Annotated in this window: 57 protein-coding genes and 5 tRNA genes (1 of these 62 running past the window's edge); 27 read left to right on the forward strand and 35 right to left on the reverse strand. The window is 72.2% G+C overall.

Annotated features, from left to right (window positions below):
- Window positions 1-151 precede the first annotated feature (151 nt).
- The 8 genes from ACIPKM_RS08935 to ACIPKM_RS08970 form a co-directional block, all read right to left on the reverse strand.
- Window positions 152-649, reverse strand: a complete 498-nt coding sequence (locus ACIPKM_RS08935) for a Dps family protein (RefSeq protein ID WP_070418937.1) — start codon at window positions 647-649, stop codon at window positions 152-154.
- 109 nt (window positions 650-758) lie between these two features.
- On the reverse strand, window positions 759-1172 hold the full coding sequence (locus tag ACIPKM_RS08940) for an SIP domain-containing protein (protein ID WP_402736590.1): 414 nt from the start codon (window positions 1170-1172) through the stop codon (window positions 759-761).
- A 29-nt stretch (window positions 1173-1201) separates the two neighbouring features.
- Window positions 1202-1855 (reverse strand): TetR/AcrR family transcriptional regulator, encoded by a 654-nt coding sequence (locus ACIPKM_RS08945; protein WP_402736591.1) that lies wholly within the window; start codon window positions 1853-1855, stop codon window positions 1202-1204.
- Window positions 1852-3891: a CocE/NonD family hydrolase gene (locus ACIPKM_RS08950; protein WP_402736592.1), complete on the reverse strand. Its 2040-nt coding sequence runs from the start codon at window positions 3889-3891 to the stop codon at window positions 1852-1854. The genes ACIPKM_RS08945 and ACIPKM_RS08950 overlap by 4 nt, the downstream gene beginning before the upstream one ends.
- The gene (locus tag ACIPKM_RS08955) at window positions 3888-5684 is read right to left on the reverse strand and encodes a dipeptide ABC transporter ATP-binding protein (RefSeq protein WP_402736593.1); all 1797 of its coding nucleotides are present in this window, start codon (window positions 5682-5684) and stop codon (window positions 3888-3890) included. The genes ACIPKM_RS08950 and ACIPKM_RS08955 overlap by 4 nt, the downstream gene beginning before the upstream one ends.
- A complete protein-coding gene (locus tag ACIPKM_RS08960) occupies window positions 5681-6559 on the reverse strand; it encodes an ABC transporter permease (protein ID WP_070418933.1) in 879 nt (292 codons plus the stop codon). The genes ACIPKM_RS08955 and ACIPKM_RS08960 overlap by 4 nt, the downstream gene beginning before the upstream one ends.
- The gene (locus tag ACIPKM_RS08965; protein ID WP_402736594.1) at window positions 6556-7590 is read right to left on the reverse strand and encodes an ABC transporter permease; all 1035 of its coding nucleotides are present in this window, start codon (window positions 7588-7590) and stop codon (window positions 6556-6558) included. Before ACIPKM_RS08965 ends, ACIPKM_RS08960 begins: the two co-directional genes overlap by 4 nt.
- A complete protein-coding gene (locus ACIPKM_RS08970; protein ID WP_402736595.1) occupies window positions 7587-9188 on the reverse strand; it encodes an ABC transporter substrate-binding protein in 1602 nt (533 codons plus the stop codon). The genes ACIPKM_RS08965 and ACIPKM_RS08970 overlap by 4 nt, the downstream gene beginning before the upstream one ends.
- Before the next feature lie 256 nt (window positions 9189-9444).
- Between ACIPKM_RS08970 and ACIPKM_RS08975 the strand changes: the two genes are divergently transcribed.
- From ACIPKM_RS08975 to ACIPKM_RS08985, 3 genes are read left to right on the forward strand one after another with little or no spacing between them, the layout of a single operon-like run.
- Window positions 9445-10038 (forward strand): molybdopterin-dependent oxidoreductase, encoded by a 594-nt coding sequence (locus ACIPKM_RS08975; protein WP_402736596.1) that lies wholly within the window; start codon window positions 9445-9447, stop codon window positions 10036-10038.
- Complete coding sequence (locus ACIPKM_RS08980; protein WP_402736597.1) at window positions 10035-10820, forward strand: FAD-binding oxidoreductase; 786 nt, start codon at window positions 10035-10037, stop codon at window positions 10818-10820. The genes ACIPKM_RS08975 and ACIPKM_RS08980 overlap by 4 nt, the downstream gene beginning before the upstream one ends.
- Window positions 10817-11071 carry a DUF6510 family protein gene (locus tag ACIPKM_RS08985; RefSeq protein WP_402736598.1) on the forward strand — a complete coding sequence of 85 codons (255 nt, stop codon included), beginning with the start codon at window positions 10817-10819 and terminating at the stop codon, window positions 11069-11071. The genes ACIPKM_RS08980 and ACIPKM_RS08985 overlap by 4 nt, the downstream gene beginning before the upstream one ends.
- A 290-nt stretch (window positions 11072-11361) precedes the next feature.
- Here the strand turns inward: ACIPKM_RS08985 and ACIPKM_RS08990 are convergent.
- Window positions 11362-11433 (reverse strand) — tRNA-Gly (locus ACIPKM_RS08990).
- A 42-nt stretch (window positions 11434-11475) separates the two neighbouring features.
- On the opposite strand from ACIPKM_RS08990, the gene ACIPKM_RS08995 reads away from it, so the two are divergent.
- The 9 genes from ACIPKM_RS08995 to ACIPKM_RS09035 all read left to right on the forward strand — a co-directional run bounded on the left by ACIPKM_RS08995 (window position 11476) and on the right by ACIPKM_RS09035 (window position 17427).
- Entirely contained in the window at window positions 11476-11685 is a 210-nt protein-coding gene (locus ACIPKM_RS08995) for a hypothetical protein (RefSeq protein ID WP_070418928.1), read from the forward strand.
- A 3-nt stretch (window positions 11686-11688) separates the two neighbouring features.
- Window positions 11689-12165 carry a DinB family protein gene (locus tag ACIPKM_RS09000; RefSeq protein ID WP_402736599.1) on the forward strand — a complete coding sequence of 159 codons (477 nt, stop codon included), beginning with the start codon at window positions 11689-11691 and terminating at the stop codon, window positions 12163-12165.
- A gap of 69 nt (window positions 12166-12234) precedes the next feature.
- Window positions 12235-12687, forward strand: a complete 453-nt coding sequence (locus tag ACIPKM_RS09005; RefSeq protein WP_261646693.1) for a hypothetical protein — start codon at window positions 12235-12237, stop codon at window positions 12685-12687.
- Between the two features lie 87 nt (window positions 12688-12774).
- Window positions 12775-13473 carry a GAF and ANTAR domain-containing protein gene (locus ACIPKM_RS09010; RefSeq protein WP_083295359.1) on the forward strand — a complete coding sequence of 233 codons (699 nt, stop codon included), beginning with the start codon at window positions 12775-12777 and terminating at the stop codon, window positions 13471-13473.
- 12 nt (window positions 13474-13485) lie between these two features.
- Entirely contained in the window at window positions 13486-14199 is a 714-nt protein-coding gene (locus ACIPKM_RS09015; RefSeq protein ID WP_071301610.1) for a GAF and ANTAR domain-containing protein, read from the forward strand.
- Window positions 14200-14287: 88 nt separating this feature from the next.
- Entirely contained in the window at window positions 14288-15385 is a 1098-nt protein-coding gene (locus ACIPKM_RS09020; RefSeq protein ID WP_229086553.1) for an acyl-CoA desaturase, read from the forward strand.
- A 29-nt stretch (window positions 15386-15414) separates the two neighbouring features.
- Window positions 15415-16200 carry an alpha/beta fold hydrolase gene (locus ACIPKM_RS09025; protein WP_402736600.1) on the forward strand — a complete coding sequence of 262 codons (786 nt, stop codon included), beginning with the start codon at window positions 15415-15417 and terminating at the stop codon, window positions 16198-16200.
- Between the two features lie 102 nt (window positions 16201-16302).
- A complete protein-coding gene (locus ACIPKM_RS09030) occupies window positions 16303-16545 on the forward strand; it encodes a hypothetical protein (RefSeq protein ID WP_071294635.1) in 243 nt (80 codons plus the stop codon).
- Between the two features lie 12 nt (window positions 16546-16557).
- Window positions 16558-17427 (forward strand): SMP-30/gluconolactonase/LRE family protein, encoded by an 870-nt coding sequence (locus ACIPKM_RS09035; RefSeq protein WP_402736601.1) that lies wholly within the window; start codon window positions 16558-16560, stop codon window positions 17425-17427.
- Here ACIPKM_RS09035 and ACIPKM_RS09040 read toward each other — a convergent pair.
- Window positions 17393-18469, reverse strand: a complete 1077-nt coding sequence (locus ACIPKM_RS09040; protein ID WP_402736602.1) for a GNAT family N-acetyltransferase — start codon at window positions 18467-18469, stop codon at window positions 17393-17395. The two genes, ACIPKM_RS09035 and ACIPKM_RS09040, sit on opposite strands and share 35 nt — an antisense overlap.
- Window positions 18470-18513: 44 nt before the next feature.
- Here ACIPKM_RS09040 and ACIPKM_RS09045 point away from each other — a divergent pair, with 44 nt between their 5' ends.
- Together ACIPKM_RS09045 and ACIPKM_RS09050 are read left to right on the forward strand one after the other, a co-directional pair.
- Entirely contained in the window at window positions 18514-19194 is a 681-nt protein-coding gene (locus ACIPKM_RS09045; protein WP_402736603.1) for an HAD family hydrolase, read from the forward strand.
- A gap of 61 nt (window positions 19195-19255) precedes the next feature.
- Window positions 19256-20080 (forward strand): ornithine carbamoyltransferase, encoded by an 825-nt coding sequence (locus ACIPKM_RS09050; protein WP_402736604.1) that lies wholly within the window; start codon window positions 19256-19258, stop codon window positions 20078-20080.
- Window positions 20081-20093: 13 nt separating this feature from the next.
- On the opposite strand, the gene ACIPKM_RS09055 is transcribed toward ACIPKM_RS09050, so the two are convergent.
- From ACIPKM_RS09055 to ACIPKM_RS09070, 4 genes are all read right to left on the reverse strand, one after another.
- Window positions 20094-20381 (reverse strand): hypothetical protein, encoded by a 288-nt coding sequence (locus ACIPKM_RS09055; protein ID WP_402736605.1) that lies wholly within the window; start codon window positions 20379-20381, stop codon window positions 20094-20096.
- Between the two features lie 152 nt (window positions 20382-20533).
- Window positions 20534-20608, reverse strand: a tRNA-Val gene (locus tag ACIPKM_RS09060).
- Between the two features lie 15 nt (window positions 20609-20623).
- Window positions 20624-20697 (reverse strand) — tRNA-Cys (locus ACIPKM_RS09065).
- A gap of 82 nt (window positions 20698-20779) precedes the next feature.
- Window positions 20780-20851, reverse strand: a tRNA-Gly gene (locus tag ACIPKM_RS09070).
- Between the two features lie 205 nt (window positions 20852-21056).
- Here ACIPKM_RS09070 and ACIPKM_RS09075 point away from each other — a divergent pair.
- From ACIPKM_RS09075 to ACIPKM_RS09100, 6 genes are all read left to right on the forward strand, one after another.
- Window positions 21057-21129 (forward strand) — tRNA-Val (locus ACIPKM_RS09075).
- An 84-nt stretch (window positions 21130-21213) separates the two neighbouring features.
- Complete coding sequence (locus ACIPKM_RS09080; RefSeq protein ID WP_402736606.1) at window positions 21214-22746, forward strand: DUF3375 domain-containing protein; 1533 nt, start codon at window positions 21214-21216, stop codon at window positions 22744-22746.
- Complete coding sequence (locus ACIPKM_RS09085; RefSeq protein WP_229086560.1) at window positions 22743-23537, forward strand: DUF4194 domain-containing protein; 795 nt, start codon at window positions 22743-22745, stop codon at window positions 23535-23537. Before ACIPKM_RS09080 ends, ACIPKM_RS09085 begins: the two co-directional genes overlap by 4 nt.
- On the forward strand, window positions 23534-26902 hold the full coding sequence (locus tag ACIPKM_RS09090; RefSeq protein ID WP_402736607.1) for an ATP-binding protein: 3369 nt from the start codon (window positions 23534-23536) through the stop codon (window positions 26900-26902). Before ACIPKM_RS09085 ends, ACIPKM_RS09090 begins: the two co-directional genes overlap by 4 nt.
- A 239-nt stretch (window positions 26903-27141) precedes the next feature.
- A complete protein-coding gene (locus ACIPKM_RS09095; protein ID WP_261646685.1) occupies window positions 27142-28065 on the forward strand; it encodes a glycoside hydrolase family 16 protein in 924 nt (307 codons plus the stop codon).
- A gap of 23 nt (window positions 28066-28088) precedes the next feature.
- Window positions 28089-28379 carry a hypothetical protein gene (locus ACIPKM_RS09100; RefSeq protein ID WP_254791752.1) on the forward strand — a complete coding sequence of 97 codons (291 nt, stop codon included), beginning with the start codon at window positions 28089-28091 and terminating at the stop codon, window positions 28377-28379.
- 146 nt (window positions 28380-28525) lie between these two features.
- On the opposite strand, the gene ACIPKM_RS09105 is transcribed toward ACIPKM_RS09100, so the two are convergent.
- A complete protein-coding gene (locus ACIPKM_RS09105) occupies window positions 28526-29989 on the reverse strand; it encodes a peptide MFS transporter (protein WP_261646684.1) in 1464 nt (487 codons plus the stop codon).
- Window positions 29990-30194: 205 nt separating this feature from the next.
- Between ACIPKM_RS09105 and ACIPKM_RS09110 the strand changes: the two genes are divergently transcribed.
- Window positions 30195-32285 carry an acyl-CoA dehydrogenase gene (locus ACIPKM_RS09110; protein WP_261646683.1) on the forward strand — a complete coding sequence of 697 codons (2091 nt, stop codon included), beginning with the start codon at window positions 30195-30197 and terminating at the stop codon, window positions 32283-32285.
- 18 nt (window positions 32286-32303) lie between these two features.
- On the opposite strand, the gene csrA is transcribed toward ACIPKM_RS09110, so the two are convergent.
- The 13 genes from csrA to ACIPKM_RS09175 all read right to left on the reverse strand — a co-directional run bounded on the left by csrA (window position 32304) and on the right by ACIPKM_RS09175 (window position 42887).
- Window positions 32304-32564: a carbon storage regulator CsrA gene (gene csrA, locus ACIPKM_RS09115; RefSeq protein ID WP_261646682.1), complete on the reverse strand. Its 261-nt coding sequence runs from the start codon at window positions 32562-32564 to the stop codon at window positions 32304-32306.
- 4 nt (window positions 32565-32568) lie between these two features.
- The gene (locus tag ACIPKM_RS09120; protein ID WP_261646681.1) at window positions 32569-33537 is read right to left on the reverse strand and encodes a hypothetical protein; all 969 of its coding nucleotides are present in this window, start codon (window positions 33535-33537) and stop codon (window positions 32569-32571) included.
- A complete protein-coding gene (locus tag ACIPKM_RS09125) occupies window positions 33512-35566 on the reverse strand; it encodes a flagellar biosynthesis protein FlhA (RefSeq protein WP_261646680.1) in 2055 nt (684 codons plus the stop codon). Before ACIPKM_RS09125 ends, ACIPKM_RS09120 begins: the two co-directional genes overlap by 26 nt.
- A complete protein-coding gene (locus ACIPKM_RS09130; RefSeq protein WP_071301625.1) occupies window positions 35563-36744 on the reverse strand; it encodes a flagellar biosynthesis protein FlhB in 1182 nt (393 codons plus the stop codon). Before ACIPKM_RS09130 ends, ACIPKM_RS09125 begins: the two co-directional genes overlap by 4 nt.
- 4 nt (window positions 36745-36748) lie before the next feature.
- Window positions 36749-37507, reverse strand: coding sequence for a flagellar biosynthetic protein FliR (locus tag ACIPKM_RS09135; protein ID WP_070418906.1), 759 nt, complete (start codon window positions 37505-37507; stop codon window positions 36749-36751).
- The gene (gene fliQ / locus ACIPKM_RS09140) at window positions 37507-37782 is read right to left on the reverse strand and encodes a flagellar biosynthesis protein FliQ (RefSeq protein ID WP_070418905.1); all 276 of its coding nucleotides are present in this window, start codon (window positions 37780-37782) and stop codon (window positions 37507-37509) included. The genes ACIPKM_RS09135 and fliQ overlap by 1 nt, the downstream gene beginning before the upstream one ends.
- Window positions 37782-38603, reverse strand: a complete 822-nt coding sequence (gene fliP / locus ACIPKM_RS09145; RefSeq protein WP_261646679.1) for a flagellar type III secretion system pore protein FliP — start codon at window positions 38601-38603, stop codon at window positions 37782-37784. Before fliP ends, fliQ begins: the two co-directional genes overlap by 1 nt.
- Window positions 38600-39133: a flagellar biosynthetic protein FliO gene (locus ACIPKM_RS09150; RefSeq protein ID WP_071294622.1), complete on the reverse strand. Its 534-nt coding sequence runs from the start codon at window positions 39131-39133 to the stop codon at window positions 38600-38602. The genes fliP and ACIPKM_RS09150 overlap by 4 nt, the downstream gene beginning before the upstream one ends.
- A gap of 8 nt (window positions 39134-39141) precedes the next feature.
- Window positions 39142-39858 carry a flagellar motor switch protein FliN gene (fliN, locus tag ACIPKM_RS09155; RefSeq protein ID WP_261646678.1) on the reverse strand — a complete coding sequence of 239 codons (717 nt, stop codon included), beginning with the start codon at window positions 39856-39858 and terminating at the stop codon, window positions 39142-39144.
- Window positions 39855-40733, reverse strand: coding sequence for a flagellar motor switch protein FliM (locus ACIPKM_RS09160; RefSeq protein WP_083403170.1), 879 nt, complete (start codon window positions 40731-40733; stop codon window positions 39855-39857). The genes fliN and ACIPKM_RS09160 overlap by 4 nt, the downstream gene beginning before the upstream one ends.
- Window positions 40734-40817: 84 nt before the next feature.
- A complete protein-coding gene (locus ACIPKM_RS09165) occupies window positions 40818-41747 on the reverse strand; it encodes a flagellar motor protein MotB (RefSeq protein ID WP_071294619.1) in 930 nt (309 codons plus the stop codon).
- 2 nt (window positions 41748-41749) lie between these two features.
- Window positions 41750-42580 (reverse strand): motility protein A, encoded by an 831-nt coding sequence (locus ACIPKM_RS09170; protein ID WP_071294618.1) that lies wholly within the window; start codon window positions 42578-42580, stop codon window positions 41750-41752.
- Window position 42581: 1 nt separating this feature from the next.
- The gene (locus ACIPKM_RS09175; RefSeq protein WP_070418899.1) at window positions 42582-42887 is read right to left on the reverse strand and encodes a flagellar FlbD family protein; all 306 of its coding nucleotides are present in this window, start codon (window positions 42885-42887) and stop codon (window positions 42582-42584) included.
- A gap of 267 nt (window positions 42888-43154) precedes the next feature.
- Here ACIPKM_RS09175 and ACIPKM_RS09180 point away from each other — a divergent pair, with 267 nt between their 5' ends.
- From ACIPKM_RS09180 to ACIPKM_RS09205, 6 genes are all read left to right on the forward strand, one after another.
- On the forward strand, window positions 43155-44015 hold the full coding sequence (locus ACIPKM_RS09180) for a DUF4397 domain-containing protein (RefSeq protein ID WP_402736608.1): 861 nt from the start codon (window positions 43155-43157) through the stop codon (window positions 44013-44015).
- A gap of 2 nt (window positions 44016-44017) precedes the next feature.
- Entirely contained in the window at window positions 44018-44680 is a 663-nt protein-coding gene (locus ACIPKM_RS09185) for a sortase domain-bontaining protein (protein ID WP_402736609.1), read from the forward strand.
- Between the two features lie 68 nt (window positions 44681-44748).
- Window positions 44749-45294 carry an RNA polymerase sigma factor gene (locus ACIPKM_RS09190; protein WP_402736610.1) on the forward strand — a complete coding sequence of 182 codons (546 nt, stop codon included), beginning with the start codon at window positions 44749-44751 and terminating at the stop codon, window positions 45292-45294.
- Window positions 45291-46088, forward strand: a complete 798-nt coding sequence (locus tag ACIPKM_RS09195; protein WP_092387236.1) for an anti-sigma factor domain-containing protein — start codon at window positions 45291-45293, stop codon at window positions 46086-46088. The genes ACIPKM_RS09190 and ACIPKM_RS09195 overlap by 4 nt, the downstream gene beginning before the upstream one ends.
- 130 nt (window positions 46089-46218) lie before the next feature.
- The gene (locus tag ACIPKM_RS09200; RefSeq protein ID WP_070418895.1) at window positions 46219-47778 is read left to right on the forward strand and encodes a UDP-N-acetylglucosamine 1-carboxyvinyltransferase; all 1560 of its coding nucleotides are present in this window, start codon (window positions 46219-46221) and stop codon (window positions 47776-47778) included.
- 163 nt (window positions 47779-47941) lie between these two features.
- A complete protein-coding gene (locus ACIPKM_RS09205) occupies window positions 47942-49084 on the forward strand; it encodes a DUF475 domain-containing protein (protein ID WP_402736611.1) in 1143 nt (380 codons plus the stop codon).
- 11 nt (window positions 49085-49095) lie between these two features.
- Here the strand turns inward: ACIPKM_RS09205 and ACIPKM_RS09210 are convergent, their stop codons facing one another.
- The 7 genes in view from ACIPKM_RS09210 to ACIPKM_RS09240 are tightly spaced (at most 38 nt apart) and all read right to left on the reverse strand, a layout consistent with a single transcriptional unit that may run on beyond the window.
- On the reverse strand, window positions 49096-49866 hold the full coding sequence (locus ACIPKM_RS09210; RefSeq protein ID WP_402736612.1) for an SDR family oxidoreductase: 771 nt from the start codon (window positions 49864-49866) through the stop codon (window positions 49096-49098).
- A gap of 35 nt (window positions 49867-49901) precedes the next feature.
- The gene (locus ACIPKM_RS09215) at window positions 49902-51476 is read right to left on the reverse strand and encodes an ATP-binding cassette domain-containing protein (protein WP_402736613.1); all 1575 of its coding nucleotides are present in this window, start codon (window positions 51474-51476) and stop codon (window positions 49902-49904) included.
- Window positions 51473-52363 (reverse strand): ABC transporter permease, encoded by an 891-nt coding sequence (locus tag ACIPKM_RS09220; protein ID WP_402736614.1) that lies wholly within the window; start codon window positions 52361-52363, stop codon window positions 51473-51475. Before ACIPKM_RS09220 ends, ACIPKM_RS09215 begins: the two co-directional genes overlap by 4 nt.
- The gene (locus ACIPKM_RS09225) at window positions 52360-53343 is read right to left on the reverse strand and encodes an ABC transporter permease (RefSeq protein ID WP_402736615.1); all 984 of its coding nucleotides are present in this window, start codon (window positions 53341-53343) and stop codon (window positions 52360-52362) included. Before ACIPKM_RS09225 ends, ACIPKM_RS09220 begins: the two co-directional genes overlap by 4 nt.
- Complete coding sequence (locus tag ACIPKM_RS09230; protein WP_402736616.1) at window positions 53340-54899, reverse strand: ABC transporter substrate-binding protein; 1560 nt, start codon at window positions 54897-54899, stop codon at window positions 53340-53342. The genes ACIPKM_RS09225 and ACIPKM_RS09230 overlap by 4 nt, the downstream gene beginning before the upstream one ends.
- A gap of 38 nt (window positions 54900-54937) precedes the next feature.
- Window positions 54938-56260 carry an NtaA/DmoA family FMN-dependent monooxygenase gene (locus tag ACIPKM_RS09235; protein WP_402736617.1) on the reverse strand — a complete coding sequence of 441 codons (1323 nt, stop codon included), beginning with the start codon at window positions 56258-56260 and terminating at the stop codon, window positions 54938-54940.
- Window positions 56257-56372, reverse strand: the end of a protein-coding gene (locus tag ACIPKM_RS09240) for an LLM class flavin-dependent oxidoreductase (RefSeq protein ID WP_402736618.1). Its footprint extends 1228 nt past the window's final position; only the last 116 of its 1344 coding nucleotides appear in the window; its start codon lies beyond the right edge, outside the window — the gene reads right to left on this strand; it ends in the stop codon at window positions 56257-56259. Before ACIPKM_RS09240 ends, ACIPKM_RS09235 begins: the two co-directional genes overlap by 4 nt.

The raw sequence follows: 56372 nt of genomic DNA on the forward strand, positions 1-56372 counted from the left end.
GGGCCCCCGAGGGGGCCCATCCTGGGGGGGGGGGGGGTTGGGTACGGGGGGGACCCGGGCCCGGTTGGGGGGGGCCCCCCGCCGCCCCCCCCCCGGGGGGGGGGGGGGGGGCCCCGGGGCCCCCGCGCCTCCCGTCGGAAGTCGGTCGCGTCTACGCGGCGAGGTGCGCCTGCAGGAACCAGCGGTCCTTGGTCAGGCCGCGCTCGATCTCGATGACGACATCCTGGCTGTTGAGGTCGACCTCGTCGAGGCCCTCGACGGCGCGGCGGACCTGCAGCAGCGCGGCGTCGATCTCGGCGATGACCTCGGTGATGGTCACGTCGGAGTTCTGGAAGCCCTCGGACAGCGGCGGGATCGTGGTGTTCGCAGCGACCGTGGCGATGCGGGAGTCGACCGGGAGGCCGAGAGCGACGATGCGCTCCGCGGCGAGGTCGGCCCACTCCTGGGCGTGCTCGACGATGGTGTCGAGGAGCTCGTGCACGCCGACGAAGTTGCGGCCGCGGACGTGCCAGTGCGCCTGCTTGCCGTTGACGACGAGCGCCTCGAGGTCGATCACGACGGGGGCGAGGAACTGCGCCACCCCAGCGGCGAGCTCCGGCGTCGTCGAGAACGGGGACGTGGTGGGCGTGGTGCTGGTGGTGTTGGTCATGTCGTTTCCTCCTGCCTCGTGGTCCCACCCGAGTGGGGTGGATCCGATGGTGACAACAGTGCCCGCTTCTCTTGTATGCCGCAAGGAAGCGAAGGCTGACCTCACCCGGTCAGCCGACGAGTGTGTCGAAGCCGGCGTCGGCCAGTTCGATCTGCACGACCGAGCGGGCGCGCTCGACCCAGGGGCTGTCGGCGCAGCCGATCCAGACGCTCGTGCGCGGTTCGCAGTCGGCGACGCACCACTCGGCCGCCCACCCGGTGACGGCGTGCGCGAGGGCCTCGCCGTGGTCGGCGAAGACGAGGGGTGACACCGCTGACGTCCGGGCGCTCCGGAGCAGCCACGTCACCGTGACGCGCGGGGGCGCCGGGAGCGTGCGGACCTGCTCGGCGAGGGCTGCCTCGACGAAGACCTGGCCGTAGGCGTTCTCGGGCAGGTCCTCGAGCATGCGGATCATCTCGGGGAGGTCGTCGACACTGCCGGCGATGAGGATGCGTTCGCTGGGCTGTCGCCGGGTCCGTGCCATGCGACAACGGTAAGGCAAGCCTTACCTCATCACAAGGGCGTCGCGGCGGTTCCCCCGATACGCGCAGGTGCCACACCGAGTTCGTGGGCGAGGAAGGTCCACATCCAGGACAGGGCGACCGTGTTGGTCAGGTCCGGCACCCCCTGCGCGATCTGCGTCGCCACCCCGTCGCTGTACGCCGCGAGCTTGAGCGCCACGACCTCGGGCGACTCCGCGGGCGTGAACACCCCCGCCTCGACGCCCCGACGGACGACCCGGACCAGGCAGGCCTCCCACACGCGGATCCGCTCGGCGTACTCCGCAGCGACCTCGGGCCGCCGCACGACCGCCGTCCAGTAGTCCGACCAGATCCGCCAGTGCTGCCGCACCTGCTCGGTGTCCCCGAAGAGCGGTTCCACGAGCATGCGGATGCCGGCGACGGGGTCCGGCTCCGCGTCGACCGCGGCGACGATCGCCCCGTAGAAGCGCTCCGTCTCGAGCACGACGACCTCGTTGAGGATCTCCACGACGCTGCCGAAGTGGTACGTGACGGTCCCGACCGAGACGTCCGCCTCGGCGGCGATGTCCCGCAGGCCGGTCGCCCCGACGCCGTTCCGGACGATCACGGCACGTGCCGCCTCGACGATCATCGCCCGCCGGACCTCGGGACGCTGCCGGACCCGTGTCTGCTCCGGCCCGCTCACGCCGAGGTCCTCGGCACCTCGTCGACGAACGTGTGCTCGGCGACGAGCACCTCGGCGACGTCGGGACCACCGTCCCGGGCCCAGGCACGCACGGTGTTCCGGACGTGGAAGGCGTCCGCGTCCGCGGTGACCTCGGAGGCGGTCTCGAGCCGTGCGGCCCACTCCGGCTTCGCCAGGCCGATCGACCAGCGGGACGTCGCGCTGGCACTGGTCGGGTCGTCGGACCGGATGCGGTAGGTCTCGCGAGCGTCCTCGCTGAAGACGAGCCCGTCCGGGTAGACGCGTCCGCCGCCGTACCCGGGGTCGACGTCGAGCGTCCACTCCCCCGACTCGACGTCGTGCGTGACGGTGCGCTGCGGCAGGACCTCGGTCGGCGCGACCCGTTCGATCGCGAGCGGCTCGGAGCGCTCCGGCTGCTCGAACCGCACGCCGTCGTCGGTGGCGCGGGTCCACACCGGGAGCTCGACCTGCGAGCCGGCGGGGTCGATCGTGACGGTCGGTGCGACGCCGTGCGGCCAGACCCACGGCCAGTACGACGTCGACACGGCGATCCGGAGCCGGTGTCCCGCGGCGAACCGGTGACCGGTCGACACGAGCCGGACGGGCAGCGACGCCGCGGCGCCGGGTTCGAGCGGGTCGTCCCGGTCCATCCCGTCGCGCTTCGCGGCGTTGAGCACACCCCGGGTGACGAGGGTCGACGACCCGTCCGGCGCGACGTCGCACAGGCGCACGGTCACGGTGGCCCGGGGTTGATCGCTCGTCACGGCGAGGTGGACGAGGACGGTGCCGAGCACGTCGACCGGCTCGTCGAGCGGCAGGTCGAAGCAGACCGAGCGGCCGTCCTCGGCGCGCTGGTCCGGCGGCAGGTCGGTGGCGTTGCCGAACGGGAAGAAGCGTCCGGCGTCGGCACCGGTGTGCTGCGGCGACCGGACGACGACCGCGCCGTCCGCGCCGCCGCGGAACCCGGCGAGGGAAACCGTGCGGGACACGGTGGCGGACGACGGCCAGGCCTCGGCACCGACCCACCGGCCGCGGCGCGTCTCGTAGTACGTCGCCGGCGGCTCGCCCTCGTTGATCCAGGCCCGGAGCGCGGGCTCCTGCTCGACGCCGGTGTCGACCCCGCGCAGCCAGTGGTCCCACCACCGCAGGGTCTCCTGCAGGAAGCCGATCGACGGCCCGGGTGCGAGCCCCCGGTCGGGGTACTGGTGCGACCACGGTCCGACGATCCCCTTGACCGGGGCGTCCACGTTGGCCACGAGCCGGAGCACGGCGTCGCGGTACGGGTCGGCCCAGCCGCCGACCGCGAGGACCGCGGCGCCGATGTTCCCGTACTCCTCCGCAGCGCTGCCGTGCCGCCAGTAGTCGTCGCGCTCCTGGTGGGACAGCCACACGGGCGTCATCGGGCGGTTCGCATCGAGGCGGTCACGCCACTGGTCGACCCAGCCGGAGCCGACCACCTCGGGCCGCGGCGGCCGCGAGTTGAACGCGAACATCGTCGCACCCCACGCCGCCATGTCGATCCCGAGCACCGCACCGCCGACGTAGTGCACGTCGTTGTCGTACCGGTCGTCGGTCGAGCACACCGTCACGATCGCCTTGAGGGCCTCAGGTGCCCGGGCCGCGAGCTGCAGCGCGTTGAACCCGCCCCACGAGATGCCGAACATCCCGACGGCGCCCGTCGACCACTCCTGTGCGGCGAGCCAGGCGATCACGGCCTCGCCGTCGCGGAGCTCCTGCTCGCTGTACTCGTCGTCGAAGAACCCGTCCGACGAGCCGGTCCCGCGGATGTCCACCCGCACCGAGGCGTACCCGTGCTGCGCGTACCAGGGGTGCCGCTCGGAGTCCCGCGGCGCGGTCCAGTCGTCGAGCCGGTAGGGCAGGTACTCGAGCAGCACCGGCACGGGGCCGTCGGGTGCCGCCGGGGACCAGATCCTCGTGTGCAACCGGACGCCGTCGGGCATCGGGATCCACTCGTCGCGGACGGTCACACCGTCGGGCAGGGCCGGGTCCACCCCGAGTGCGGTGAAGCCGGTCATGCGTCCTCCCAGTTCCGGGTCAGGTGTCCGTCGCCGCGGTCGGTCCACCCCGGAGCCTCGCGCCACCGCGGCACACCGTCGCCGACGTCGGGCAGCTCGGTGCTGCCGGGTTCGAGCGTCGCTGCGAGGAGCGTCGCCGTGTACGGGTGGTTCGGGCCGCCGAACACGGCCTCGGTCGGGCCGATCTCGACGATGCGCCCGCCGGTCATCACGGCGACGCGATCGGCCACACCCCGCACCACCGCGAGGTCGTGGCTGATGAACAGGCAACTCAGCCCGCGCTCGCGCTGCAGGTCGGCGAGCAGCGCGAGGATCCCCGCCTGCACCTGCACGTCGAGCGCGGTCGTGATCTCGTCGGCGATGACCAGGCGCGGCTCGGCGGCGAGGGCCCGGGCGATCCCGACACGCTGCCGCTGCCCGCCGGAGAGCTGCGCCGGCAGCCGGTCCGCGAACTCCGGCCCGAGGCCGACCTGGGAGAGCAGTTCCCCGACCCGCTCGCGCGACGAGGAACCGGTGAACAGCTTCAGCGGCCGCGCGATGGCGGCCCCGACGGTCCGGCGGGGGTTCAGCGAGGTGTCGGCGTTCTGGAACACGAGTTGCACCGCACGACGGAGGTCCGGGGACCGTCCGGCGATCGGCTCGCGCAGGTCGCCGCTCACGGTCCCGTCGTCGAACGAGAACGTGCCCGACTCGGCCGGGACCAGGCCGGCCAGGGCCGTCGCGAGCGTCGACTTGCCGCTGCCGGACTCCCCCACGACGGCGAGCGTCTCGCGCGGCGCGATCGTGAACGAGACGCCGTCGACGGCGGCCGGCAGGCCGCGTCCGTAGCGGATCACCAGGTCCTCGGCGGTCACCACGGGACGGACGAGCGGTTCTGGGCCCGCGCCGCCGGTTCCGGCGCGACGCGCCAGCGGCGGGCCGGCCGTGCCGGTGGGGAGACCAACGGTCCGGCCGGCCCTGGAGGCGACCGTGGACGAGACGGTCGCCGTCTCGGGCACGTGGTCCGTTCCTCCTGGCCGGCGCCCGTCCGGCACCGCGGCCAGCAGGGCACGCGTGTACTCGTGCTGCGGGGCGGCGAAGAGCGCCGCCGTCTCGGCGTGCTCGACGACCTCGCCGTCGCGCATCACGGCGATCTCGTCGGCCATCGCGGACACGACGCCGAGGTCGTGGCTGACGAGCAGGACGGCCATGCCGAGCTCGCGGCCGAGGTCGGCGACGAGGTCGAGCACGGCGGCCTGCGTGACCACGTCGAGGGCGGTGGTGGGTTCGTCGAGGACCAGCACGCGGGGGCGCGCGGCCACGGCCATCGCGATCGCGACGCGCTGCTGCTGCCCGCCGGAGAGCTGGTGCGGGTACCGGCGGACGATCGTCTCCGGCGACGGCAGCCGCACGAGCCGGACGAGCTCGAGCACGCGCTCGGGGCCGTCGGGCTCGCCGTGGGCGCGGAGGGCCTCGCGGATCTGCTCGCCGACGCGCATCGACGGCGTGAGTGCCTGTCCGGCGTTCTGCGCGACCACCGACGCGGTGCCGCCACGGAGCGCCCGTCGGCCGGCCGGCGAGAGGGCGAAGACGTCCTCGCCGTCGACGTGCACGGTGCCGTGCTCGATGCGCGACCCGGTCCGGAGGTGCGCGAGCAGGGTGCGGGCGACGGTGGACTTGCCGCTGCCGGACTCGCCGACGAGCCCGAGGGTGCGGCCCGCCTCGATGGCGAACGAGACGCCGCGGACGACCGGCACGGAGCGCTTGCCGGCGGCGTACGAGATCGCGAGGCGGTCGACCTGGACGATGCTCACGCGCTGACTCCCTTCGTCGCGCGGTCGACACCGAGCGACTTGCTCAGCCCGTCGGCCGCGAGGTTGAGGCCGACCACCAGGGTCGCGAGCGCCACGATGGGCGCGAGCGTGCCGAGGGGCACGACCGTGAGGGCGGTCCGGTTCTCCTGGACCATGAGCCCCCAGTCGGGTGTCGGCGGGTTCGCACCGAAGCCGAGGAACGACAGCGACGCCACGAGCAGCACGATCCAGGAGGCGCGCATCGCGTACTCGACGAGGACCACGTCGAGGACGTTCGGCAGGATCTCGCGGAACACGATGGACAGGGAGCGTTCGCCCCGGGCGCGCGCGGCCGTGACGTAGTCCTGCGTGATCACCGTCCGGGCCGCGCCGCGCACCACCCGGGTCACGGCGGGCGCGTAGACGATCGTCACGGCGAGGACGATCACCCAGAGTCCGGCGTCGAACACGGTGACGACGACGAGGAGCGCGAGGATCGACGGCACGCTGAGCAGGGCGTCCACGATCCGCATGACGACCTCGTCGAACCAGTTGTCGGCGTACGCGGTGACGCAGCCGAGGACGGTGCCGACCGCCACGGCGATCGTCGTCGCGAGGAAGGTCACGAGCAGGGCGTAGCGGCCGCCGTTGAGCGTCCGGGACAGGATGTCGCGGCCGTACTGGTCGGTGCCGAGCCAGTGCGTCCACGTCGGGCCGGCGAGCACGTCGGCGGAGTTCGTCGCGACCGGGTCGTGGCCGGCGATGACGGGGGCGAGGACGGCGAGCACGAGGTGCAGCGCGATCAGGCCGAGGCCGATGCTCAACGCGGTGGAGCTGCGCAGGGGGGCGACGGCTGCGCCGATGACGTTCCGGGAACGCGGGGCGATGGCGGTCATGCTGCTGCCTTCCGGGTGGGGCGTGTGCCGGTGCGGCTCCGGGTGCGCGCCCGTCGCTGTCGTGTTCGGAGCTTCGGGTCGAGCACCAGCGCGACGAGGTCGGCCGCGAGGTTGCACACGACGTAGACGAGTGCGCTGAGGAGCGCGATCGCCTCGATCGTCGGCAGATCGCGGTTGAAGACGGACTCGAGCATGAGCTTGCCCATGCCCGGGTAGTTGAAGACGTTCTCCACGACGACCACCCCGCCGAGCAGCCAGGCCACGTTGAGCGCGACGACGTTGAGCGTCGGCAGGAGCGCGCTCGGGACCGCGTGCTTCCAGACGACCCGGCGCATCGTCAGGCCCTTCAGCTCCGCGGTGGTCACGAACTCGGACGCCATCACGTCGATCGTCGAGGAACGGGCGGTCCGGACGATGTACGCGGCCATCGCGAGGGTCAACACGATGATCGGCAGCCAGATCGTCGGCAGGAGCTCGCCGACCGTGGCGTCGCTGCCGCGCAGGACGACGGCGGGGAAGATCGGCAGCCCGATCGCGAAGAGCAGCACGAGCACGGTGGCGACCATGAACTCCGGCACGCTCATCACGACGAGGCTGACGATCGAGATCACCCGGTCGGACGCACGGCCGCGGCGGACCCCGGCGATGACGCCGAGCGCGAGGGACAGCGTGACGCCCACGACCATCGCGGGGACGGCGATGAGCATGCTGTTGCGGAACGCCGTGAACAGCGTCGGGGCGACCGGCTCCCCGCTGACCAGCGAGGTGCCGAAGTCGCCGTGCACCGCTCCGGCGAGCCACTGCAGGTACCGAAGCCAGACGTTCTGGTCGAGGCCGAGCGACTCCCGGAGCTGCTTGACGGCGTCGGGTGTGGCGTTCTGCCCGAGCAGCTGCTGCGCGACGTCGCCGGGCAGCGCCTGCACGGCGAGGAACACGAACAGCGAGGCGAGCACCACCGTGAGCACGGCGATGCCGAGCCGACGGAGGACGGGGACGAGGACGTCCGAGGGCTTGCTCGTGGTCGTCGTCATCGCCGCAGTCCGATCCGGAGGTAGTCGAACTCGAAGCCGTACTCCGAGTAGTTCACGACGTCGCGGGACAGCCCGACCAGGCGGTCGCCGAACATCGGGGTCATGTCCGCGCCGTCCTCGACCACGAGCCGCTGGGCGTCCTGGTACAGGGTCAGCCGCTTCGCGTCGTCCATCTCGGCGCGGGCGTCGTCGAGCAGCCCGTCGAACCGCTCGTTGGACCACGCGCTCTCGTTGTACGACGAGCCGGACCGGAAGATCTGGTTGAGCAGCTGGTCGATCGGCCGGCCGGTGAACCAGTAGCTCACCATGAGCGGCTTCTGCATCCAGATCTGCGTGTAGTACGAGTCCGAGCTGGCGTTCTTCACCGTCAGGCGGATGCCCGCGTCCGCGACGGCGTCGCGGTAGGCGACGGCCATCGGGGTGAACACCGACTCGTAGCTCGACGTGTAGATCGACGCGCGGAGGTCCGACCGACCGGCGGCCTTGAGCAGCGCCTTCGCCTTGTCCGGGTCGTACTCGCGGTGGTCGTCCACGAAGGCGGCGAGCTGCGGCGGCACGGGGTTGTCCCAGCCCGGCGACCCGGTGCCCTGCAGGGCGGTGTCGACGATCGTGCGCGGGTCGTAGGCGAGCTTCATCGCCTGGCGGACCCGCGGGTCGCGGAACTCCTCGGAGGTGGCGAGCATCGGGATCGTGTACCACTGCGCGTTCTTCGAGCGGGCGATGGTCGCACGATCGGAGGCGGCGACGACCCGAGCCGTCGCGAAGTCGAGGTTCGTCTGCGAGATGAGGTCGATCTGCCCCGCGAGCAGTGCGTTCACCCGGGCGGTGGTGTCCTGGATCGAGTAGAAGTCGATGCCGTCCAACGCGGGGCGGCCGGCGAAGTGGTCGTCGAACGCCTCGACGCTGCCGGCACCCGCCGGAGTGAAGGACGACAGGCGGAACGGCCCGGTGCCGATGCCCGTCCGGCCGATGTCGGCGATCGCCCCGGCCGGCACGATGTAGCACTGGTACGCGGTGAGCAGCGACGGGAACTCCGCGTTCGGCTTCGTGAGGGCGAACCGCAGCGTGTACGGGTCGACGGCCGTCATCGAGCGGGCATCCATCACCTCGCCGAGCACCCCGGCCTGCGGGCTGCCGGTCTTCTCGTCGAGGATGTGCCGGATGCTCTCGATCGCGTCGTCGGCCGAGAAGCGCGACCCGTCGTGGAAGCGCACGCCCCGGCGGAGGCGGAAGGTCCACTCCGTGCCGTCCTGGTTCGCCGACCACTCCTCGGCGAGGTCGGGCACGGTCCGGCCCTGCTGGTCGAGCTTGACGAGCCGGTTGTAGAGCGCGCCGAGGTACTCGTACGCGGACAGGGAGCTCGCCGAGTCGAGGGTCTCGGCGGCCGACGCGGCGGGTCGGGCGATCCGGAGTCGACCGCCGCTCCGGGCGGTGCCGGTGGCCGCGGCCTCGGGAAGGTCGGTGGTGCCGGCCGAGGCGCCGGAGCTGCACCCGGTGAGCGTCAGCAGGCCGAGGCCGGCGAGTCCGGCGGCGCCGGTGAGGAGCGCACGACGGCTCGGGCCGCGGGCGTTCCGGGGTTCGGGGACGATGGGCTGCATTCGGGGTGACCCCTCCTGGTAATCGTTCCGGTGAACGATAGAGGGCGGATCGTCCCCGGCCAAGCCCGACGCGACGGACGCAGGCTGCCTGCATGGGGCCCCGATCCGCACGGTGACCGCGATCGAGCGGTCTCCCGCAGCCGCACCAGAGGCACGGGAACGTTTACCAACCCGTTACACGAGCGCCTGTGCGAGGCGGGATGATCGACCAGAGCGGCGCCCGCGTGGTCGCCGGACACGCGACCGAGGAGCACCGATGGCGACGTTCACCCGAGGCTTCGGCGGTCGCCGTGACGACCGCGACGACCCGCGCATCCCACCGGGCCAGACACTCGTCCGCGACTGGCCCGTGCTGTCGGCCGGTGCCACCCCCGAGATCGAACCGTCCGACTGGAGCTTCTCGATCCGCACCGAGTCCGGCCTGCACAGCTGGACCTGGGACGAGGTGCAGGCGCTCGGCGTCGAGGACGTCACCGTCGACATCCACTGCGTGACGCACTGGACGAAGCTGGACATGCCGTGGCGCGGTGTCCCGCTCGACCGGCTGTTCGCCGACGTCGAGACCTCGCTGGACCACTGCATGGTGCACAGCTTCGGCGGCTACACGACGAACGTGCCGCTCGACGAGCTCCTCGACGGGCAGGCGTGGATCGCGTTCGAGGCCGACGGCGAACCGCTCACCCCCGAGCACGGCGGTCCCGCACGCCTGCTGGTCCCCCACCTGTACTTCTGGAAGAGCGCGAAGTGGGTGCGCGGCATCGTCATGCAGTCCGACGACGAACCCGGCTTCTGGGAGAACGCGGGCTACAACCTGCACGGCGACCCGTGGAAGGAAGAGCGGTACTGGTGAGCGCGGTGGAGGGCCTGGAGGAACGGATCACCCCGCCGACGTCGGCTGCCCTCCGGCGGCGGCCGGCCTGGCACGCCGCGACGGTCGCCGCCGTCTCCCCCGAGACCCCGAACGCCAGGCGGATCGTCCTGGACGTCCCGACGTGGCCGGGCAACGACCCCGGCCAGCACCTCGACCTGCGCCTCACCGCCGAGGACGGGTACCAGGCATCACGCTCCTACTCGATCGCCTCCTCCGGCGCGACGACGTCGGTCGTGCTCGCGGTCGACCGGGTCGAGGACGGCGAGGTCTCGCCCTTCCTGGTGGACGCCGTCGAGGTCGGGGACGCACTCGAGGTGCACGGACCGCTCGGCGGGTGGTTCGTCTGGCGCCCGGGCGCGTCGGAGCGGCCGGTGCAGCTCATCGCCGGCGGTTCGGGGATCGTCCCGCTCGCTGCCGTGGCCGGCGCGCACGCCGACGCCGGTGACGCCGCACCGTTCCGGCTCCTCTACGCCGTGCGCACGCCGGAGGACGTGTTCTTCCGCACCGAACTCGCCCGTGCCGAGGCCGCCGGGGTCGACACCACCGTCGTGTACAGCCGCCGTGCCCCGGACGGTGCCGCGGTCCCGGCCGGCCGACTCACCCGGGACACCCTGGCCGCAGCGGTGTTCCCGCCGGACGCCGGCGCCCTCGTCTACGTCTGTGGGTCGACGCCGTTCGTCGAACAGGTGCTGACGTGGCTCGGCGAGCTCGGGCACGACACGACCGACGTCCGCGCCGAGCGGTTCGGAGGCAGCGCATGACCGTGCTCGACGGCAACGCGTTGGCCGGGGTGCTCATCGGGTTCCTCGGCTCGGACCCCACGGTGGCCGTGCTCCGCTGCTCGGGGTGCAGAACGGTCGGGGCGCTCGCGGGCACCCGGGTGCACGCCAGCCCGATGGGCTTCGTCGCGCGGTGCCCGCACTGCGACGACGTGCTCGTCACGGTCGTCGACGCTCCGGGCGGACCGTGGGTCGGCATCCCGGGCGCACGGGTCGCGCTCGACGCCGACTGAGTACGTCCGTCCGGGCGGCGTGCAAGCGACACGCCGAGTACGTGCGAGGGGATGCGGGATCCGTGCGGGAAACCGCACGGTCCGGGATCCGACCCATCCGGACGGGGCGCCGCTCCGGATCACCCGATGGGCGCCGACCGGACCACCCATCCGCCGGCGCTCGAGAGGGCACGGTGGCCCGCGCGTCCGAGGGGCGCGGGCACCCGAAGCCTGCGCCCCGCGGACCGGATCCGGCCATCAGCCCGGACGACGAAGGCCCCGGTCGAATGACCGGGGCCTTCGCAGTTCCGAGCGGATGACGAGATTCGAACTCGCGACCCTCACCTTGGCAAGGTGATGCGCTACCACTGCGCCACATCCGCGTACACGAGAACACTACCAGGCCGAGGGAGTTCGATCACACCATGAGCTACGTGCACGACAACCCCGGCGGTACCGAGGCCCACGGTGTGGACCTCGTCGACGGCGACGAACCAGCGGCGCGGATCCTCGTGCACGGCGACCTGCCGACGACGATCGAGCACGAGGGTCGGACCTGGCTGTCCTCCGGCGAGAGCCACGACGACGGTGACGACCAGGCGCCCCCGATCGCGATCTACCGGCCGGTCGGCTGAGCAGTGACCACCGCTCTGGAGGACGTCGTCGCCCTCTTCGAGTACGCCACCACGCGCCTCCTGGACCGCGTCGCGGGCCTGACGGACGACGAGTGGGACCGGCAGCCCGTCGACGGCGAGCTGCGGATCTCGATCCGTTGGCGGCTCGACCACATCGCCGAGACGCTCGACGAACCGCGCAACCGGGAGTTCCTCGGCGCCGGACCGTCCGGCGAGGCGGCACCCGTCCCCGCGGCATCGGCGGATGCGGCAGTCGCCGCCGTCCGCGCCGCCGCCGCCCGCTTCGCCGCGCTGGCCCGCGGGCTCGGCGACTCGGCGTCCGAGCCCCTCGGTCCGGTCGCGGGTCCCTACGGCGCCGACAGTCGGCTCTCGTTCGTCCTGCACGTCGTCGACGAGCTCGTGCACCACGCCGCCGAGGTCGCGGTGCTCCGCGATCTCCACGCCGGCTGGGAGCGTGCACATCGGGTGGCCCCACACTGACGGCACGGTGTCACCAGGGTGGACCGCGGAACCCCTCGGTCACCCTGGGGAACCGCCGAGGGAGACCCCATGACGAACCCATCCGAGGCGGCCACGACACCCCTCGCACTCACGAGCGTGGTGGCCTCCGGCCTCCCCAGCGAACTCGGCAGCCCCGCGGCAGCGAAGTACTACGACGTCCCGGCCGTGTTCAACCGTCGACCAGACGCCACCGAGACCACGGCGCTGCGCGGTGCCGACGGTCACGCCCGGCTCGCCGCCGCCGGGTACCCCGACGTGACACTCGACGTCCAGGACCGCCGCCTCGTGATCGGGCACACGAACCTCGGGCAGCTCGAACGCGGCCTCGCCACCGCCGTCGCGACGATCGTCGACACCGTCAGTCGCGCGTCGCTGGCCGAGAAGGAGGTCGCGCGGGACGCCGCACGGGCCGACTTCGACGACCGGACGGCGCGGGCGCAGGACGTGACACGGGCAGCGGAACGCATCCGCTTCGTCCCGGAGGCAGCCCGGGTGCACTAGGGTCTCGGAAAACGGACAATGCATCGACGGCCGGATGGACCGTGCGACGGATCGCACGACGGCGGACGACCGAGAACGGTGTCACCCATGGATCAATTCGCTGCTGCAGCGGCCGCCATGCAGGCCGCGCCGGAGGGTACCGACCTGTGCCCGCCCTTCCTCGCCACCCTCCCCGTGACGAGCGTCGGCATCTCGACGCTCGGCGACCCGTTGGGCTCGATGACGGTGTGCGCGAGTGACGCGATGGCGGAGCGGGTCGACGAGATCCAACTCGACCTCGGCGAGGGACCGTGCTGGCAGGCGCTCGAGACCCGGCGTCCGGTCCTCGAGGCCGATCTCACCGCCACGACGACCGCGACCTGGCCCGTCGCGCTCGAGGAGCTCCTCCGTGCCGGGGTCGGTGCGCTCTTCTCCTTCCCGATGCGCATCGGCACGATCCCCGTCGGCGCCGTCGACCTCACGGTGGGCGAGGAACGGACCCTGACCCGCGGACAGGTCCAGGGGGCGATCGAGCTGAGCACGGTCGCCGCTCGGCGTGTCCTCCGGGACGCCCTGCTCGCCGCTGCCGCCGACGGGCGCGCGGACATGGAACCCGGACGATACTCGAGGCGAGAGGTGCACCAGGCCACCGGCATGGTCGCAGCCCAGCTCGGCGTCAGCGTCCAGGACGCCCTGCTCGTCCTGCAGGCCCACGCGTACGCCACCGAACGCACCGTCCGCGACGTCGCCGCGGACATCATCGAACGCCGACTCGACCTCGCCCGGCCGTACGGTTCCGAGACCTAGGGAGCACGCACCATGGCACCGACCCGCGAGCACCGACTCGTCGACACCTTCGTCGCGCTGACCGACATCCTCGTGGACGACTACGACGTGGTCGAACTCCTGCAGAACCTCGTCGACAGCGTCGTCGACATCTTCGACGCGTCCGCCGCCGGCATCCTGCTCGTCAACCAGTCACAGGAGCTCGAGGTCCTCGCGTCCACGAGCGACCGGTCGAGCTTCCTCGGACTCCTGCAGCTCGACGCCGGCGAGGGCCCCTGCGTGGAGTGCTTCGCCACCGGGCGCCCGGTCTCGGTGCGCGACCACGCCGAGATGGAACGTCGCTGGCCGACGTTCGCCGCGGCCTCGGCCGAGTCCGGCTACGCCTCGGTCCACGCCATCCCGATGCGGTTGCGCGACACCACGCTCGGGTCGCTCAACCTGTTCCGCGAGAGCGAGGGCGCCCTGAACCGCGACGACGCCCTCGCCGCCCAGGCGCTCACGGACGTGGCCACGATCAGCATCCTGCAGCAGCGGTCGCTCGAACACGCCAACCTGGCGCAGCAGCAGCTCCAGCGCGCGCTCGACAGCCGGATCGTCATCGAGCAGGCGAAGGGCTTCCTCGCGCAGACCCACCGGATCGACATGGACCAGGCCTTCGCGAAGCTGCGCGCACACGCGCGGTCCAACCAGGAGCTGCTCGCCGACGTCGCGCGCGCGGTCGTGGAGCGGCGACTCGTCATCCCCTGAGGCGCGCAGGCCGCTCCGCGTAGCGTGCAGGACACCACGTAGCCCCGGTCCCCGGTTACCGCGTCACCGCTGCACCCAGGAGGACACCATGGTCGACGACACGACCGCACCGGTCGGCTACCGGAAGACCACACCGCGAGACGGCCGGCCCGACACGACGTCGACCTACACCGCGCTGCTCGCCCAGGTCCGCACCGCCGGACTCCTCGGCCGTCGGACCGGCTGGTACTGGGGGCTCGTCGCCGTCCTCACGGCGCTGCTCGTCGCCACGGGCACCGCGTTCGCCGTGCTCGGCGGCTCGTGGTGGCAGCTCGTCGTCGCGGGGGTGCTCGGACTGCTCTTCACCCAGTTCGCGTTCCTCTCGCACGAGGCCGCACACCGGCAGGTCTTCGCCAGTCACGACTGGAACGACCGTGCCGCACGGTACGTCGGCACGTTCCTGACCGGCATCAGCTACGCCTGGTGGATGAACAAGCACACCCGGCACCACGCGAACCCGAACACGGTCGGCAAGGACCCGGACATCTCGTTCGACGCGATCTCGTTCCGGGCGGAGGACGCGCGGAGCCGCACCGGCTTCCTGCACGTCCTCGTCCGGGTGCAGGGGTGGGCGTTCTTCCCGATGCTCCTCGTCGAGGGCGCGAACCTGCACTGGCAGTCGATCCGCACCTACACGGGACGCGGCGCCGTCAAGCACCGCTGGGCCGAGGGGTCCGTCTTCGCCGGACGCTTCGTGCTCTACGTCGGCGCGGTCTTCTGGGTCCTGCCGATCGGCATCGCGTTCGCGTTCCTCGGCGTCCAGCTGGCGGTGTTCGGGTTCTGCATGGGGATCGCGTTCGCGCCGAACCACAAGGGCATGCCGATCATCGAGGCCGGACGCCGGGTCGACTTCCTCTCCCGCCAGGTGCTGACCTCCCGCGACATCAGCGGCGGGCGGTGGGTCGAGTTCTTCATGGGCGGGTTGAACCACCAGGTCGAACACCACCTCTTCCCGAGCATGGCCCGGCCGAACCTCCGTGCGGCGCGGGACCTCGTCCGCCGGTACTGCGACGAGCAGGGGGTGCCGTACACCGAGACCACCCTCGTGCACTCCTACGTGATCGTCGTGCGGTACCTCAACGAGGTCGGCCTGGCGGCGAGCGATCCGTTCGCCTGCCCGGTGGTCGAGCGCTTCCGGGCCCCGTGACCGTCGGCGGTCCCCGCTAGGGTCCGGGCGTGATCACACGCACCACCGGTCAGGGCCGCCCGCTCGTCGCCGTGCACGGCTTCGGCATCGACCACCGCATCCTGCTCCCCCTCGAGCGCGCCGTCACGGACGCGCCGTGGCGGTGGGTCCACCTCGACCTGCCGTGGGTCCGCGAGTCGCCGGGGTACGACCCCTCGGCCTCGAGCGCGCAGGACGTCGCCGACGCCGTCCGGGAAGCGGTCCGTGCGCACCTGGGCGACGAGCCGTTCGCGATCGTCGGCAACTCGTTCGGCGGCATGGTCGCGCGCTCCGTCGCGCACGAGCTCCGCGGCCAGGTGCTCGGTCTCGCCACGATCGTCGGCGTCGTCGAACCGGACCACGCACGCCGACGAGTGCCCCCGCGACAAGTCGTCCTCCCCGATCCGGCCGTGGTCGCCACGGCCGAGCCCGGTGCCGCCCGCGACGACTTCGCGGCGCTCAGCGTCGTCCAGACCGCCGCGACGCTCGAGGCGTACGAACAGTCCGTGCTCCCCGGCCTGCGCGCCGCCGACCAGGCCGTGGTCGACCGGATCGCGTCCGACTACGCGCTGCGCACCGAACCCGAGGCGCTCCACCCCGATCCGTTCACGGCACCGACACTGCACCTCTTCGGCCGTCAGGACGACGTGGTCGGGTACGAGGACGGCTGGGCGCTGCGCGACCACTACCCCCGCGCGACGTACGCCGTGCTCGACGCGGCGGGGCACAACGCCCACCTGGAACGTCCGGCCGTCGCGGCGGCACTGTTCCGCGACTGGCTCGACCGGATGGCCTGAGCCGGGGCGTCCGCCGCCCAGCTGCCGAGGACTACCGTCGAGCCAGGTGACCCCAGCCCACGGCCGCCGGAACGATCCCATCGTCCAGCGACCGGAAGCACCATGACCTCCCTCTCCAGCACCGAGCACGCCGAGACCGACGACGTCCGCTGGGCGGCGGTCGATCCGCGGACCTGGGAGGCGCGGTGCGGCTCCGTCGTGATCGGCACGGTGGTCTTCGGGTCGCGGTACGTCGTGCGGCTGCGGGACGGCGACATGACCGGCTTCCACACCAGTCTCGAGAGCGCGAAGGCGCAGCTCGAGGCGTGGGTCCGCTGGCAGTCGGGGCCTCCCGGCGAGCTCTGAGAGGCTGGGTCGGTGCACATCACACTCGACTCCACGACCGCGACCGACGTCGTCACCGACATCCGGTTCCCCGAGGGCAACCGGTGGCACGACGGCCGGCTCTGGTACTCCGACATGCACACGGGCGAGGTGTTCTCGCTGGGCCCGGGCCCGGGCGCGCAGCCCCGGCTCGTGGCCACGGTGGACGGGCAGTCCTCGGGCCTCGGGTGGCTGCTGGACGGCCGGTTGATCGTCAGCGCGATGGAGTCCCGCACGGTCGTGGCCGTGGGCGGGGACGGCGCGGCCGAGGTGTTCGCCGACCTGTCCGGGGTCGAGTCCTCGCTGCTCAACGACCTGGTCGTCGACGACGCGACCGGCCGCACCTACATCGGTGCCTTCGGCTACGACCTCTACGGCGGTGAGGAGCTCCGCCCCGGCCCGCTCTGGGTGATCGACACCGACGGGTCCCACCGCCTCGCCGCGGACGGTCTCGTCTTCCCGAACAGTGCGAACGTCCTCCCGGGGACCCGCACGCTCGTGGTCAGCGAGACGTGGGGCGGTCGTCTGACGGCGTTCGACATCGAGCCCGACGGTTCCCTGACCGGACGACGCGAGTGGGCGGCGCTCCCGGCCGGCACCACGCCGGACGGCAGCACCGTCGACCGCGACGGCGCGGTCTGGGTCTGCTCCGTCGACACCGGCGAGTTCCTGCGGGTCGTCGAGGGCGGCACGGTGACGGACCGCATCGACGCCCCGGGTCGGTGTGCGATCGACTGTGCGCTCGGCGGCGAGGACGGGCGCACGCTCTACCTCGCGACCGCCGACAGCTACGACCCCGCCGTGACGGCACGGACCCGGGCCGGTCGGATCAGTTCCGTGCGCGTCGAGGTCCCGGGGTGGTGACGGCGACCGGTCGGTCGTGACGCCGCGCGGAGATCGCTCCGTGCGGCCGCGGGGTCGCGTCGTCGGCGTCCCGGGTGACCGTCTCGACGACGTCGAAGCCCGCTGCGGAGACCGCTGCTGCCAGGCGGTCCACCGACCACCGGTGGGCGGTGGTGACCGCGTGGTCGAACGGCTCCACGTCCGGTCCGGTGGGGAACCCGACGAGCAGCCGGCCGCCGGGGCGGAGGACCCGCGCGAACTCCTCGAGCGGACGTCGAAGGGCAGCCGGGTCGTGGTGGATCAACGAGTACCAGGCCAGGACGCCTCCGAGGCTCTCCGGCTCGTCGGGGAGTGCGTCGACGTCCGCGACCGCGAACGGGACGCCCGGGTGTGCCTGCCGGGCGTGCGCGACGAACGCCGGGACACGGTCCACACCCCGTGCGTCGTGACCGAGCGAGGCGAGCTGTGCGGTCCAGTGTCCGGGGCCGCACCCGGCGTCGAGCAGGGCTCCGTCGACGGTCGACGCCCACGCCGTCACCAGCGCCGCGTCGGCCACGTGGACGGACGTCATCGACCCCAGGTGCTCGATGTACTCGGCGGCGCGACGCGAGTACGCCGACGTGACGGGGTCCGGGTCGCCGGGACGCACCATCACCACGTCGACGTCGTCCTCGCGGTCACGGACGAACCCGTGCCGCTCGTAGAGCCGCTGTGCCGCACTCCCCTGCAGCACGATGAGTCGCGTGTCCCCGGCGTGCGGCTCGGCCAGCACGGTCCGCAGCACCGTCGACCCGATGCCGCGCCCCTGCAGGTGCGGCGCGAGGTAGAGGTGCTCGATCCACCGGTCGCTGCCGTCGACCCGGACCGTGACGGAGCCGACGTCGGCACCGTCGACCACGATGACCCGCGTGCTGTCGGGCAGGAACCCGCGCCGCAGCCGCTCCCGGACGCGCACGTCGTCGTACCGGCCGAGTCGGCGGAGATCGGCTCGGAGCACCTCGGCCCGGAGCTCCGCGACCCACTCCACGTCGTAGGGGGTACCGGGGCGCAGCGAGATGTCCATCCCCGCCATCGTACGGTCGCCGGGACACGCCGTAGCCTGGCCGCGTGGCACCTTCGCGAGCGGTCGGGTTCGACCTCGACGGAACCCTCTTCGACCACCGGGGCGCCGCCCGCACCGGCGCGGAGCAGTTCCTCACCGGGCTGGGCGTCACCGTCACCCCGTCGGTGCTCGACGCCTGGTCCGTCGCCGAGGACGAGCACTTCGAGCGCTGGCGTTCCGGCGAGATCGGCTTCCAGGAGCAGCGGCGCGAGCGGCTCCGGACCGTCCTGCCCCCGCTCGGGATCGTGCTCCCCCACGACCCCGACGCTCTGGACAGCGTGTTCGAGCGGTACCTCGACGCCTACCGCGCCGCCTGGCGTGCGTTCCCGGACGTTGCGCCGCTGCTCCGCGAGCTCCGGACGCGCGGCTACCGCCTCGGGCTGCTGACGAACGGGTCCGCCGCGCAGCAGTCCGAGAAGCTGGCCGCGACCGGACTCGACACCGCCCTCGACGCGGTGTGCATCTCGGAGCGCATCGGCGTGCAGAAGCCCGACGAGGGAGCCTTCCACGCACTCGCCGACGCACTGGGGGTGCCCGCGTCGGCGTGCCTCTTCGTCGGTGACGACCCGGTCAACGACGTCGCCGGGGGCCGGTCCGCGGGGATGCGCACCGTCCTCGTCGACCGGTACGCCGATGGTGCACCCGACGTCCGGCAGCAGGTGCTGTCCGCGCTCGGCGAGTCCTGAACGACGCGTCGTCCGGGTCGGCTCGCGCCGTGGGGCTCGTGCCGTTCCCTAGGCTGGTGCGATGCGCTCCCTGACCCGGCTCGACGACTGGACGGCAGACGAGGTCGAGGAGGTCTTCGCCCTCGCGGACGCGTACCGCACCGGTCAGGGGCCGACGACCGACGGCTCTGCGGTGATGTTCTTCCCCGCGACCAGCCTGCGCACGCGGGTCACGTTCGAGCGCGGGGCCGCGACGATGGGACTGCAGCCGATCGTCTTCCCGGACACCACGCTCGACAAGCCCGAGGCGCTCTCGGACGTCGCCGGCTACCTGGCCTCGTGGGCGGACGTCCTCGTCGTGCGCCACCACGACCTCACCGTCGTCGAGGGCCTCGCGGGTGCCGGAGCACTCCCCGTCGTGAACGCGATGACCGACGAGAACCACCCGTGCGAGGTGCTGTCCGACCTGTACGCCCTGCGGCGGGAGCAGCGCGACCTCGGCACGCTGCGCTTCCGTTTCGTGGGCGCCGACGGCAACATCGCCCGGGCGTGGCAGGAGGCCGCCCGCGTCCTGCAGCTCGACCTGGTGCAGTGCTGCCCCGCCGACCTCGCGACCCCCGGAGCCACGTGGACGGACGACCTCGCCACCGCCATCCGGACTGCTGACGTCGTCATCACCGACGGGCCCGGTCGGCATGCCGAGGCGCTCGAGCCGTTCCGGGTCACGGCGGACCTGCTCGACACCGCACCGGCCGGCGTCCGCTTCGCCCCGTGTCCGCCGTTCGTGCGTGGGCGGGAGGTCAGCGCGGACGCCGTGGCACACCCGGCCTTCGTCGGACACGGCTTCAAGCGGTCGCTGCTGCCGGTGCAGCAGGCCGTGCTGGCGCACTGCATCGGTCTCGCCTGATCCGGCCCACTCCCTACCGCTCGACTCGCACCGGAGCACGGCCCGACCGACCAGCCCGGACCCGGAGACATCGCACGGAGAGCGCGATGCCCACTCCGTCGAGCAGGACGAGGAGACCGAGCGCAGCGTGTGCGACCACCCAGAGCGCAGCATCGTGCGGCAGCAACTGCGACGGGTCGAACGCACCGGTCGACTCCGAACGGTCGACCGCCTGGTCGTGAGCCTCCGTGTACAACGCGAAGAAGGCGACGAACGCCGCGTTGAACACGGCCGCAAGCCCCCAGATCACCGAGACCGTCACCAGGGAGAGCGGCCGGGGCGTTCGACGTCGGACATGGGGCAACCGTAGACGGGCACGACCGGGCGATCGGCAGGGGGAACCGCGTCCTGGCGTGAGCGTCTTCGAAGGGACGGAACGACGAAAGCCCCCGGTTTCCCGGGGGCTTTCTTGTGTGGTGGGCGATACTGGGATCGAACCAGTGACCTCTTCCGTGTCAGGGAAGCGCGCTACCGCTGCGCCAATCGCCCAGAGGAGTGTGGAACTGGAGGTGGGGACGGGATTCGAACCCGCGTGGACGGCTTTGCAGGCCGCTGCCTAGCCTCTCGGCCACCCCACCATCGAGGTTCACGTCTCCGTGAGTACCCGAACGGTGGGATACCCTCTGGTGAGTCGTGACGTTCCGGAGAACACCACACTCGAGCGGATGACGAGATTCGAACTCGCGACCCTCACCTTGGCAAGGTGATGCGCTACCACTGCGCCACATCCGCATTTGTCTGACCCGCTGTCGCGGCGACGACGTAAACTCTATACGAACCCGGGGGCATCCACCAAAATCCTCCTCGTTCACCGGGCGTGTCCCCCGTGTTCATGCGGATCGGGCGGGTTCCACCGCCCGCGCCACACCCGGGACGCACGCTGTGTTCGGCACCGGCCCCGGCATCCGCTACTATCGACTGGCACGCACAGTGCAGGGGGCGATTGGCGCAGTTGGTAGCGCGCTTCGTTCACACCGAAGAGGTCATCAGTTCGAGTCTGGTATCGCCCACCCACCCGCAAGAGCCCGGCGCAACAGCGTCGGGCTCTTCGCATCTGTTGAGACAGTCACCAGCCAGATCGGACGAAGGGGCGCATGACCGACGTCGACCTCGAGTTCGCCCGGGTCCGGGCAGTCCTCGACCGTCCGACCCTCCGGCTGATGTCCCGGCCGACCAGCGCCGTCGTCCTCGCCGTGTTCCGCACGGTGTTCGACCGCGACGTGCAGTACGTCCCCGCGGACCGGATGCACCTGCAGGTCGAGGAGCACGTCGCACGGCTCCAGGCCGCCGGCGCGCGCACCCCCGCGAGCGAGCAGGCGGAGCAGCCCGAGCAGGACGCCCGACCGAACGGCCGCGCCCTCTGCCGCGAGTGGGTCGCCGCGCAGTGGCTCGTCCGCTCGAACTCCCCCGACGGCGACGAGCAGTACTCCCTGACGAGCCACGCGCTCGAGGCCCTGTCCCTCGTCGACGCCCTGTCCTCCGACCGGGCGCTCATCAGCGAGAGCCGGCTCGCGATGATCGTCGACGCCGTGCACCGCTGGGCCGCCCGCGCCGAGCCCGACCCCGACGTGCAGATCCGCCGCATCGACGCGCAGATCGCCGAGCTCCAGGCCGAGCGGGAGCGACTCGAGCACGGTGACGTGGACACCGTGGACGACGCCCGGATGCGCGACGGCTACACGAACATCTCCGACCTGATCCGCCAGCTCCCGAGCGACTTCAAGCGTGTGGAGGAAGCGGTGGCGACGATGCACCGCTCGATCGTCGAGGACTTCCGGCAAGAGGTCCGTCCGATCGGCGAGATCCTCGACGACTACCTCGCCCGCACGGACAACCTCATGCAGGCCACCCCCGAGGGCCGTGCGTTCGAGGGGGCGTTCGAGCTGCTCCGCGACGACGCCCTGCTGCTGCGGCTCCGAGACGACATCGCGACGATCCTGGCCCACCCCTTCGCGGACTCCCTCGGGGCGTCCGAGCGCCGGGCCTTCCGCAACACGGTCGTCATCCTCCGCCAGGGCATCGAGGACGTCCTCGCCCAGCGACGACAGCTCACGGCGACGCTGCGCGACCAGATCGTCGCGCACGACGTCGCCCGCGACCGTGAACTCGACGCCGTCATCCGGTCGATCGAGCGCGGGCTCGCGACCTGGATGGAGCAGGGGTCGGCGCGCGACCGGCTGCCCCTCGGCCTCCTGCCGGCGACGGCCGAGGTCGGCACGCTGCGCGAACGGTTCTACGACCCGGACGCCGAGTCCGTGCCGCCCGCGATCGAGGAGCCGGACGACGACGTCTTCGAGGAACTCGACGTCGAGACGCTCCGGCGACACGGCGGACCGCTCCTCACCGAGCTCCGCGCGGCACTGCGCTCCGCCGAGGCCGACTCCAGCGTCGACGCCTTCCACGGCCTGCCGCCGGAACAGCGTCGTCCGGTCGAGCTCTTCGGGCTCGCGCACCTCCTCACCGGTCACGAGGACTTCGAGTCCGCCACACACCTTGCCGAGCACCGGACGGTCCGTCCCGACGGCAGCCCGGTCACCTTCCACATGCCGACCGCGGCGCTCACCGACGAGCGTCACGACCGGACGCCAGACACGACGAACGACGAACACGCACAGGAGGCGCGGTGAGCGACACGACGCCGGCACCGGTCGACGAGACGGTCCCCTACGACGACCCCGCACCCGTCCCGCAGGACGACGAGCGCGACGAGACGAGCTTCGCCCTCTTCGAGGGCGACGAAGGCCGACTGGACGACCGGCAGCGCCGTGCCCTCGTGGCCCTGCTCCGCAACTCCTACGTCAGCGCACGGACGCACGCCGACGAGTGGCGCGCCGTGCTCGACGCGGAGTACCAGCTCCGCTCGCGCCTCAACGACCTGTTCCTCGAACTGCACGTGGACCGCGACCGCGAGGTCGCCTGGAAGCGTCAGGCCCGCTCCGAGAGCCAGCGCCGCGGCTTCCCCACCCTGCTGCGCGACGTCCCGTACACGCGCGAGGAGACGATCGTCCTCGTCTACCTGCGCATGCGCCTCCGTGCCGACACCCGCCCGGGCCCGGACCAGGTCGTCGTCGACCGCTCCGAGATCCTCGGGCACGTCGCCGGGTTCCGCCCCGCGACGGCGACCGACCGCACCCGTGACGAGGGCCGCGTGGCGAAGGCGGTCGAACGCCTCGTGACCGCCCGGATCCTCCTGAAGACGAGCGACCCGGACCGGTTCCGGGTCGCGAGCGTGGTGGAGGTGCTGCTCCCGCTGGAGCGGCTGCGCGACCTCGACACGTGGTTGGCGAGCACAGCGTCGCGGACCGCCACCGCGCCCGGGGACGCGACCACCCCGGACGGCGAGCCGACCGACGGGGACGACCCGTCCCTCCTGGCCGACGAGACCGACACCGACGACGAAGGCGAGACGGAAGCGTGACCGACACCTTCGAGATCCCGGCCCTGTTCGACACGGTCGCGCAGTGGCGCGCCGAGTCGATGCAGGTCGTGAACTGGGGCGGCTTCCACGGCCACCGCCAGGTCGAGCTGTCCGGCACCGCGACGCTCATCTCGGGCGCGTCCGGCACCGGCAAGTCGACGCTGATGGACGCGTACCTCGCCGTGATGATGCCGTCGGACGTGCCGTTCAACGGCGCGTCGAACGACGCGACCACCGGGCGCGCGCGCAGTGCCGACCAGCGGAACCTGCTGACGTACCTGCGCGGCAAGGTGGACACCCGTCGCGACCCCGAGTCCGGCGCCCTGCGCGACGTGAACCTGCGCGGCGACGACCAGACCACGTGGGGTGCCGTCGCGGTGACGTTCCGGAACGACGACGAGCGGCGCTTCACGGTGCTGCGCGCGTACATCGTGCCGAAGCGTGCGCGGGGCGTCGGCGACATCCAGATGACCATGGCGACGGTGGACGACACGTTCGACCTGCGCCGGCTCGAGGAGTTCGTGCCGACGCGGTTCCACCACCTCGAGCTCACCGGGCGCGTGCCGGGGCTCGTCATCCGCGACACCTACCAGGAGCTCGCGTACACGCTGCAGACCCGCCTCGGGATCGGCGACTCCGGCGGTGGCAACCGGGCGATGCGGCTCCTCGCGCGCATCCAGGCCGGGCAGCACCTGCCGACCGTCGACGCCCTGTACAAGTCGCTCGTGCTCGAGACGCCGGGCACGTACGAGGCCGCCGACCGCGCCCTCGCGCACTTCTCCGCCCTCGACGAGGCGTACGAGGCGATGGACACCGAGGAGCGCAAGGTCCGCATCCTCTCCCCCATCACCGAACTGCACGCCGAGATCGCGCGCTCGAGGGCCGCGGCCGAGGCGCTCGACGGGATCGCGACCGGCGCCGAGGTGTCCCCGTTCGCGCACTGGACCGCATCGCGCAAGCGCGCACTCCTGGACGCCGAGGTGGACCGCAACGGACGCGAACGCACGGCTGCCCGCGCCGAGGTCGCCGCGGCGGAGGCCCGGCACGCCGCGGTCGAGATCGAGCTGCGCGATGCCGAGGCCCGGCTCCGCGACCAGGGCGGGAACGCGCTGGCGCAGCTCGAGGACCGCATCGACCGTCGGACGCGGGAGCGCGACGCCGTCGTCCGCACCCGGGCGACGTTCGACGAGCGGACGGCCGTGCTCGGGTCGCCCGTGTCCACCGAGCAGTCCTTCACCGCCGCGCAGCGGGCGTCGCACGAGTTCCTCGGCACCTACCCCGCGTCGCGCGCGGAGCTCGACGAGCGCCGTGACGCCCTCACCCGCGAGGAGTACCCGCTCCTCGACCGCGAGCGGTCCCTCCGCCAGGAGCGTCAGTCGCTCGAGCACCGACAGGGCGCCATGCCGCTGCCGATGCACGAGGCCCGACTGGCGATGGCCCGTGCCGCCGGCATCGACCCGTCCGAGCTGCCCTTCGTCGCCGAACTGCTCGACGTGCTGCCCGGCGAGGAGCGCTGGCGCACGGCGATCGAGTCCGTCCTGGCGCCCGTCGCCCGCACGCTCCTGGTCGACCAGGACCGCCTCGCCGACTTCAGCGAGGCGATCGACGCGCTCCGCCTGCCGGTGCGCGTGCAGTTCGAGGGCGTCCCGACGGGGCCGCACATCGACGTCGACGGCGACCCGTCCATGGTGTCCGGCAAGCTCGCGATCAAGCAGTCGCCGTTCAGCACCTGGGTGCGCGAGCGCATCGAGTCCGACCGCACCGACGCCCGGTGCGTCGGGTCCGCCGCGGACCTCGGCGGCGGCGGCCGGCGCGTCACCGAGTCCGGACAGCTCCGCGACGGTCGACGCGGTGCCCACGGCGACCGGCGTCAGGCGAACGTCATCGGCTTCACGAACGAGGCGCGGGTCGCCTCGGTGGAGCAGGAGCTGGCCGCGATCGCCGAGGACCTCGCCACGCTCGAGGCCCGGCGTACCGACGTCGCGCAGGACATCACGGCGCTCGACGTCCTCCGCGCCGCGCACCAGCACATCGTCGACGTCACGTGGGAGGCGATCGACGTCGTCGGGCTCGAGGACTCGCTCGCCCGCCTCGACCAGGAACGCCAGGCACTCCTCGCCGCCGACGACGGCCTCCGCACGCTGCGTTCGGCCGTGGGTCGGCTCCGGGCGTCCCTCGACGAGGCGTCGGACCGTCGCGCCGCTGCCCGCCAGTCGGTCGCCCGGCTCGAGGAGCGGCACGCCGTGCTCGTGGACGGTCAGGACGCCGCGGCCGAGATCCTGTCGCGCTTCGAGGACACCCCTGACGCCCTGCCGGACGACCGACAGGCGCAGCTGCTGTCCGAGACGTTCGAGGAGATCGGAGCGCCGGACGGCGTCGACGGCTTCGACGACGCCACCCGCCGCCTGAAGCGCCGGCTCGAGGAACGCCTCGCGCAGGCGCTCGACGGCGCCGCCTCGGCCTCGACCGCGTTGACGCTGACCTTCCAGCGCTACCAGGACGCATGGCCGGACCCGAACCTCGGGACCGGCGTCGCGTCCTACCCCGACTACCGCGCCATCCTCGACCAGATCGTCGCGACGGGCCTGCACTCCCGCCGGAGCGAGTGGCGCCGACGCCTGTCGCAGTGGAGCGGCGAGGACCTCGTCCCGCTCGCCGGCGCCTTCGACCGGGCCGTCGTCGAGATCGAGGAGCGGCTCGAACCGGTCAACGAGATCCTCCGCGAGCTGCCCTTCGGTGCGAACCGCGACCGGCTGAAGATCCAGATCCGCCGGGTCACGCGCGAAGAGGTCACGGCCTTCCGTCGGGAGCTGCGGGCACTGTCGGCGTCGGTCGACACCGAGCTGACCGACGACGTGCTCGAGACCCGGTTCCGCCGGCTCCGACGCTTCATGGCCGTCATCCGCCCCGACCCGTCCGTTCCCCGTGGCGGCCGGACCACGCAGCGCGACGCCGTGCTCGACGTCCGGCGGCACATGGAGATCACGGCCGTGCGGTACGACACCGAGGGCAACGACCTCGGCGTGTACTCGTCCCTCGGCGACAAGTCCGGCGGTGAGACGCAGGAGCTCGTGGCGTTCATCGTCGGTGCCGCGCTCCGGTACCAGCTCGGCGACGAGACCCGGCCGCGGCCGCGGTTCGCGCCGGTCTTCCTCGACGAGGCCTTCATCAAGGCGGACTCGGAGTTCGCGGGGCGTGCGGTGACGGCGTGGCTGCGGCTCGGGTTCCAGCTCGTCGTGAGTGCGCCGCTCGACAAGGTCACGGCGCTGGAGCCCTCGATGGAGCGGCTCCTGTCGATGCGCAAGCACCCGGACACCGGGCACTCGTCGATCACCGAGATCGCGCGGGCCGCCGTGGGGGCGTAGGCGCGCCGCCCGTCCCCGTGCCGCCGCCCGTCCGCGGGCCGCCGGGATCGCACGAACTGCCGCCCGGCGCCGGCAGCAGCGGCACCTCGTGCGACCTCAGCGACGGGCGCACGGCATGTCGTGCGACCGGAGCGAACGTCACCGTCACCCCCGGACTGGGGTGTCGGTAACAGCAGGCCGCCGGGCACTCCTTGACTACGATCGCCAGGAGCTCCACCGACTCCAGCAGGGACCGTACCGTGACCACTCGCACACGCACCGCAGGCGCGATCGTCACCGGGCTCCTCGTGGCCGGCGCGCTGGCTGCGTGTGTCCCGTCCTCCACGGCACCGGGGTCGACAGCCGCACCGACCACCGCCACAGCGACTCCGCTGGTCACACCGACGCCGACGCAGACGCCGACGCCCACACCCACCGCGACCCCGACTCCGACCGCGACGCCGACCGCCGTGCCGACGACGCTCCCGGTCGGCGACGTCACGTCGAACGGACGCACGTGGCGGCAGTCGTACGCCGAGGACTTCACGAAGCCCGCCGCACTCGGCACGGTGGCGTCCGTCTACCCCGGCATGGGCCTCTACGACGGATTCCAGGACACCAGCGGACTCGGCACGTACGCCCCTGCGAAGGTGCTGTCCGTCGCCGACGGCAACCTCGACTTCGACTTCCACTCCGAGGGCGGCCGACCGCTCGTCGCCGCCGTCATGCCGGACGGGTACGCACCGCACACGACGGCACGCGTCAGCATCCGCTACAAGACCACGGTCACCGACGGGTACAAGTTCGTCGGCATGCTGTGGCCGTCCTCCGACGACTGGAACGACGGCGAGATCGACTGGCCGGAGTCACTCACGCTCGGGGCATCGCCGCGACCCGCGTCCGCGATCCCGGGAACGTACGCGAACCGTCACGTCAAGTACGACCGCTCGGTGCAGGTCCACGCGAAGACCGACACCACCGAGTACCACGTCGCCACCACCGAGTGGGACACGGGCATCGTCCGCTTCTACTGGGACGGGGAGCTCGTCTCCTCCACCACCGAGGCCGTGCCGACGAAGCCGATGCGCGTGACCCTGCAGGGCGAGACGTGGACCGATCACGGCGCCGTCCCGACGGACGCGACGGGCACCGTGTCCGTCGACTGGATCTCCATCTGGAACTGACCCGCGCGCGGTACGGTGGGCGCGTGTTCGGACGCCGCTCCCCCAGCCCCCGCCCCGACGACCGACCGGGCCTCGGCATCGGTGCCCTCGTGCAGGTCGTCGACACCGACCAGGGCGGCGAGGAGTGGGCCGACGAGCCGATCGGCGTCATCGTCGCACCGGGCGGCAGCCAGCTCGGCGGGACCCAGCGCACCTGGACGATCGCGTTCGAGGAACCCGTCTACACGAAGGACGGCCGCGGCCCGTTCGAGCGCGCGACCGTCCTGAGTCGTCAGCTGGTGCCGATCGAGCCGGCACCGGACACCGAGGGCTAGTACTCCTCGTTGCCGCTCTTCATCATGGCTGCGAAGGCCATGCAGACCCCCACGCCGCCGAGCACGCCGATGCCGATGATGACGCCTGCGATGAGTTCGAGCATTGGTGACTCCTTGGTTCCGGGGCCGGTCTGGCTGCCCTCAGGTTAGCGGATGCCGCGCATGAGCTTCAGCACCGGCTTGGCGAGGACGAGCAGGACGACCCCGACCGCGACGGCGACGAGCCCGAGGACGGCGAAGTACGGCGCCTCGTCCGTCGGGTCGTAGTACTGCGAGAGCACCCCCGTGACGGCGGTGCCGAGCGACACCGACAGGAAGAACAGGGCCACCATCTGCGTCTGGAACTTCGGCGGTGCGAGCTTCGTGGCCACCGACTGGCCCACCGGCGACAGCAGGAGCTCGGCGATCGTGAAGACGAGCAGGATCCCGACGAGGGCGAGCAGCGGCGTGCCGTTCTGCCCGGTGCCGACGAAGGGCAGGAAGAGCAGGAACGCGACGCCCATGATGCCGGTGCCGAGGGCGAACTTCGTCGGGGTGGACGGCTGACGGTCGCCGAGCTTCGTCCAGATCGCCGCGAACACGCCGGACAGCACGATGATGAAGACCGGGTTGATCGACTGCACCCACGAGACCGGCATCTCCCAGCCGAACAGGGACCGGTCGAGGCGCTCGTCGGAGTAGACGGTCACGACGGTGAACTGCTGCTGGTACAGCGACCAGAACACCGCACTGCCGATGAACAGGGGGATGAAGGCGAACACGCGCGACCGCTCCTGCGCGGTGATGCCGCTCGAGAGGATCACCACGAAGTACCCGATCGTGGCGAGGATGACGATGGCGACGACCACGGTGGGCAGGTTGTCGACGTTCAGGAGCCCCGTCAGCACGGCGACCACGATCACCGCGAGTGCCACGAGGACGAGCACGCCGATGAGCGGGAGCCGACGGCGGTCGACGGGGTTCGTGACGTGGCGCACGGACTCCGGCAGCTTGCGGCGGCGGATCGCGTACTGCACGAGCCCGGCCGCCATGCCGACCGCAGCAAGGCCGAAGCCGTAGTGGAAGCCGAGCGAGCTCTGCAGCAGGCCGGTCAGGAGCGGACCGAAGAACGCCCCGAGGTTCACGCCGAGGTAGTAGAGCGAGAAGCCGGCGTCACGACGGGGGTCGTCCGGGCTGTAGAGCCCGCCGACGATCGTCGTCGCCGTGGCCTTGAGCCCGCCGGAGCCGAGCGCGATGAGCACGAGGCCGACGCCGACGCCCGCGACACCGGGGATGAGCGCGAGGGCGATGTGCCCGAGCATCACGACGATGGCGCTGCCGAACAACGTCCGGTCCGCACCGAGCAGGCGGTCGGCGATCCACGCCCCGATGATCGTGAACAGGTACACGGCTCCGCCGTAGGCACCCATGATCCCGCTGGCGACGCCCTTGTCGATGCCCAGCCCGCCCTGCGAGAGCGTGTAGTACATGTAGATGAGGACGATGCCCTGCATCCCGTAGAACGAGAACCGCTCCCAGAGCTCGACGGCGAACGGCGTCGACAACTCGAACGGTTGCCCGAAGAAGGTCCGCCCGCGTGCGGGCGTGGTGGTACCTGACATGCCGCACATTCTGCCCCTCGGAGCCGGGCCGCGCCGAATCGCTGAACTCGCCTCAGGAACGCCGGGCGCGGTCGTTTGGAGGGTTCCCACGACCGCGGCCGACACACGGGCCACCCGCGTTGTCAGCCCCGGACGGCGTTCACGCGACTCGCGGGTCCGATCAATAGCGTGGGTTCTGCAACACCGGACAGAGCAGTTCAGGAGGGCTCCGACCATGGTCGACACCGCACCCGTCCACAGCACGAACACGCCCAAGGCAGACGCCGCGGGCGACCCCGCCGCGGGCACGCCCGCCGGCGGGACGGACACCGACGTCCGGATCGACGTCGACCTGCTCGCCGAGCACCTGCTCGGCCGTTGGGCGGACGACCGCCGAGCCTCGCGCCGACTCGCACTCGACCCGGCGATGCACAAGGTCGAGGGCATGCCCTACGCCGACGCCCGCGCCCGGACGCTCGACCAGCTCCGCATCCTCGTCGACGCGGGAGCGATCCAGCGCCCCTACCCCGAGGAGTTCGGCGGCTCGAGCAACCACGGCGGCAACCTCGCTGCGTTCGAGGAGCTCACCACGGCCGACCCCTCGATGCAGATCAAGGCCGGCGTGCAGTGGGGGCTGTTCGGCTCGGCCGTGCACCACCTCGGCACCGAACGGAACCACCGCGAGTTCCTGCCGGGCATCGTCTCGTTCGAGGTCCCCGGCTGCTTCGCGATGACGGAGACCGGGCACGGCTCGGACGTCCAGAGCATCGCCACGCGGGCGACCTACGACCCGGCGACCCAGGAGTTCGAGATCCACACGCCCTTCCGCGGTGCGTGGAAGGACTACATCGGCAACGCCGCCCTGCACGGCAAGGCGGCTGTCGTCTTCGCGAAGCTCGTGACGCAGGGCGTCGACCACGGCGTCCACGCGTTCTACGTGCCGCTCCGCGACGCCGAGGGTGCGTTCCTGCCCGGTGTCGGCGGCGAGGACGACGGCTACAAGGGCGGCCTGAACGGCATCGACAACGGCCGACTGCACTTCGACCACGTGCGCGTCCCCCGCACCAACCTGCTGAACCGCTACGGCGACGTCGCCGAGGACGGCACCTACTCCTCGCCGATCGCCTCGCCCGGTCGCCGCTTCTTCACCATGCTCGGCACCCTCGTGCAGGGCCGCGTGTCGCTCGACGGCGCCGCGGTCGTCGCCCAGAAGATCGGCCTGGAGATCGCGCTGACGTACGCGGCACAGCGTCGCCAGTTCCCGACGGGCGACGGCACCGAGGGCGTCCTGCTCGACTACGGCCGGCACCAGCGCCGGTTGATCCCCCGCCTCGCCACGGTGTTCGCGCAGTCGTTCGCCCACGAGAAGCTCCTCCGCACCTTCGACGACGTGTTCAGCGGGCGTGAGGACACCCCGCAGCGTCGCGAGGACCTCGAGACCCAGGCAGCGGCCTTCAAGTCGATGTCCACGTGGTCGGCCCTCGACACGCTCCAGGAGTGCCGCGAGGCCTGCGGTGGCGCCGGGTTCCTCGCCGAGAACCGCCTCACCGGACTCCGCGCCGACCTCGACGTCTACGTGACGTTCGAGGGCGACAACACCGTGTTGCTCCAGCTCGTCGGCAAGCGCCTGCTCACCGACTTCCGCGCGAAGGCGCCGAAGGACCCGGCGTCGACCGCGAAGTTCGTGGCGGCCCAGGCGGCTACGAAGCTCGCCGACGCCACCGGTCTCCGACGCCTCGGGCAGACCATGACCGACCGGGGCTCGCTCGCCGCCTCCGTCACGGACCTGCAGGACGCCAGGACGCAGCGTGACCTGCTCGCCGGCCGCGTCGACACGATGGTCACCGAGATCGGCATGCGCCTCGCGTCGGCCGGGAAGGACCGCGCACGCGGCGCCCGACTGCTCAACCGCTCGCAGCACGAGCTCATCGAGGCGGCGAAGGCCCACGCGGAGCTCATGCAGTGGGAGGCCTTCACCGAGGCCATCGACGAGGTCCCGCCGGGAGACACCCGCCGCGTGCTCGTCTGGCTCCGCGACCTGTTCGCCCTCGGCCTGCTGGAGCAGCACCTCGACTGGTACCTCATGCACGGGCGCATCACGGCGCAGCGGGCGCGGGCGGTCTCGGCGTACATCGACCGCCTCGTCGCCCGGGTCCGACCGGTCATCCCGCAGCTGCTCGACTCGTTCGGGTACGAGGCCGGCCACGTCCGCGCCCCGATCGCGCTCGGTGCCGAGCAGGCCCGGCAGGACGAGGCGCAGGCATGGTTCGCCGCCGAGGCGGCCGCGGGTCGCCTCCCCGAGCAGGAGAAGAAGCCCCGCGCCTAGCGCTGGACGTGGGGCGCGTCAGGCGTCGCCGGCGGGCCCGTGGTCCTCGAGGGCCCGGCGGAGCCGCGCCTCGGCGTCGTCCCCGGCGCCGGCAGCAGCGGCAGCGGCCTCGGCGTTGGCCTCGGTCACCGCGCGCACGACCTCTTCGCGCTGGATCTTCACCCCGCGAGGCGCGTCGATACCGATGCGGACGCCGTCCCCGCGGCTGTCGAGCACCGTGATGACGATGTCGTCACCGACGAGGATCCGCTCGCCGACCTTCCGCGTGAGTACCAGCACCCGTTCAGCCTAGCGACACGACGGGGACTCCCAGCAGGTGCACCGACTCCGGCGTGGCGGTCTCCCCCGCGCCGATCGCCACGATCCCGGCCACGTGGGCCCGGTCGGCGACGGCGGCGAGCATGCGGACCGAGTCCTCGTGCTTCCGACCGACGTCCACGACGACCCAGACCTGGTCGGGTGCGAGTCCGGCGGCCGTCGCGACGTCGTCCCAGGCGGCGACCGCGAGCAGCGCGTACCCGTCGCGGACGCCCTCGGCCCGGGCGAGGATCCCGCTCCGCCGGTCGGCCGCGTCGGTCGGCCGGAGTGCGTGCCGGGTCGCGAAGATCCCGGCGGCCGCGTCCACGTCGTTCGGACGCCCGACGAGCAGCACGAGGTCGCCGTCGGCGGACCGGACCGACGGGGCGGGCCGGGTGGGCGCGGTGGCGGCGACCAGCTGCTCGGCCACGACGTCGTCGACGAGCCGAGCCGTGCCTCCAGGAACGACCGACGGACCGGGCACGACGGACGCGACGGGTACCGCGGACGGTCCGGGCACGTCCAGGAGGCGCGACCCGCCCGGCTCCTCGGCCCCCGCCTCCGGCAAGGCACGCGTCGGGCGCGGGGCGCTCCCCGTGATCCCGTCGGCGACGAAGCCGTCGAGCACCGACGCGAACGCGTCGGCCCGCGTGGACGCGGTGCCGTCGTGGCCGGCGATGCGCGCCTCCGCGGCTTCGGCGTCGGCCAGGAGCGCGGCGATGCCCACCCGCTGGACCGGAGAATCGGCGATGGCGACGCGCGCGGTCGGGACGTCGTCGGGGCCGGGGACCTCGACGGTGGCCTCGACGTGCGCCTTGCGGAACAGCCCGCCGATGCCGGGTGTGGTGACGCGCTCGGCGGCGACGATGCGTGCGCCCGGTCCGAACTCCGAGCGGACGGCGTCCCGGAGCTCGTCGAGCGTGGCGCCGTTACGCTGCAATCGGGTCGGCGGCACGGACCACTCCCACGGTCTCGATGGTGGAGCCCGCGGCGGTGGCCTCCTGGTAGGAGAGCACCGGCAGGCCGTTCGACTGCGCGGAGACCATGCGGTGCACGGCCGGGCGGAGCTGCGGGGCGCAGACGAGGACGGCGGAGATCCCCTGGTCCTCGACGGAGCGGACGGCCTCGCGGAGCGACCCGAGGACCTGCTCGATGCGATGGGCGTCGAGGACGATCTGGGTCCCCTGCTCGGACGGCCGGAGCCCCTCGAGCATCGACTGCTCGAGCAGCGGGTCGATCATGATGACCCGGAGCGTGCCGGCGTCGAGGTACCGGGCGGGCAGCGCGGGGCCGAGTGCGGCGCGGGCGGCCTCGACGAGCCCCTCCGGGTCGGTCGACACCTTCGCGCGGAGCGTGAGGCCCTCGCAGATCCGGCCGAGGTCGTTGATCGGGACCCGTTCGGCGAGCAGGCCCTGCAGGACCCGCTGCAGCTCGGCGAGCGAGAGCATCCCGGGGACGAGCTCCTCGACGGCCGCGGGGTTGACCTGCTTGACGCCCTCGGTGAGGACCTTGACGTCCTCGCGGGTGAGGAGCCGCGCGGCGTTGTCGCCGATGATCGCCTGCAGGTGCGTGACGAGCACGGAGACGCGGTCGATCACGGTCGCGCCGGTCATCTCGGCGGCGTGCCGGAGCTCGGCGGGGACCCACTTGCCGGCGAGGCCGAACACCGGTTCGACGGTGGTCTCCCCGGGGAGACCCTCGAGGTGGTCGCCGAGCGCGAGCACGCTGCGCGACGGTGCGGTGCCCCGGCCGGCCTCGACGCCGGCGATGCGGATGGCGTAGGTCGACGGCGGGAGCTCGATGCTGTCGCGGGTCCGGACGGGCGGGACGACGATCCCCATGTCGATCGCGATCTTCCGGCGGAGTGCCCGGACGCGGCCGAGCAGGTCGTCCGAGGCGCCGGACACCATGTCGACCAGGTCGGGCGCGAGCAGGATCTCGAGGGCGTGCACGCGCATCTGCTCGATGAGGTCCTCGGGGGTGTCGGCGCTCGGCGCGGCGGCCTCCATGGCCTGCTGCTGGGCGACGGCGGCCTCCTCGCGCTTGGTGTTCTGCCCGAGGCGCCACCCGATCACGAGCAGCGTGGCGCCGATGACCAGGAACGGGACGATCGGCATGCCGGGGATGAACCCCATCGCGATCGCCGCGACACCCGCGATCGCGAGGGCGTTCCGCGACTGGGTGAGCTGCTGCGACGCCGAGGTGCCGATCTCGGTCTCGGCGCCGGAGCGGGTGACGATCATGCCCGTCGACACCGCCATGAGGAGCGCCGGGATCTGCGTGACCAGCCCGTCGCCGATGGTCAGGATGCCGTACTTCGACAGGGCGTCGGTGATCGACAGCCCGTTCTGCACCATGCCGATGGCGATGCCGCCGACGAGGTTGATGACGATGATGAGGATGCCGGCGATCGCGTCGCCCTTGACGAACTTCGACGCACCGTCCATGGCGCCGTAGAAGTCGGCCTCGGCGGACACGGCGGCACGGCGTTCCTTCGCCTGGGCGTCGGTGATGAGCCCCGCGTTGAGGTCCGCGTCGATCGCCATCTGCTTGCCGGGCATCGCGTCCAGGGTGAACCGTGCCCCGACCTCGGCGACGCGCTCGGCGCCCTTCGTCACGACGACGAACTGGATGACGACGAGGATCAGGAAGATGACCGCGCCGATGATGATCGAGCCGGAGACCGCCACGTGGCCGAACGCCTGGATGACGTCGCCGGCGAACCCCTCGCCGAGGACGAGCCGCGTCGACGCGACGTTCAGGCCGAGCCGGAACAGCGTCGCGACGAGCAGCAGCGACGGGAACACCGAGAAGTCGAGCGGCTTCTTCACGAACAGCGTCGTGAGCAGGATCACCAGCGCCAGCAGGATGTTGCAGATGATGAGGAAGTCGAGCAGGAAGGACGGCACCGGCAGGATCAGCAGCAGGATGATGCCGACGATGAAGACCGGGACGACGAGCTTCGGCAGGTCCTTGCGGTTCATGCGGGCACCCCTTCGGGAGTCGAGTTCGGGCGGAGCTTCCGGGGCCGGAGGTCCCCGCTGATCGTGGCCGGGTCGATGACCGTCGCGACCTCGTCCGGGGTGGTCGGCCGCGGCGGGGCGTGCGTCCCGGCCGCCGCTCCCCTGGCCTTGAGCGCCATGACGAACGACAGCACGCGGGCGACCGGCGTGTAGAGGTCGACCGGCACCTCCTGCCCGAGCTCGCACGCGGCGTGCAGCGCACGGGTGAGCGGGACGTCCTGGACGATGGGCACCCGGGCCTCGAGCGCCTTGTCGCGGATCATCGCCGCGACCGGACCGGCGCCCTTCGCCACGACGCGCGGCGCGGACTTCCCCGGCTCGTACGACAGCGCGACGGCGTAGTGCGTCGGGTTCGTCATCACGACGTCCGCGGTGCCGATCGCCTGCACCATCCGGTTCCGGCTCATCGCGAGCTGTCGGGAGCGGCGCTGGGACTTCACGAGCGGGTCGCCCTCGGCGTGCTTGTTCTCGTCCTTGACCTCGCGCTTGGTCATCATCGTGCGCTTGCGGTTGCGGCGGATCACGACGAAGACGTCGAGCGCGGCGAGGACCAGGCCGGCGACGATCGCCGCCCGCAGCAGGGTGCCGGTCCCGGCGGCCGCGGCGTCGAGCACGGCGGACAGCGGGAGCGATCCGCTCGTCATGAGGACGGGGACGAGGGCCTGCACGGCCATCCAGAGGACGAGTCCGACGACGGCCGTCTTGAGGAGCGCCTTGCACCCGTTCCAGAGCGCCTGGGTGCCGAACACCCGCTTCAGGCCCTGGATCGGGTCGAAGTGCTCGGGCTGCGGCGCCAGCTTCCGGACGTGCACGCCGCCCTGCGCGACCGCTGCGGCCAGCACGGCGACGGCGACGACCCCGAGCATCGGGCCGAGGGTCCCGCCGAGCGAGCCGAGGGCCTCGTGGAAGACGGCGTTCATGGTGCCGATCGTCGGGTCGGCGATGACGCGCTGCACGGCTCGGAGCTGCTCGGAGCCCGCGGCGGCGGCGTTGCCGATCGCGGACGGCATCATGAGTGCCGCGACCGCGATCCCGATCCACGCGCCGAGGTCCTGCGACCGCCCGATCTGGCCCTTCTGGTGGACCTCGCGCATGCGCTTCTGGGTCGCCTGCTCGGAGCGTTCTCCGCTGTCGGACACGTCGTCACCCCCGTCCCGTGATCGCGGCCACCGCGTCGCCGGTGAGGGACGAGACGACGGACGGCAGGGCCATGAAGAGCGCGCCGGCGAAGACGACGGTCAGCCCGATCTTGATCGGGAAGCCCATCTGGAAGGCGTTGAGCGCCGGGGCCACGCGGGTGAGCAGGCCCAGGCCGACGTCGGCGAGGAAGAGCACCACCACGAGGGGCCCGGCGATCTGCAGCGAGGACAGGAACATCTGCGTGAGCGCGGTGACGAGCACGGACGCCAGGCCGCCGAGGTCGAACGTGCCGGTCAGGGGCACCGCGTCGAAGGAGCGCACGAGTCCGGCGACGATGAGCTGGTACCCGCCCGAGGCGAACAGCAGCGCGAGCGCCGCCATCTGGAACAGCCGCGTGAACTGGGCGCCGTTCACCTGCGACTGCGGGTCGAAGGCCTGCGCCAGCGTGAACCCGCCGAACAGGTCGATGAGCGCACCCGCCGACTGCACGGCGGCGAACACGAGGAACACGAGGAACCCGAGGGCGAGCCCGACGAGGAGCTGCGTGAGGAGCGCGAGCAGGAACGGTCCGGTGTCGAGCGACTCGTAGCCGACCGCGACGCGCGGGGCGACGCCGATCGCCAGCCCGATGCCGAGGATCACCTTCACCGTCGCGGGGAACGCGCGGTACGAGAACGGTGGCGCGATGACGAAGAACGCGACGAGGCGGACGCCGGCGAGCATCGTCGCCTCGAGGCGGTCGCCGTCGATCGAGAGCTCCATCAGGCCGTTCCCAAGAGCTTCGGGATCATGTCGAACGCGACGTGCGTGAACCCGACCATCTCCGAGATCATCCAGTTGCCGCAGACGACCAGGGCGATCGCGACGGCGACGGCCTTCGGCACGAAGGAGAGCGTGACCTCCTGGATCTGCGTGACCGACTGGAACAGCGAGATCGCGAAGCCCACGACGAGCGACGTCACGAGCACGGGCGCGGCGAGCTTCGCCGACACCAGGAGCGCCTGGAGCGTGAGGTCGATGACGGCCTGCTGGTTCATCAGTGCACCACCTGGTAGCTCTCGATGAGGGACTTGATGATGAGCCCCCACCCGTCGACGAGGACGAACAGCAGGATCTTGAACGGGAGCGAGATCATGACCGGCGGGAGCATCATCATGCCCATCGACATGAGCGCCGCGGAGACGACGAGGTCGATGACCAGGAACGGGATGAAGATGACGAACCCGATGATGAAGGCGCTGCGGAGCTCGGAGATCACGAACGCGGGGATCACCGTCGTCATCGGCACGTCGGCCATCGACTTCGGGTTGTCCCGACCGGCGGCACGAGTGATGAGCGCCACGTCCTCCTCACGCGTCTGGTGCAGCATGAACGTCCGCAGCGGCTTCGTCCCGATCTCGACCGCCTGGGTGAAGTCGAGGTGGCCGGCGAGGTACGGCTGCAGGGCGTCGTCGTTGATGTGCCCGAGGACCGGTGCCATCACGAAGAGCGACAGGAACAGGGCGAGGCCGGCCAGCACCTGGTTCGGCGGGATGGACTGCAGCGCGAGGGCGTTCCGCGTCATCGCGAGCACCACGAAGATCTTCGTGAACGACGTCATCATCAGCATGAGGGCCGGTGCGACGCTGAGCAGGGTGATCCCGATCAGGGTGACGACGGCGGACGACGGGGTGCCGTCCGGGCCGTTCACGCTGACGCTGAAGTCACCGGTCGACGGCGGCGTGGGCGTGGCGGGGGCGGTCGGCTGCACGACACCGGCCGCGTGGGCGCCGGTCGCCGTGAGCATGAGGAAGCCGGCGACGATCGTCACCCCCAGCAGGAGGAGGGCGATCAGGCGTCCGGTGCGTGCCGCGGTCACCCGGCCCGCCGGTTCCGGAGCGCCGAAGCGGCCTGCCGCCAGGTGTCGGCGGACAGGATCGACCCCTGCAGCTGCTGCGCCGTGGGCAGCGTGGTGCGCTGCGAGCGGCGGTTGCGGGGACGCATGGGCAGCGGCTGCGCCGCGTCGGACGGGAGGCTCGGCTCGGCTGCCGTCTGCTGCTCCAGTTCCTGACGGAAGCGGTCGGCCGACGGGGTCGGACGCACCGGCAGCGTCACCGGCCCGGTCACGATCGTGAGTTCCGGCGCCGGCGCCTGCCCGCTGGTGAGCAGGGCGACACCGTGCTCGGAGACACCGAGCACGAGGCGCTCGCCCTCGACGTCGACGACGACGACGCTCGCCTTGCCGCCGATGCCCTGGCGGCCGACGACCTCGACCGACGCCGAGCGGCGGCCCTTGGCCTTGCCCGCACCCAGGCCGCTCTTCGCGACGCGACGGTGCAGCACCCACATCAGGGCGAGCACGACGCCGAGCGAGAGCGCGACGCGAAGGACGATGACGGCGGTGTCCACGTCGGGGCTCAGACGCTCTCGGCGACGTCGAGGATCTTCGTGATCCGGACGGCGTAGTCCTGGTCGACGACGACGACCTCGCCGTGCGCGATGAGCCGGCCGTTGAGCAGGACGTCGGCCGGCGCTCCGGCGCTGCGGTCGAGTTCGACGACCGCGCCGGGCTCCATGCCGAGCACGTCGCGCACGGACATCCGGGTGCGGCCGATCTCGACCGTCAGGGTCATCTCGACGTTGTTGATCCGGCCGAGGTTCCCGGCGGGCAGCGTCGTCGTCGGTGCCGCGGCGGCGGGTGCGGACACGGTGCCGTTCTCGCGGACGCGCAGGGCGAACCAGCCGCCGGGGACGCCACCGGCGGTGAGCTCGAACACGACCGTGTCCGGGTCGGCCAGGAGCGCCGAGGCCGACTCGCGCCGAGCGTCGCCGAGGACGCCGACGCCGAGGACACCGGCGGCGGCCTCGAGGGACGGACGGAGCACGTCGGTCACGTCGACGATCCCGTGGTCGGTGCCGCCCGCGGCGACGACGGCCTCGAGGTCGGTGAGCACGAGGACGAGGTCGGCCGACAGGCCGCCGACGAAGGACGCGACCACCGCGTCACCGGCCGCCTCGAGGGCGACGGGGGTCGCGCCTCCCGGGACCGCCACCGCTGCCAGCGGAGCGGCCGTCGGGAGCTGCGCGGCGAGTGCCTCGGCCGCGTGCGTGTGGAGGGTGGTCGTGACGGTCATGCGGGCTGCTCCGATGTGGTGGTGACGACGATGCCGGCGAGGCGCGAGCCGTTCGCGCCGACGGCGGCGGTGCCGACGGGCTCGCCGTCGACCGCGATGGTGAGGGGGCGGTGCTGCGGGTGCGGCAGCGGCAGCACGTCGCCGACGGCGAGGCGCAGGACCTGCGACGGCAGCACGGTCGCCGGGGCGAACCGCAGGCTGACGCCGACCGGGACGCCGGCGAGCTGCGCGTCGACGAGGGCGCGGGCGTCGGCGGGGGTGACGTGGGCGGCGGCCTCGCCGAGCTGCGGCAGGACGGCGTCGGCCGGCAGCGCGAGCGTGCCGGGGGCGACGCGCTCCCCCACGCGGATCGTGAACGAGGCGACGATCATGAGGTCGCCCTTCTGGGCTGCCTGGGCGAACTGCGAGTTGAACTGGAAGCCGCCGGCGGTGACGTCGTGCGCGAGCAGGCCCCCGAACGAGTAGCGGAGGTCGTCGAGGGCGTCCTCGACGATCTTGCGGACGAGCGCCTGCTCGATCGGGGTGAACGTCCGGTCCGGCGTCGGGAGCGGCTTCGAGGCGCCGAGCGCGTGCGAGACCCAGGTGAGCGCGGCGTCGAGCGGGACCTGCAGCACGCCCTTCGGGACGACGTCCGCGATGGGGAGCAGGACCATGCCGGTGAGCGCGGGCAGCGAGGCGGCGTACTCGTCGTACGTCGTCATCTGGACCTGCTCGCACGTGACCTGGCTCACCGCGCGGACCTTCGCCGTCAGCTGGGTGCCCCACTGGCGCGCGAAGGTCTCGAAGGCGAGCTCGAGGACCCGGGCGTGCTCGCGGGCGAGCGTCGACGGGCGCGCGAAGTCGTACACCTCGGGCGCTGGCAGGGTCTCGGTCACGGGTGCGTCTATCGGTCCGCTGTGGAAGACCCGTCAGTGCTGTGCCCCTGCTGTGCCTCCTTCTGGGGGCGGGCGGTGGTGCGCTCAGCCGGCTCGTGCCCCGTCCTGCGCCTTCGCGAGGGCCGGCATCAGCGCGCTGACGTCCTGGTCCTGGTTCGACAGCACGACGATGTCGACCCGCCGGTTCAGCGTGAGGTCGGCGTCCGTCCCGCCCTTCGCCAGCGGGCGGCTCGACCCGAACCCGACGCTCTGGATGTGCTGGGCCGGCATCCCGCCGCGTTCCACGAGGTCGCGGAGCACCCCGGTCGCGCGGGCGGCGCTCAGCTCCCAGTTCGTGGCGTACGGCGCGGTGGAGTTCCGCTGGTCGGCGTGGCCCTCGACGCTGACGTCGTGGCCGCTGGTCTTCAGGACCGGGGCGATGGCGTCCATGATCCGCTTCGCCTGGTCGGACAGGTCGGCGCTGTTCGTGGTGAAGTACGTCTCGCTGCCGACGAGCCGGACCGTGAGCCCACGGGCGTCGACCGTGAACTGCACGTTCGACGTCTGCCCGGCCTTCGCGAGGTTCGCCTTGATCGCCTGCTCGATGGCCTGCAGGTCGTCGAGCTCCTTCTTCGCCGCGGCGACGTCGGCCTTCGTCGCGGTCGTCGGGACCACGGTGGAGGCCGGGTCGACGTTGGTGTCCTTCGTGCCGGACGACGCGGTCGAGTGGTCCGCCTGGGACTTGTCGACGGAGTACCCGGAGCCGTCCTTGACCTCGTCCTTCGTCACGACCGTGCCCGACGCCGTGTCGACCTTCTGCGACTTCACCTCGCCGAAGCCCGTGGCGAGCGAGTTCTTCAGCTGGATGTACTTCTGCTGGTCGACCGTGGACATCGCGAAGAGCACGAGGAACATGCACATCAGCACGGTGATCATGTCCATGTACGAGGCCATCCAGCGCTCGTCGGGGTGCTCGGCCTCGTCGTGCGACTTCTTCGAGCGTCCGCGACCGCGCCCGCGGGGGTTGGCGCTCATCGTCAGGCCGCCAGCTGCTGGTCGTCGGCGTCTGCGTCGCTGCCCTTGCCGGCCTTCGCCTTGCCGCCCTTGGCGTCCCCACCGCGCGCCGCGGGCGGGACCATGGCGGTCAGGCGCTCGCCGAGCAGGCGCGGCTGGCTGCCGGCCTGCACCGCGAGGAGCCCCTCCATGAGCAGCGTCTGGCGGTCGGCCTCGAGCTGCGCGAGCTTGCGGAGCTTCCCGCCGATCGGCAACCACAGGAAGTTGGCGGTGAGCAGGCCCCAGAGCGTCGCGACGAACGCGCTCGCGATGAGCGGACCGAGCTCGTCGGGCTTGCCGAGGTTCGCGAGGACGTGGGTCAGCGACACCACGGTGCCGATGATGCCGACGGTGGGGGCGAAGCCGCCGAGGCCCATGAAGAACGAGCTGGCCGACCGGACCGGGGCGGCGTTCGACTCGATCTCGTCCTCGAGCAGGATCCGCAGCTCGTCGCCGTCCGTGCCGTCCGCGATGTTCTGCAGCGCCTTCTTCATGAACGGGTCGTCGTGCTTGTCGGCCTCCTGCTCGAGCGCGAGCAGACCGTTCGCGCGGGCCGTCTCGGCGAGCCCGACCACGTCGTCGATGACCGACTGCGGCGGGGTGACCTTGCCGGTGAACGCCTTCGGCACGGCCTTGAAGCTGGCGATGGCGTCCTTGAGGGTCGTGCTCGCGATGCCGCAACCGATCGTGGCGCCGAACACGAGCAACATCGGTGCCGGCAGGAACAGCCCGGCGAGCTCGACGTGCTCCATCTCGACCATGCCGAACAGGGCGCCGAAGGCGAGCAGGATCCCGATGATCGTCGCGATGTCCACGTCAGCGCCCCCCGTCCTGCGTGCGGGGTGCCCGGTCGGTGGACACGGCGTGGATCGGGGCGACCGGTGCCAGCGTCGGCTGCGGGCCGGTGGCGTTCCGCGCGGCGGTGTCCGTGCCGTAGGCCATGCCGACGATGCGTGCCCGGTACGCGGCGATCAGGTCGATGACGTCGGCCAGGGACTCGCGGACGATGTACTTGGCGCCGTCGACCATGATGAGCGTCGTGTCCGGCGTCTCCTGGATGCGCTCCACGAGATCGGGGTTGACAGCGAATCCGCTGCCGTTGAGTCGTGTGACGACGATCATGGCCCGTCCTGGTTCTCGATCGTCCCGCCGCCGTCCGTGGGGCGGGATGCTGCCCGTCCGTGGGCTGCACCGAGGACTATCGGCGGGCCGTCGCCGGGCGTTAGGCGCGACCTGGGTGACCTGCGTGACCGGCGTGACCGGCGTGACCGGTCGACACCGGATTCCGGATCCACTGCATCCGATCGGCCCCGTCCGCCGGTAGTGCCGGTGTGACGTCGACGACGACGTCGTCCGTACCGGCCCGAAGGGGCCAGAAGGAGACCCGACATGCGCAAGACACTCGCCACCGGCCTCGCCGCCGGTGTGCTGCTCGCCGCCGCTGCGGCCGCGGTCCCGGCGGCCACCGCCTCCGCCGCCACCGGGGACGCGACGCTCTCCGTCCTGCACGCCGTCCCGGACGTCACGGTCGACGTCTACCTGGACGGGAAGCGCGCCCTCGATGACTTCACGCCGGGGACCCTCGCCGGCCCGATGATGGTCCCGGCGGGCGCCCACCAGCTCGCGATCACCGCCTCGGACGCAGCCGATGCGTCAGAACCGGTCATCGGCCCCGTGGACGTCACGCTCGACGCCGGCGGGAACTACACCGCCGTCGCGCACGACGACACCAGTGGGAAGCCCACCGCCACGCTCTTCACCAACGACGTCTCGGCCACGCCGGCCGGACAGGGCCGCCTGATCGTCCGGCACGTCGCCGCTGCACCGGCGGTGGACGTCCTCGCCGGTGGCGAGGCCGTCGTCAGCAACCTGTCGAACCCCGACGAGCAGGCCCTCGAGCTCCCCGCCGGCACCGTCTCGGCATCCGTCGCCGCCACCGGCACGACCGACCCGGTGATCGGTCCGGCCGACGTCGCGGTCACCGCCGGCGCCGACACGATCGTGTACGCCTGGGGCAGCCTGGACGACCAGAACCTGGCGCTCGCCACCCAGACGATCTCGGATCTCGGCGGCACGCCGAACGGGGTCCCCGCGGGCAACGCCGGACTCGTCGCGACGAACCGGACCGACACCGTCGGGATCGTCGGCGGGACGACAGCAGCCCTCGCGGCTGCGGTCGCGATCGGCGCGGTGGTGCTCCGGCGCCGCCGCACCGTGACCGGGGACCAGCGGCAGGACTCGGGTCACTGACCGTGCCGTCCCCGGTCCGGACCACCGCGGCGGCGCTCGTCGTCGCCGCGGTGGCCGTGACCATCCTGACCGGGTGCTCGTCGGGCGGCTCCCCCACCCCCGACGGGCACCCCTCGACCGCGATCGTCACCGGTCCGTCGTCGACGCCGACCCCGGTGCCGTCGGCGTTCTCGACCGCGGTGCCGCAGGTCCGCGCCACGGTCCCGCCGGCCGTCCGGGTCGCCGCTCCGTCCCGGATCGCCGTCGACTGGGCCGGGGTGCGGGCCGAGGTCCGTCCCGAGGGCGTCGACGACAAGGGCGCGATGTCCCTGCCGCCCGATCCGGCCGTCGCCGGCTGGTACCGGTACGGCGCAGCACCGGCGTCGACCGCGGGGACCGTCGTGATCGCCGCCCACGTCGACGCCGTCGGCTACGGCGTCGGGCCGTTCGCCCATCTCCGGGACGTCCCCGCCGGCACGACCGTCACCCTGACCGACACGGCCGGTGACCGGACCCGGTGGCGGATCGACTCGGTCGCCCTCGTCGCCAAACGCGGCCTCCCGTGGGCCTCGGTCTTCCGGACCGACGGACCGCGACGGCTCGTCCTGGTCTCCTGCGGCGGCGTGTTCGACGAGTCCACCCACCACTACGAGAGCAACCTCATCATCAGCGCCACACCCGCCTGACCGGACCGAGCACCTCCGCCGTACGATCGGGTCACGGTCGACGACGACCACGCCAGCGACAGGATCCAGTGACGACCACCCTCCCGGACGACAGCGAGCTCTCCGACGCGTTCAGCGCCGGGAGCGAGGACGCCCTGCGCGCCGTCTACGACCGGTGGTCCCCGCTCGTCTACTCGTTGGCGCTCCGCGCGCTGGGCGACCAGTCGGCGGCCGAGGACGTGACGCAACAGGTCTTCGTCAAGGCCTGGCGTCGGAGTGCCAGCTACGACCCGGAGCGGGCCCCGCTCGGCGCCTGGCTCGTCGGGATCACCCGGAACTGCATCGCCGACGCCTTCGCGGAACGGACACGGCACGCCAGGACCACCGACCCGAGCGTCGTCGAGGAGACCGCGGCGGCACCGGAGTCCGAGTTCGACCTGGCCGAACGCGCGCTGGTCGCGGGCGAGCTCGACCGGCTCGACGACGTGCCACGCCGGGTCATGCGCTTGGCGTTCTACGACGAGCTGAGCCATCGTGAGCTCGCCGAACGGCTCGGACTCCCCCTCGGCACCGTCAAGAGTCACATCCACCGAAGTCTGGCTCGGCTCCGAACACGTCTCGAGGTGATCGAATGAAGCACGTCGACGACGAGACGCTCGCCATGCTCGCGGTCTCCGGTGTCGTGGCCGACGACGCCGTGACGGAGCACCTCGCTGCCTGCGCCCGGTGCCGCGACGAGGTCGCGGACCTGCAGCGCGTGGCCGCCGTGACGCGGTCGTCCTCCCACGTTCGGCTCGACGCACCCCCGGAGGCGGTCTGGGACCGCATCGCCGCGGAGGTCCGGGACGGTCCGCCGCGCGACCTCCCGGCGGAGTCGCCCGCACCGGTCGCGGTCTCCGGAGCGGGCCGCCCAGGAGGAACGACCCGCCCCCGCGGACGGGTCACCCCCGGTGGGCCCCGAGTCCACCGCCGTCGGCGCGTCCTCCTGACCGTCGCGGCCGTCGTCGGGGCGTTCGCGATCGTGCTCGGGATCGGCGTGGCGACGGGTGCCCTGCCTGGGCTCCCCGGCTCGGCGTCCGAGACCGTGCTCGCACGGGCGGAGCTCGACGCGCTGCCCGGATGGTCCGGGGCCGGTGGCACCGCCGAGCTGGAGCGGGACCGCGACGGGCGGCTCTCGCTCGTGGTCGACCTGCGCGGCGGGACCGGACGAACGGGTACCGGTGCCCTGCGCGAGGTGTGGATGATGCGCTCCGACCTCGACGGGCTCGTCAGCGTCGGGTTCCTCGACGGCGACCGCGGGCGGTTCACGGTCCCGTCGGGCATGGACACCGCGCGCTTCCCGGTCGTCGACGTCTCGGCCGAGGCGGACGACGGCGACCCGGCGCACTCGGGCGACTCGATCGTGCGCGGCCGGCTCGCACGCCCCTGACCGGCGACGGGCTCCGCTGGACGACAGGTGACGACGAAGTTCTCACAGACGGTGTATTCCCGACCCGATCCTGAGAAGCCTGGGCGTGGTCCCCCGTGATTTATCTCATGAGCGTGTTAGCGTGCCCCTCATGACCGACACCACCATCGTCGCTCCCCCGACCACCCCGGCCCCGCTCCGCGAGGTCGGCGCCCTCATCCGGGGCGCCCGCAAGGGCCGCAGCATGACCCAGGCCCAGCTCGCCGAACGCGTCGGCACGAGCCAGAGTGCCATCAACCGCATCGAGCAGGGCGGGCAGAACCTGTCCCTCGAGATGCTCACCCGCATCAGCGACGCCCTCGACCAGCAGATCGTCTCGATCGGCGGCGCCCCGCAGCGCGCCCACCTCCGCGTGCAGGGCGGCCGCAAGCTCAGCGGCTCGATCGCGGTGAACTCGAGCAAGAACGCCGCCGTGGCGCTCCTGTGCGCCTCGCTGCTGAACCGTGGCGTGACCCGCCTGCACAAGGTCGCGCGCATCGTCGAGGTCGACCGCATCATCGACGTGCTCCGCAGCCTCGGTGCGACGGTCACCTGGTCCGAGGACGGCGAGACCCTCGAGATCGTCGCCCCGTCCGACCTCCGCCTCGACGCGATCGACGCCGACGCCGCCCGCCGGACCCGCAGCGTCCTCATGTTCCTCGGTCCGCTCAGCGGCCGGTACGAGTCCTTCCGTCTGCCGTACGCCGGCGGCTGCGACCTCGGCACCCGCACGGTCGAGCCGCACCTCATCGCCCTGCGCCCGTTCGGCGTCGACGTCGAGGCGACGTCGGGCTGGTACGAGGTCGACGTGGCGAACACCGAGGTCCCGACGAAGTCGGTCGTCCTCACCGAGCGCGGTGACACCGTCACCGAGAACGCGATCCTGGCAGCGGCCGCCCGCGACGGCGAGACCGTCATCCGCAACGCCAGCCCGAACTACATGGTGCAGGACCTCTGCTTCTTCCTCGAGCTCCTCGGGGTGGAGATCGAGGGCATCGGCACCACCACGCTCCGGATCACCGGCAAGAGCCGCATCGACGAGGTCGTGGACTACTGGCCGAGCGAGGACCCGGTCGAGGCGATGAGCCTGCTGACCGCCGGCATCGTCACCGACTCCACGCTCACCGTCACGCGCGCACCGATCGAGTTCCTCGAGATCGAGCTCGCGACCCTGGCCGAGATGGGCCTGCGCTTCGACGTCACCGACGAGTACCCCGCCGCGAACGGCCGCACCCGCCTGGTCGACATCACGGTGCACCCGTCCGAGCTGCACGCGCCGATCGACAAGATCCACGCGATGCCGTTCCCCGGCCTGAACATCGACAACCTGCCGTTCTTCGTGGTCATCGCCGCGATGGCGGAGGGCACCACGCTCGTGCACGACTGGGTCTACGAGGGCCGCGCGATCCACCTGCTCGACCTCACCCGCCTGGGCGCGAGCGTGACCCTGCGCGACCCGCACCGGCTCGACGTGACCGGCCCGACGCACTTCTCGGGTGCCGAGGTCAGCTGCCCGCCAGCCCTCCGCCCCGCCGTGGTCATCCTGCTGGCGATGCTCGCGGCCAAGGGCGAGAGCGTCCTGCGCAACGTCGGCATCATCGCCCGCGGCTACGAGCAGCTGCAGGAACGGCTCAACTCGCTCGGCGCGTCCATCGAGACGTTCCACGACTGACGCACCGGAGGCCGCACCCGGCCGCCTGCCGACGTGACCCGACGGCCCGTCCCCGCAAGTGGGGACGGGCCGTCACCCGTCCCGGGCGAACCGAGCCGTTCCTCCAGGCCGATGCCCAGGAGCGCTCCACTGCCCACCCAGGCCGACGGTGCTGGATGGGCTGATGGCCACGAGATCGCTCCTGACCGTCCCCCTGCTCACCACCGTCGCAGCCGCCGCCCTGGCGTGGTTCGTGCTCGGTCCGGCCGCCGCGCTCGCGTTCGTCGCGCTCGCACTGCTCGAGATCGCGATGGCGGCCGACTCGTCGGTCCCGATGGCCGGCATCGCGTCGCGCCTGCACTCCCCCGCGCGGCGGCTGTTCCTGTCGCTCGGCATCGTCGCGGGCGTCCTCGCGATGCGGCTGCTGCTCCCGCCGGCCGCGGTGGCGGTCGGCGACGCGACCGACCCGGCGAGCTCGGTGGGCGAGGCCGTGTTCGCACCGGGCTCGTTCTCGGCGCACCTCGCCGAGGTGCGGCCGGCCCTCGCCGCCTTCGGCGCCGCGTTCATCTGGCTCGTGTTCGCCGAGTACCTCTTCAACACGGACCGCGCGTCGCGTCGGTCCTGGCTGGGCCGACTGGAGGCGCGGCTCGCCCGGGTCGCCCGCCCGCGCGTCTGGTCGCTGGTCACCGCCGGCACCGGGGTGCTGCTGACCTCGGTGCTCGTGGGGGTCGACGCCGGGTGGTCCCCGTCGACGCTGCTGCCGGTGGTCCTCGGCGGGACGATCGGCATCGGCGCGTACCTCGGGTCGAAGCGGATCGCGGCGTGGGCGCTCCGGAGCACGGACGGGACCGACACGGCGTCGATCGGGACCGGGAGCGGCGCCTGGCGGATCCACGCCTACGCCTCGACGGTCGTCTTCGAACGCGGGCTCGTGGTGTTCATGCTGTTCGAGATCCTCGACGGGGTCTACAGCCTGTCCGGCTCCGGTGTGCTCGGCGGTGACGGGCTCGGGGCGCTCGAACAGGCGGCCGTGGCGATCGCCGCGATCGGGGTCGGGGCGGTGTTCCTCGCGCGCCTCACCTCGCGGCTCGACGAGGCGTCGGGGCTGAAGCGGCTCCGGTACCTCAAGGCGGGGGCGGCGTACGTGCTGGGCATCCTCGCGGTGCTGCTGTGGACGAGCCTGCTCGTGCCGATCCCCGGCGTCGTCGTCGGGTGGTTCGGCAGCGTCGTGATCGGCCTGGCGCTCGCGACCTCGCTGCCGTGGGGTGCGTGGTGGCGGCGGGCGCGGCGGTCGTTGCCCGGTGGGGCGCGCGCCGCGCGGGGCTGAGCGGTCCGGTGTCAGCCGCGACCGACGAACGGCATCGCGGTCGGCATGACCGTCAGGTTCGGCACGTTCGTGCCGGCCGGCATCCCGGCCATGTACGCGACCGCTCGGCCCGTCTCGGCGACGTCCATCGTCGGTTCGGGGCGGATCGAGCCGTCCGCCTGCATCGTCCCGTCCGCCGCGCCCGACCCCATCGTGGTGGCGGCGTTGCCGATGTCGAGCTGCCCGCAGGCGATGCCGAACGCCCGACCGTCGAGCTGGAGCTGCTTGGTCAGGCCGGCCACCGCGTGCTTGGCGACCGTGTAGGGCGCGGAGAGCGGACGCGGTGCGTGCGCGGAGATCGAGCCGTTGTTGATGATGCGGCCGCCCTGCGGTGTCTGGGTCCGCATGATCCGGAACGCCTCGCGGGCGCAGAGGAACGAACCCGTGAGGGTCACGGCCAGCACCTCGTCCCAGGTGTCGAGCGTGATCTCGTCGAACTGCGTCGCCGGCGCCCCGGTGCCGGCGTTGTTGAACAGGAGGTCGAGTCGGCCGAACCGCGCGACGGTCTCGTCGAAGAGCCGTCGGACGTCCGCCTCGACCGAGACGTCGGCGACGACCGGCACGATGCGCTCCGAGACGGCCGCGACCTCGTCGAGCGGGCCACGCCGCCGTCCGGCGACCACGACCGTCCACCCGTCGCCCGCCAGCGCGAGTGCGGCGGAGCGGCCGATCCCGCTGCCGCCGCCGGTCACGACGGCGATGCGGGTGTCACGCGCGGGGGCGGGGGTCGTGTCGTCGCTCATGGCGGCACGCTACCGCGGACGTCCGTCCCCGTGCGTCATGCGTCGACCACCCCGTCGGGCACCGGTGCGACCAGGCCCGCTCGCCGACGGAGGTCGAACGCGGCCGCGACCAGCTCCCGCGTGCGCGGGTGCCGTCCCGCGTCGAACAGCTGCTCGGCCGGACCGACGTCGACGATCCGCCCGGCGTCGAAGACCGCGATCCGGTCGGCGACGCGACGCACCACCGCGAGGTCGTGCGACACGAAGACGCACGTCGTCCCGGTGGTGCGCTGCAGGTCGAGGACGAGGTCGAGGATCCGCGCCTGCACGGACACGTCGAGCGCCGAGGTGGGCTCGTCGCACACGACCAACGGGACGGGACCGGCGAAGGCCCGGGCGATGGCGACGCGCTGCTTCTGTCCGCCGGAGAGCTGCGCCGGCCGGCGGTCGAGGACCTCGGCGTCGAGTCCGACCCGGGCGGCGAGGTCCTCGGCGCTGCCCTCGCCACCGAGCAGTCGGATCGCCCGGCCGAGCACCTGCCGGACGGTCCGCCTCGGGTTGAGCGACGCGTCGGCGTTCTGGAACACGACCTGCACGGGCGGGGTCCGTCGCCCGGGGCCGTCGCCCGCGGCGGACGCAGCCGTGGTCACCGTGCCGTCGAACCGGACGAGGCCGGCGAGGGCGCGCCCGAACGTGGTCTTGCCGGAGCCGGACTCCCCGACGACGCCGAGGACCTCGCCCCGGTGCAGGTCGAGGTCGATGCCGTCGAGGGCGACCGCACCGTCGTACTCCTTGCGGAGGCCGCGGACCGACACGAGCACGTCGTCCTCCGTGGTGCCGCGGGCGGCCTTGCCCGCGGTGATGTCCGGCAGCGCCTCGACGAGCTGCAACGTGTACGGCTCGGACGGCGCACCGAGCACCGTCCGGGCGGAGCCCTCCTCGACGAGCACGCCGTGCCGGAGGACACCGACCCGCTCGCAGTGCGCGGCGACGAGCGGCAGGTTGTGGCTGATGAGGAGCGTGGCGAAACCGGTCTCCTCGCGCAGTTCGTCGATCAGCGCCATGATCCCCGCCTCGACGGTGCTGTCGAGGCCGGTCGTGGGCTCGTCGAGCACGAGCAGCCGCGGCCGGGAGACCAGGGCCATCGCGATCGCGACGCGCTGCTGCTGCCCGCCGGACAGCTCGTGCGGGTACCGGACACCGATCGTGTCCGGGTCGGGCAGTCCGACGCGGGTGAACGCCTCGACCGTGCCGGACTCGGCCTCGGCCCGCCCGGACCCGGTGGCACGGAGCACCTCGGCGACCTGACGGCCGACGGGCATCGTCGGGTTCAGCGCGAGGCCCGGCTCCTGGTGCACGACGGCGACCACGTCACGCCGGAAGCGCCGGAGCCGTTCGCGGCGGAGCGTGGGGACGTCCGAACCGTCGACGACGATCGCCGCCGCCGAGACGTCGGCATCCGGACCGAGCGAAGCGGTGAGGGTCCCCGCCACCGTGCTCTTGCCGGAGCCGGACTCGCCGACGAGGCCGTACGACCCGCCCGCCTCGATCGTGAACGACACCCCGTCGACGACCCTGACACCGCGGTACGCGACGGTGAGTCCCTCGACGCGGACCAGCGGTTCGCTCACTCGGTGACCTCCTTGAGGTTGTCCGCGATGAGGTTCGCGGCGACGACGATCGACGCCACGGCGACGCCCGGGAAGACGACCGTCCACCAGGCGGCCTGCAGGTAGGCGCGGTTCGCGTTGATGTCGAGGCCCCAGTCGGCGGCCGGAGGTTGCGACCCGAGGCCGAGGAAGGACAGCGACGCGGTGATGAAGATGGCGGCACCGAGGCTCAGGACGGCCTGCACGACGAACACCCCGACGACGTTCGGCAGGAGCTCGGTGAGCATCGCCCGGAGCGCACTCTCGCCCTGGAGCCGGGCCGCCTGCACGTAGGACTTGCCCATCTCGACGAGCACCGCGGCACGGACGATGCGCGCGATGCCCGGTGCGAACAGCACGCCGACGATGAGCACGAGCGCCGGGGTCGAGACGCCGAACGCCCCCACGAGCACCACCAGGAAGATGAGGCTCGGCAGCGCGAGGAGCACGTCGAAGAAGCGCATCAGGGCGGTGTCGACCCAGCCGCGGTGGAAGCCCGCGACGAGCCCGAGCGTGCCGCCGAGGACGGTCGCGAGCGCGGCACCGAACGGGCCGATCACGAGCGCCGGGCGGGCTCCGGCCGCGACCCGGGCGAAGACGTCGCGTCCGAGCGAGTCGGTGCCGAACCAGTGCGCCGCACTCGGCGCCTGCAGGAGTTCCCCGGTCTTCGCGAACGGCTGCAACCCGAGCGCGTGCCACCCGACGGCGAGGACGACCCACCAGACGAGGACCGCGACCGAGACCAGGAAGGTCGGGCGACCCAGCAGCGCGCGCCAGCCACGGCGGGCACGGCGCGACCCGGCGGTCTGCTCCGGCCCGGTGACGACCGGGGCGTCGGTGGCGAGGGCTCCGGGGACGACGGCGGTCATGCGGTGACCCGCCGTTCGAACCGGATCCGGGGGTCCACCACGACGAACAGGAGGTCGGTGAGCAGCAGCGCGCCGAGGGACAGCGCTCCGGCGAGCATCACGCCGCTCTCGAGCAGGAGCGCGTCCTTCCGCTCGGCGGCCGACACGAGCAGCGCGCCGAGCCCCGGGTACGAGAAGAGCGTCTCCACGATCACGCTCCCGCCGAGCAGGGTGCCGAGGTAGATCCCGAGCACCGAGAACGTCGGGATGAGCGCGTTGCGGACGACGTGCCGCCGGACGATCTGACCGGTCGTCAGCCCCTTCAGCACCGCGGTCCGGTGGAACTGCGACCGGATCGTCTCGATGACGCCGGCCCGCACCATCCGGGTCAGGACGGCGAGGTACGCCAGGGCCAGCACGACCGCCGGCAGGGTGAGCACCCGGAGCCGCTCGCCGAACCCCGCGTCGAGCGCCCCGGACGCCTGCACGGGCACGACGCGGAGCCAGACCGCGAAGACCAGCAGCAGGACGATCCCGACCACGAACTCCGGGATCGCGGAGACGGTCAGCAGGCCCACCGTCACGGCACGGTCCGACCGGCGCCCCTGTCGGTAGGCCTGCACGGCGCCGAGCACGAGGGCGACCGGCACCATGATGACGAAGGCGTACGCGCCCAGCAGGAGCGAGTTGCCGAGCCGTCCGAGCACCAGGTCCCGCACCGGCTCGGAGTACACGAAGCTCGTGCCCCAGTCGCCGGTCACGAACCCGCCGATCCAGTGCAGGTACCGGCTCACGAGGGAGCCGTCGAGTCCGTGGTCGACGTTCCAGGCCTGCACCTGCGCCGCCGTCGCGTACTGCCCGAGCGCGTTCCGACCGGGGTCCCCCGGGACGACCTGGACCAGCCAGAACGTGAGGAGCGAGACCACGACCAGGACGAGCGGGATCTGGACGACCCGCTGGCCGACGAGGGACAGCAGACGACGACGACGCGCGGTGCTCATGACGAGGTGACCCCGATCCCGCGGAAGTCGAACCCGCCGGGGAAGTCCTGCCCGGACCGGAAGGTCCCCGTCACACGCTTCTGCAGCAGGATGCTGCTCGACGCGAACGCCGGCACGATCACCGGCAGGTCCGTCCACTCGATCGTCGCGATCCGGTCGGCGAGGTCCTGCCGCTCGGACTCCGACGTGGTCGACTCGTACTGGTCGACGAGGGTCTCGAGCTCCGGGTTCGAGTACTTCGACGCGTTCCAGGCGGCGCCGGACCGGTAGATCAGGTCGACGTACTGGGCCGGCAGTCGCTGCGCCCAGTTCGTGATCGTCACCGGCGCGTTGAGCCACGGCGTGTCGGCCCCGTCGGCGTAGTACTGCGCGCTCGTGAGCACCTTGAGCGTGACGTCGAACCCGCCGACGGCCTCGAGCTGCTGCTGCACCACCTGGGCGAGCGCCTTCTCGGCGTCGAGCGTGGTGATCTCGAACGACACGGTCTTGCCGCCGAGGAGCTCCCGCACCTTCGCCGCGTCCTGCGACCGCTGCTCGAGGCCCTTCGGCTGGATCGCGGAACTCGGGAAGAACGTGGTGTCGTTGCCGACCTCGGCGTTCCCGCCGTAGACCGTCTTGACGATCTCCTTCCGGTCGAGCGCCAGGGCGAACGCCTCGCGGACGTCCGGGTCGTCGAACGGCGCCTTGGTCACGTCGAGGAAGATGCCGTCGAACTTGTTGTAGTACGGCTTGGTCTCGTTGTAGTCGGAGGCCTGCAGCGTCGAGGTCGCGGTGGGGCTCGACGCGATCTGGTCGATCTCGCCGCTCTGGAAGGCCAGCAGCTGTGCCTGGTCGTCGGCGTAGAACTTCACGTCGACCTTGTCGAGGTCGACGTCCTTCGCGTCCCAGTAGTCGGGGTTCTTCGTGAACGTCGCGCCCTGTCCGGCGGAGTACTTCGACAGCACGAACTGGCCGGCACCGACGGGCTGCTTCGCCCAGTTCGTCGATGCCTTGAAGCCGGCGGGCTGGATCGTCGTGTTCGAGCCGGTGAGCAGGTAGGGGAAGTCGGCGTAGGGCTTGTCGAGCGTGAACTCCACGGCGGAGTCCCCGTCCGCGGCGACGGACCCGAGGATGCCCTCGAAGCTCGACTTGCCGGGCGACTGGCTGTCCGAGCCGATGATCGAGTCGAAGGTCGCGACGACGTCCTTGCTCGTGAGGGCGGCGCCGTCCGAGAACTTCAGGCCGTCGCGCAGGGTGACGGTCCAGGTGCGCCCGTCGGACGAGGCCTTCCAGGAGTCGGCGAGCCGGCCCTCGAGCTTGCCCTGCGCGTCCTGGCTGAGGAGTCCCTCGGATGCCAGCCCGACGATGAACATCGCGTTGTAGTCGGACGTGGTGAGGGGGTTGATGGTGCTGTCGGGCTCCTGGAGGCCGAGCGTGTAGGTGCCGGCGTCCGAGGAGCCGGACGAGGCGTCGCCACCGGACGAGCACGCGGCGAGGGTGAGGGCGAGGGCGGACGCGGTGGCCGCGAGGGCGAGGCGCTTGAGGCGACGCCGCCGCGACGTGAGGTCGACGGTCATGGTTGGCTCCTGGGTTCGGGGTGCAGGGGGTGGTGCGGTCAGCGGTGCGCGCGGTCGGGCACGCGGGGGTGTCCGAACCGCTCACGCAGGGTGAGGTCGTCGTACGTGGTCGCGGTCCGGCCGCGGCGCTGCAGCTCGGGCACGACGTGGTCGACGAAGCGGTCGATGCCACCCGGCAGGTACGGGAACTGCACGATGAAGCCGTCCGCTCCGCCGTCGTCCGCGAGTTCCTCGAGCCGGTCGGCGATCTCCGGCCCGGTGCCGGTGAGCAGGCTCCGCCGGTACGACCACGAGTAGACGTCGCGGGGCGTCGCCGGCCCGTCCGCGAGGAGGCGCTCGACCGCGGGCTTCGGCGACCGGGTCTCGTTCGAGGTGTCGAACTCCTCGGCGTAGTCGAACGGCACGTCGACGTCGCGCCCCGACAGGTCCTGGCCGATCTGGTGCGACACGTCCTCGAGGATGAGCGCGTCCGGGGTGAGTGCGAGGATCGCGTCCGCCTCGGCCCGGGCGTCGGCGGCGGTCTCCCCCACGACCGGCATGACCGAGGGCATGATCTTCACGGCGTCGGCAGCGCGACCGTGCCGGACCGCCCGGGCGCGCAGGTCGTCGACGAACCGACGGACGTCGGCCGCGGACCCACCCCGCGTGAACACGGCGTCCGCGGTGTCGGCGGCGAGCTCGAGGCCGGACTCGGAGCCGCCGGCCTGGAACAGCAGCGGGTGGCCCTGCGGCGGCCGGGCGATGTTGAGCGGACCCCGCACTCGGAAGAACTCCCCGTCGTGGTCGAGCCGGTGCAGCCCGTCCCGGTCGGCGAAGATCCCGGTCGCGGCGTCCGCACGGATCGCGTCGTCGTCCCAGCTGTCGAGCAGACCGTGGACGACGTCGACGAACTCGCGGCCGCGCTCGTACCTGCGGGAGTGGTCGATGTGCGCGTCGCCGCCGAAGTTCCGGGCCTCTTCGTCGTAGCGGCTCGTGACGAGGTTCCACGCCGCGCGGCCCCGGCTGATGTGGTCGAGGGAGGCGATCGTCCGCGCCACGTGGTACGGCTCGTTGTAGGTGGTCGAGACCGTCGCCGCGAGCCCGATGCGGCTGGTCACCTGGGACAGCGCCGCGAGCAGGGTGAACGGCTCCGGGCGGAGCGCGCCGTAGTGGTCGACGCCCGACGGGTACCGGTCCCAGAAGTACAGGCCGTCCGCCAGGAACAGCGTGTCGAAGAACCCGCGCTCGGCGCTCTGCGCGATGTGGCGGTGGTGGCCGATCGTCAGGTGCTCGGCCGGCCGCGACGACGGGTGCCGCCAGCCGGTGACGTGTGCGCCGCCGGGGTGGAAGGCGAACGCACCGAGCAGGATCCGGTCGCTCATGCCGAGACCTCCGCCGTCTGGAGCGTGCTCGCCGGTCGCGCCAGCCCGAGGTGCTCGCGCAGGGTGTCCCCACGGTACGTGCGGTCGTACACGCCGCGGCGTTCGAGCTCCG

The organism is Curtobacterium sp. NPDC086286, assembly GCF_044746255.1.
Classification (GTDB): Bacteria; Actinomycetota; Actinomycetes; order Actinomycetales; family Microbacteriaceae; genus Curtobacterium.

Coding starts and splice junctions, on each gene's coding strand:
- ACIPKM_RS08935 (WP_070418937.1), bottom strand. CDS start 649: ATGACCAACACCACCAGCACCACGCCCACCACGTCCCCGTTCTCGACG.
- ACIPKM_RS08940 (WP_402736590.1), bottom strand. CDS start 1,172: ATGGCACGGACCCGGCGACAGCCCAGCGAACGCATCCTCATCGCCGGC.
- ACIPKM_RS08950 (WP_402736592.1), bottom strand. CDS start 3,891: ATGACCGGCTTCACCGCACTCGGGGTGGACCCGGCCCTGCCCGACGGT.
- ACIPKM_RS08960 (WP_070418933.1), bottom strand. CDS start 6,559: ATGACCGCCATCGCCCCGCGTTCCCGGAACGTCATCGGCGCAGCCGTC.
- ACIPKM_RS08965 (WP_402736594.1), bottom strand. CDS start 7,590: ATGACGACGACCACGAGCAAGCCCTCGGACGTCCTCGTCCCCGTCCTC.
- ACIPKM_RS08970 (WP_402736595.1), bottom strand. CDS start 9,188: ATGCAGCCCATCGTCCCCGAACCCCGGAACGCCCGCGGCCCGAGCCGT.
- ACIPKM_RS08975 (WP_402736596.1), top strand. CDS start 9,445: ATGGCGACGTTCACCCGAGGCTTCGGCGGTCGCCGTGACGACCGCGAC.
- ACIPKM_RS08985 (WP_402736598.1), top strand. CDS start 10,817: ATGACCGTGCTCGACGGCAACGCGTTGGCCGGGGTGCTCATCGGGTTC.
- ACIPKM_RS08995 (WP_070418928.1), top strand. CDS start 11,476: ATGAGCTACGTGCACGACAACCCCGGCGGTACCGAGGCCCACGGTGTG.
- ACIPKM_RS09005 (WP_261646693.1), top strand. CDS start 12,235: ATGACGAACCCATCCGAGGCGGCCACGACACCCCTCGCACTCACGAGC.
- ACIPKM_RS09010 (WP_083295359.1), top strand. CDS start 12,775: ATGGATCAATTCGCTGCTGCAGCGGCCGCCATGCAGGCCGCGCCGGAG.
- ACIPKM_RS09015 (WP_071301610.1), top strand. CDS start 13,486: ATGGCACCGACCCGCGAGCACCGACTCGTCGACACCTTCGTCGCGCTG.
- ACIPKM_RS09020 (WP_229086553.1), top strand. CDS start 14,288: ATGGTCGACGACACGACCGCACCGGTCGGCTACCGGAAGACCACACCG.
- ACIPKM_RS09030 (WP_071294635.1), top strand. CDS start 16,303: ATGACCTCCCTCTCCAGCACCGAGCACGCCGAGACCGACGACGTCCGC.
- ACIPKM_RS09040 (WP_402736602.1), bottom strand. CDS start 18,469: ATGGACATCTCGCTGCGCCCCGGTACCCCCTACGACGTGGAGTGGGTC.
- ACIPKM_RS09050 (WP_402736604.1), top strand. CDS start 19,256: ATGCGCTCCCTGACCCGGCTCGACGACTGGACGGCAGACGAGGTCGAG.
- ACIPKM_RS09080 (WP_402736606.1), top strand. CDS start 21,214: ATGACCGACGTCGACCTCGAGTTCGCCCGGGTCCGGGCAGTCCTCGAC.
- ACIPKM_RS09105 (WP_261646684.1), bottom strand. CDS start 29,989: ATGTGCGGCATGTCAGGTACCACCACGCCCGCACGCGGGCGGACCTTC.
- ACIPKM_RS09110 (WP_261646683.1), top strand. CDS start 30,195: ATGGTCGACACCGCACCCGTCCACAGCACGAACACGCCCAAGGCAGAC.
- ACIPKM_RS09125 (WP_261646680.1), bottom strand. CDS start 35,566: ATGAACCGCAAGGACCTGCCGAAGCTCGTCGTCCCGGTCTTCATCGTC.
- ACIPKM_RS09135 (WP_070418906.1), bottom strand. CDS start 37,507: ATGGAGCTCTCGATCGACGGCGACCGCCTCGAGGCGACGATGCTCGCC.
- fliQ (WP_070418905.1), bottom strand. CDS start 37,782: ATGAACCAGCAGGCCGTCATCGACCTCACGCTCCAGGCGCTCCTGGTG.
- fliN (WP_261646678.1), bottom strand. CDS start 39,858: ATGACCGTCACGACCACCCTCCACACGCACGCGGCCGAGGCACTCGCC.
- ACIPKM_RS09165 (WP_071294619.1), bottom strand. CDS start 41,747: ATGAGCGCCAACCCCCGCGGGCGCGGTCGCGGACGCTCGAAGAAGTCG.
- ACIPKM_RS09175 (WP_070418899.1), bottom strand. CDS start 42,887: ATGATCGTCGTCACACGACTCAACGGCAGCGGATTCGCTGTCAACCCC.
- ACIPKM_RS09180 (WP_402736608.1), top strand. CDS start 43,155: ATGCGCAAGACACTCGCCACCGGCCTCGCCGCCGGTGTGCTGCTCGCC.
- ACIPKM_RS09195 (WP_092387236.1), top strand. CDS start 45,291: ATGAAGCACGTCGACGACGAGACGCTCGCCATGCTCGCGGTCTCCGGT.
- ACIPKM_RS09200 (WP_070418895.1), top strand. CDS start 46,219: ATGACCGACACCACCATCGTCGCTCCCCCGACCACCCCGGCCCCGCTC.
- ACIPKM_RS09205 (WP_402736611.1), top strand. CDS start 47,942: ATGGCCACGAGATCGCTCCTGACCGTCCCCCTGCTCACCACCGTCGCA.
- ACIPKM_RS09210 (WP_402736612.1), bottom strand. CDS start 49,866: ATGAGCGACGACACGACCCCCGCCCCCGCGCGTGACACCCGCATCGCC.
- ACIPKM_RS09220 (WP_402736614.1), bottom strand. CDS start 52,363: ATGACCGCCGTCGTCCCCGGAGCCCTCGCCACCGACGCCCCGGTCGTC.
- ACIPKM_RS09225 (WP_402736615.1), bottom strand. CDS start 53,343: ATGAGCACCGCGCGTCGTCGTCGTCTGCTGTCCCTCGTCGGCCAGCGG.
- ACIPKM_RS09230 (WP_402736616.1), bottom strand. CDS start 54,899: ATGACCGTCGACCTCACGTCGCGGCGGCGTCGCCTCAAGCGCCTCGCC.
- ACIPKM_RS09235 (WP_402736617.1), bottom strand. CDS start 56,260: ATGAGCGACCGGATCCTGCTCGGTGCGTTCGCCTTCCACCCCGGCGGC.